The following is a 54751-nucleotide window of genomic DNA, read 5'->3' on the forward strand; positions in this document are numbered from 1 at the left end:
GGGTGGACCGCGCCGTTCGGGTCGGCCGCGACGTCCTCGGCGAAGGAGGGGTTGTACTTCATCGTACACGACCCCAGCGGGTACGGCCCGCTCTCGACGCTCCAGTTCATCTGGGAGAGCCGCGTGTAGTGCCGCGCGACCTCGGGCTCGGCGAGGCTCGGCAGGGAGAGGTCGTCCCGCGTCAGGTCGTCGGGGAGCGGCGAGCCCGCCTCTCCGACGTCGACGCTCGTGTCGTCCTTCTCCGAGAGCAGCGGTTCGTACCGGTCGTCGTCGCCGTAGCGTGCCTGATCGTGATTCATCGTGATCCCTCCATTAGACGGCCTCCGCGAACGCCTCGACGAGGTCGTCCGCCCGTCCGGCGTTCACCTCGGTTACACACACCTGAAGCCGGTGGTCGCCGACGACGTGGACCGCGAAGCCCTCGGCTTCGAGGTCCGAGGCGATGGCCGGCGCAGGCTGGTCGGTGCGGACCAGGAATTCCCGGAAGTGGTGTCTGTCGTGGACGGGGGCCTTGATGCCCTTGAGGTCGCCCAGCCGCTCTGCGAGCGACTCGGCCTCGCGGACGCACTCGCTCGCGAGGTCGACGAGGCCGTCGGCGCCCAGGAGCGCCAGGTGCATCGCCGTCCGCAGGGCCACCCACGCCTGGTTCGTGCAGATGTTCGAGGTGGCGCGCTCCTTGCGGATGTGCTGTTCGCGCGTCTGGAGCGTGAGCGTGTACGCCCGTCGCCCGCTTTCGTCCTCGCCGGCGCCGACGAGTCGGCCGGGCACCTGCCGCAGGAAGTCCTCCCGCGTGGCGAACAGGCCCAGGCCCATCCCGTAGGCGGTCGGGAGCCCGAGCGCGTCGGCCTCGCCGACGACGACGTCGGCGCCGACGCTCGCCGGCGGTTCGAGGAGTCCGAGCGCGACGACGTCGGTGCCCAGACAGAACAGCGCCCCGGCGTCGTCGGCGACCTCGCCCACGGCCGACAGCCGTTCCTCGATCGTTCCCCGAACCGTGGGGTTCTCGGCGTAGATCATCGCCGTCCCCTCGCCCGCCAGGTCGGCCAGGGCCTCGACGTCGACGTTGCCGTCGTCCATCGGATACGTCGCGACCGAGAGGTCGGTCCCGTCGACGTAGTTGTCGAGGACCGCGCGCTTGTTCTCGTGGAGGAGTTCCGGGACCAGCACCTCGGTGCCGGAGACGCGGCGGACGCGGTCCGAGAGCCGCGCCGCCTCGCCGAGCGCGGTCGCGGCGTCGTACATCGAGCAGTTGGCGACGGGCAGTCCCGTCAGCTCGACGATCATCGACTGGTACTCGAAGAGCGCCTGCAGGAAGCCCTGGGTGATCTCCGGCTGGTACTGCGTGTAGGACGTCAGGAACTCCGCGCGCTCGGAGAGTTCGTCGACGACCGACGGGACGTAGTGGGTGTGGTGGTCCCGCCCCAGGAACTCCGTCAGGTCGTCGTTCTTCGCGAGCGTCGCCGACAGCTCCGCTCGGAGCTCGCGCTCGCTCCGCGGGTCGATCCCGAGGTCGCCCTCGAACCGGACCTCGGGGGGGACGTCGAACAGTTCCTCTTCGCTCTCGACGCCGACCTCGTCCAGCATCGCCGCCGTCTCCGCGGGGGAGTGCGGCGTGTACGGACTACCGTCGGCGTCCTCGTGTCGTCGCTTGCTCATAGGTTCGTCTGGGGGCTCCGTTCGGATGCGCGTTGCGGTCGCGGTCGCATCGAGTGCGCGTTCCCGAACGCTCACTCGGTCTGTTCGCGGTACTCGTCGGCCGAGAGAAGATCGTCGAACGCGCCGTCGTCGCTCACGTCGACCTCCAGCATCCACCCGTCGCCGTAGGGGTCGTCGTTCACCAGCTCGGGCCGGTCGAACAGCTCTTCGTTCACCGCGGTGACGGTGCCCGAGATCGGCGCGTAGAGGTCCGAGACGGCCTTGATCGACTCGACGACGCCGAACTCCTCGCCCTGTGTGATCTCGTCGCCGACCTCGGGGAGCTCGACGAAGACGACGTCGCCCAGTTCGTCCTGGGCGAAGTCGGTGATGCCGACGGTCGCGGTGTCGCCGTCGGTGGTCGCATACTCGTGCGATTCCAGGTACTTCCGGTCTTCGGGTACTTCGAACATATTAGTCTTCGATGAATGGTGTGGATACGACTTCCGCGCGCTTCTCCTGGCCGCGGACGGCGACCGAGAGCTCGGTTCCCGGCTCGGCGAGGGCCGCCGGGACGTAGCCGAGCGCGATCGCCTCGCCCAGCGTCGGGCTCATCGTCCCGCTCGTCACGTGGCCGACGGGTTCGCCGTCCGCGAGTATCTCGTAGCCGTGGCGGGCGATCCCCCGCTCGCGGAGGATCAGCCCGGCGAACGCCTCCTCGACGCCGTCGGACGCCACCCGCGCGAGGGCGTCGCGGCCGACGAACTCCGTGTCGAGGTCGACGGTCCAGCCGACGCCCGCCTCGTAGGGGTTCCGGGGCTCGTCGTCGGGGTCGAAGTCCTGTCCCGAGAGGAGGAATCCCATCTCGGTTCGGAGGGTATCGCGCGCGCCGAGTCCGCACGGCTCGCATCCCTCGGCGTCGACGAACGCCTCCCAGATCGCTCCGACCTCGTCGGTCGGACACAGGATCTCGAAGCCGTCCTCCCCGGTGTAGCCCGTCCGCGACACCCACGAGCGGACGCCCGCGACGTCGGCGTAGGCGCCCTCGCCCCACGAGAACGGCTCGACGTCGGCGTCGGTCTGGGACCCGACCGCGTCGACCGCGTCCGGCCCCTGGACCGCGACCATCGCCCACTCGTCGGTCTCGTTTTCGACGTCGGCAGCGAGATCCCACTCGTCGCGGTGGTCGACCCAGCGGCGGTACGCTTCCTCGTCGTGACCGGCGTTCGGCACGAAGAGGTACCGTTCCCCCTCGTCGGGGAGGCGGTAGACGATCGTATCGTCGATGATGGTTCCCGACTCGTCGGTGATCATCGCGTACTGCGAGTCGCCGACCGAGAGCGCGGACACGTCGTTCGAGGTGAGCCGCTGCATCAACGCCGTCGCGTCGGGCCCCGTGACCGTGATCTCGCCCATATGCGACACGTCGAAGATGCCGACCGACTCCCGAACGGCCGCGTGCTCGGTGCGGATCGAATCGAACTCGACCGGCATCTCCCACCCGCCGAAGTCCGTGAACCGCGCGTCGGCGCCGTATGCGCCCGACAGCGGGGGCTTCCGAAGGGCCATACCGGACGGTCGGGTTGCGGCAAGAAATGTTTTGGTATGTCGGCGCCCGGAATCGGAGGAATAAATCACATAGCGCGATATGAAATCTGATTCAGGAGGCGACCGGTACGGCGCGGAAGGCTCTACGCGGCGCGACCGCTCTCGGGGAGAGAATCTGGAAAAACGAGAGGTACGCTACGCGTCGGACGAGGCGGTGCTCTCGGTCGGTCGGTCAGTCTGTTCGGCCCGTTCGCTCTGTTCAGCCTCGTACCGCGCGGCCTGCTCGTCGAGGAGGGCCTGGCGCTTTTCGGTCGCCGCCTCGGACATCAGGTCCTCGCTCCACTCGAAGCCCGCGTCGGTGTCGAGGTCGACGCTCGCGACGCCGTCGAGGTCGCTCACGCGGCCTTCGACCTCCTCGTAGAAGTACGGGACCATATGGCACATCGGGGAGGTAAGGCGCATCCGCACGCGGACGTCGCCGCCGTCGACCTCGACGGCCTTCACGAGCCCCAGTTCGACGATGTCGAGGTTCGAGCCGGTCGCCGCGCTGCAGGGATCGACGACGTCGCGCAAGCGCTCGCAGATCCGGTCTGCGGACACGCTCCCGTCCGCGTCGATCCGGTCGACGTTGTCCGTGGGAGCGGCGGGTCCGACGTCGTCGCCGGCCCCCTCCGCGTCGGCGCTCATCCCGCCACCTCGAAGTCCGTCGACTCCCACTCGTCTGTGAGTTCCTCGGTACTGTACTCGTCGCCCTCGATGTCCGACTGGATCTCGTCGATGTCGAAGCCGTGGGCCTCCGCCCAGTTCTCGCCGAGGATCTTCTTTTTGTCCTCCTGGGTGATCTCGAAGGTGCCGGCGAAGCCCTTCATCTCCGGGAAGTCGTACTCCCAGAACCGTTCGAGGAGGAGGCCGGGGTGGAAGTGCGGCGCGCCGGTCCCCCAGAGGATCTTGTTGAGCGCCTGCTTGCCGCCGCCGTACAGGAGGTCTTCGAGCGTCTCCGCGAACGACTCCGGCGAGGTGACGAGCTCGGCCAGCGTGAGTTCGAGGTTGACGTAGACGTTGGGGTGGCGGGCGATCTGCCAGCCGGTCTCCTCGGCGAAGGAGAGGCCGCCGTGGACGATCTCGAAGGTGAGGTCCGGGAACGACGCGGCCGCCTCCTCGACGTCGCCGACCTTGTAGGAGTCCATCGGGACCGCGCCGAACGGCAGCGCCTTGTGGACGGCGACGACGTCGAGGCCGAGGTCGGCGGCGTGCTCCCACAGCGGGAACGCGACCTCGGGGTCGTCCATCTTGAAGCCGTGGTGGGTGCCGTCCTGCTCCCAGTAGGAGGGGTAGACCTTCACGCCGTGGGGGTCGAACTCCTCGACCTGACGGGTCAGTTCGGCCTGCGGGTCGTCGAGTCCGACCGCGTCGATGCTCGCCAGCGCGGCGGTCCGATTCGGGTTGCGCTCGACGAACTGCTTGGCCTTCGCCTCTGCGGTGAGGCCGTCGTGGAACACCGTGATCGACTGCGGGTGGATGACCGCGAAGTCGGTGTGGCTCTCGCGGAAGACCGCGTTCTCGGTGTTCTCGATCGGCCAGTCGCCGAGGAACGACTCGTCGGTCCGCCGGTACCCGTCGGGCATCTTGCTCTCTAAGGCGAGGCCGATCTCGGCGACCTGCTGGGCGTACCGGGGCACCCGGAAGTTCGATTCTGTCTGGTTGTACGCGTGCGTGACGGCGTCCGCGACGAACACGTCGTCCAATCCGTCCATACGACCGTAATGATAGACGGTGATGATAGTTGTTTGGGGTACGTCGCAGTCGGGCGATTACGCGGGAGCGAGGGAGAGAAAGCGCGTCGGGGCCGGCGTCGACGAGGAGAGCGTCGGCGGAGACAGCAGGCGGTCGAGATCGAGAGCGTCCGCGGTCGGGGCGTCGGCGGTCGAGAGCGGCCGAAGCGGCGACGGAGCGATCAGCTCCCCGCCGCGGACTCGGCTTCGGTCCCGTCGGCGGAGAGCCGCGGCGTGACCGCATCGGCCCGCCAGACGTTCCCGCGGCGCCCGACCCGCGAGAGGTCGAGCCGCACCGACTCGCCGCTGGTCAGCGACGCGAGCGCCTCCCGAGTCGCGTCGTCGGCGTAGTCGACGAGGTGGTACGTCGCGTTGGTCCCGGTCGAGCGGACCGTGACCGCGTCGTGGCCATTCATTTCCGATACGATAGTGAACGAACTGGCACCTTCGATCAGTTCTGAACTCATTCTGTTCAACGAATTCTCTTTTTTCCGTATAAATCTACCCTACTAGGTGTAATAGGTGTATGGATAAGATATCTCAAATGCTCTGTCGTCGCGCCGGCGGCCGTTCGAGCGAGGCCGCGCATCGTCGGCGTTATGTCGGTCCCCGCGGTAGCGGGGCTATGGACCTGCTGGGACGGCTGTTCGGCGCCGAGGACGAGGAGCCGCGGATCGCGCTCTTCGTCGACGGGCCGAACGTCCTCCGCGACGAGTTCGACGTCGACCTCGACGACGTGCGGGAGGCCGCCGCGGAGATCGGCCAACTGACCGCCAAGCGGCTCTACCTCGACGAGCACGCGACGCCGGGGCTGATCCAGGCCGCCGAGGCGCGCGGCTTCGAGGTGATCGTCACGAGCGGCGACGTCGACGTCCGGCTGGCGGTCGACGTCACGCGCTTCGTCGTCGAGGACCGCGCCGACGTCGTCGCCGTCGCCTCCCGGGACACCGATTTCAAGCCCGCGCTGGAGGCCGCGAACGCCTACGGCTGCCGGACCCTCGCGATCGCCCCGGGGGAGTTCGGCCGCTCCGACGCCCTCCGCAACGCCGCGACCGAACGGGTGACCCTGGAGTCCGGCGACGACGGGCCGACCCTCGTCGGCTACGACGGGTAGCCCGGCCCTCCGGGTGGACGCCGACCGCGGCTCACAGGGTCTCGCGGACCGCCCCGGAGATCAGACTCGGGATCTCGCCGATGACCTCGGGGAAGGTGAGGCCGAGCTGCGCCGTCAGTTCCTGCTGGTCGTAGTACCCGCGGATGGATTCGATCCCCTCCGCGGAGAGCTCTACGACGCTGACGCCTTCGAGGGCGATCGTATTACCCGTCGGCGGGAGTCCCTCGCGCATCCCCTCGTGTGTCCCGTGCATCGTCCACTCCTCGATCCGGACGTCGTCGGACTCGACGTCCAGGAGGCGCCGCTGCTCGAACCGGAAGTCGGGGAACCGATCGGCGGTGAGCCGAACGAACTCGCCGATTTCCTCGCCCGAGATCGGCCCGTCGAAGAGTGGGTCGACGTAGGTCCCGCCGTCGGCGAACTGCGCCATCACGGTTTCGGGGTCGTGATCGTTCCAGCCCTCGATGTACCGATCGTGGAACGCGGTCTTGTCGTCGGGCATCGTGTGTCATATCATAACACTACACAATCATATTTCGGGACGAGGGCCCCTCAATCCGCGGTCAGAACCGAAGCGAGTGGCCTTTCTGCCCGCCGTTTCGAACCTCGTGTATGGAAGACCTCGGAACGCCGGTACTCGACAATCACCTCCACCTCGATCCGGAGCACGGCCGCGGGCTGGACGCCGTCCGCGACTTCCGCCGACTGGGCGGCACCCACCTGCTGGTCGTGAACAAGCCCTCCTGGCACCTCGGCGTCGAGCCCGAGGCGGGAGAGGACTTCCGCCCGGTCTTCGAGACGACGACCGAGGTCGTCGCCGCCGCGAGCGACCTCCTCCCCGGCCGGGCCTGGCCCGTGCTGGGCGTCCATCCCGGCCTGATCTCCCGGCTCGTCGACGAGCGCGGCTTCGACCCCGACGAAGCGGCGGACCTGATGTGCGCGGGCCTCGACCGCGCCGCCGAGTACGTCCGCCGCGGCGACGCGCTGGCGCTGAAGTCCGGGCGGCCGCACTACGACGTCTCCGAGGCCGTCTGGGCGGCCTCGAACGACGTGATGCGCCACGCCTTCTCGCTGGCGGGCGACCTCGGCTGCGCCGTCCAGCTCCACACCGAAGCGACCGACGACCTGACCGAGGTCGCCGAGTGGGCCGAAGAGCGAGACGTGCCGGCCCACAAGGTCGTCAAGCACTACGCGGGCGGGCGGCTCGCGGGGCCGACCCCGAGCGTGATGAGCGAGAAAGAGAGATTGGAAATCGCCGCCGCGGCGGGCGATTCGTTCCTGATGGAGACGGACTTCGTCGACGACCCCGACCGACCGGGTGCGGTCCTCGGGCCGAAGACCGTCCCGCGGCGCGTCCGCTGGCTCCTGGAGGAGGGCTACGACGACGCTGTCGCGAACGCACACGTCGAGACGCCTGCCCACGTCTACGGGATCGACACCGAGGCGACGCTGGAAGCGTAGCGGGGGTGTCGGCGGCGGACTCGCGACAGTCGACAAGAAAGGCATTTGAATCCCGGCGGGAATGGTGGAGTATGACCGAGGCCGAAGAGACCTACTACACCGAAGAACGCTGGCAGAACTGGCTCTCGCGCGTCGAGGAGGAAGACCTCGATCCCGAGAACGAAGACTCCGCGCGCCTGCTCTTGAACCTCCAGGACGACGCCGCCATCGCGGTGGCGAAGATCGTCTCCGCCTTCGAGGAAGGCCGCCTCGACGAGGAGGAAGCCATCGAGGAGCTCGAACGCGTCCGCACGATCGTCCTCTCCGAGCCCGATCTCGACATCGAGGACGACGCCGCGCGCGAGGACAAAGAGATGCTCGTCGACGGCGTCCAGACGAGCCTGGTCTGTGTCTTCTACGCCGCGGAGGAGTACATCGTCGCCGGCGCCGCCGAGGAGGTGCCGCTCACGGAGTACGTCGAGGCCGCCGCGGCCGCCGAAGCGGAAGACGATATGGACGCCGCCCTGGGCTATCTGGTGCAGGCGGGGACCCGCATCATCGAGGGCGACGAACTGGACATGGCCGTCGCCGAGGACCTGGAGTACGGGCTCGTCTCCGAGTGGGTCAACGGCCTCGACAGCCTCCAGAGCGCGATGAGCGACCCCGAAGTCGTCGAAGAAGAGGACTGACGGGACTGCCGGCGGCCGCGACACGCCGGCGCTCCCCGCTCTTCGGAGCGGGCGCGTCGCTCCACCGCGGCGCCGCAGGTAGGTCGATCCGGCCTCTCGACCGCCGACGGCGAGCTGTTTTCTCTCGATCCGGGATCCGGTCCGCCGCACGCCGGCCGGAGTTAGACGATCGTCGACAGCGCTATCGACAAATCAATAAGCGGGACGCGAGATAGCGGACGTATGACTGCCGTCGGCATCGACGCCATCGAGATCAGGACCGGGAAGCTCCGCCTGGACCTTCCCAACACGTTCGCGCCCGTGAAGGGCGAAGACCCCGGGAAGTACACGAAGGGGATCGGCATCCAGTACTCCTCGCTGCCGGACGTCTACGAGGACATCGTCACGATGGGCGCCAACGCGGCGAAGCGCCTGATGGACCGCAAGGGCCTCACGCCCGACGACATCGGGCGGATCGACGTCGCGACCGAGTCCGCCTTCGACAACTCCAAGCCCGTCTCCACGTATATCGCGGGCTGTCTCGAATCCGTCTACGACGGCGACTTCCACCACGCGAACAAGGGCGAGCGGAAGTTCGCCTGCCTCGCGGGGACCCAGAGCATCGACGACGCCTACAACTGGATCCGCGCCGGGCGCAACCGAGGTCGAGCGGCGCTCGTGATCGCGACCGACACGGCCCTCTACGAGCGCGGCGACCCCGGCGAGGCCACGCAGGGCGCGGGCGCGGTCGCGATGCTGATCGACGAGGATCCCGACATCGTCGCGCTCTCGACCGAGCAGGGCTACGGCAGCGCCGACGAGACCGACTTCCTCAAGCCGAATCAGCAGTTCCCCAGCGTCGACGGCCAGCGCTCGATCCAGGTGTACCTCGCGCGGATGCGCGAGGCGCTCGAAGACTACGAGTCGGTCGCGGGCGAGACCCACCCCGACGACTTCGTCTACTTCCCGTTCCACACGCCGTACCCGGGGATGGTCCGGAAGGCCGCCCTGCTGGGCTACCGCCACATCACCCGCGACACCGAGATCGAGGACGCGCTCGCCGACGACATCGGGATGCAGCCCCGCGAGGGCGACTACGCCGACCGCGAGGACTACGAGGACGCGATCCGGGCGTACATGGACGAACTGAAGGAGACCCGGCGGTACCAGGAGTGGTACGAACAGGCCATCGAGCCGACCGTCGACATCTCGGGGCAGGTCGGCAACTGGTACACCGGCTCGGTCCACGTCGCCCGGCTGTCGGCGCTCCGGGCGGCCGCCGAGCGCGACGCCGACCTCGCGGGCGAAAAGCTGTTGGTCGGATCCTACGGGTCGGGCGCGCAGGCGGAGATCCACAGCGAGACCGTCCAGGACGGCTGGCGCGAGGCGATCGACGCGGTCGACGTCGAATCGCAGCTGGACGCCCGCTACGACCTCGACTTCGAGGAGTACGAGCTCGTCCACGACGCCCACAACCACGAGAAGGACGTCGACATCGAGGAGTTCACCCAGCCCGACGGGGAGTTCGTCTTCACCGGCTGGGGCCGGATGAATGAGCGGCGCTACGAGTACGTCGAGTAGCGGCCCCGATCAGCAGCAGCCGTCCGCGTCCGGGTCCCACTCGCAGGCGTCGCCGCGCATCAGGTTCTCCTCGTCGACGTACGCCGAGAGGCACGCGTAGTTGCAGAAGTACGTGGGCGAGCCGCAGTCGTCGGTGCAGTCGCGGACGCAGACCGGGTCGTGAGCGAAGATCCGCGAGTCGCAGTAGGCGCAGGCTTCGTCCGCCGCGGGCGTCGTGATAGTCGTTGCCATAGGCGACGTTCGATCCCGAGCCGGGAAAACGTTTCTCGGGTGTTGGCGCCGCCCTACGGTAACCGCCGGAGGTCCTCCAGCATCTCGTCGAGGTCGCGGTTCGAGATCGCCAGCGAGAAGCCGTCGATCGTCGCCAGCGAGGGCGCGTGCTCCCAGAGGTCGTCCTCGGTGAGGCCGTGGAGCACCACCGCGTTCGGCGTCGGATTGACGACGCGCATCGCGACCAGCGGCGACTCGCCGCGCGTGACGCCGGTGAAGACGAGCGCGCGCGAGGTCGACTGGCCGTAGAGGCGGTAGAACTCTTCCGAGGAGAGGCGGGTGATCGCCTCGATGCTGTTGATGACCGTGTGGCCGCTGATCCGGTCCTGGTCGCCGCGGACGAGCTCTGTCGCGTCCATCGCGTCGTAGAGCGTCTCCAGGGGGATCGACGTCGGGTACTCCCGGAGGTCCTGGACGATGTCGCTCTCGAAGCCCGCGGAGATGACGCGGGCGTACTGGCGGATGCGGCCGCCGCCGCGTGACTCGTCGATGTCCAACAGCGCCTCGACCATCCGCCGGACGACGCCGATGCCGGGGCTCTCGCGCCGCCCGCTCTCGTAGTCGGAGATCACGGACGAGGAGACGTCCAACTGCTCGGCGAGGGCGGTCTGGGAGACGTCGAAGTCGGTCCGCCACTTCCTGAGCGTGGCGCCCGGATCGTCGCTCAGCGTGATCTCGCCCGCGATCCGGCGGGCGAGGTCCTCTCTGGGCACTGTGGTCACGACGCGGTGCCTCCCGCGCCGGAGAGCGCTCGACACATCCTTGCCTCACCTGAGCGAGGCGGCCGCAAAAGCGTATCGAAGGGAGGGTTCGACGAACGCCGGGTTGATAAACGGCGCACGCGAGGACGCCGTTCGCGACGCGGCCGAACGCGCGTTCGGGGAACGTTCAATACGGCTCGCGCGTCAGATGCGCGCGTGCCCTCGACGCTCGTCCACGTCTCGATCGCGCTGCTTTTGGCGGCGGCGCTGCTCGGCGAGTCGTTCGACGGCCGGAGCGCGCTCGTCGTCGCCGCGGCGACGGTCCTCCCCGATCTGGACGTCGCGCTCGAACCGCTGCTCTCGGGCGCGCACCGCTCTGTCGGCCACACGTTCCTGTTTCCGGCGCTCCTGCTCGCCGTCCTCGTCTGGGACGTGCGCTTCAGGTCCCAGTCGGCGCTCCGCGAGCGGTACGGCGCGCGCGGCGTCGAGGTGGCGTTCGTCGCGGTCGCGTGCGTCGTCGGCGCCGCGATCGTCCCCGACCTCGTCGTGGGCGGCATCAACGCCCTCTACCCGATCCACGACCAGTTCTACACGGTCGACGGCCGGCTGTTCTACTCGACCGATCGGGGGTGGGTCCAGACGTTCGTCGACCTCTCGCCGCCCGAGCCCGAGTCGGGGTCGGGATCGCAGCCGCGGACGACCCGGAACTTCGACTTCCGGACCGTGCTCGACGCGGAGCCGACCCTCGGCGTCGAGAACGGCGGCGACGGGGGCGGCGGAGAACCACAGCGGGTCGAGCGGCTCTTCCCTGTCGCGATGACGGGATTCCGGGCGTGGCTCATCCCGCTCGCGGCGTTCGTGACGGCCGTGCGGCTCCGGCGGGCGTGAGCGAAGAGAGATGGGAGCGCTCTTGGCGTCGCGCGGCCGAGCGTGACCGATGACTGGCGAGGCGGACGCGGGCGACGGCGATATCGACATCGACATCCGACCGTACGATCCGGCGCGCGACGACCGCGCGCTGTGGGCGCTCAAGACGGGGTTCGAGCGCGGGATCGGCGCGGAGACCGGCGGCGACGAGAAGGAGAGCGCCTACGAGGCGAAACTGACCGACGACTACCGCGAGCGCTGGCTCGCGTGGGTAGAGCGGTGCGTCGACGAGGATCCCGACTGCGTCGTCGTCGCCGACGCGTCAGCGGCCGATACGGAATCGGACGGGACGGGCGAGAGCGACCCGCTCGTCGGCTACGCGTTCGTCCTCCCGGAGTCGCTCTCGTTCATCTGGGACGCCGCCGTTCTCAACGAGATCTACCTCGCGCCCGCCTCGCGCGGGACGGGCGTCGCCGACGACCTCTTCGAGGCGGTGCTCGCCTGCGCCCGCGGGCAGGACCTGCCGCTCGACCGACTGGTCTTGGACGTCGATCGCGAAAACGAGCGGGCGCGGGCGTTCTACGAGCGCTACGGCTTCGAGCACTGGGGCGAGATGGTCGCGCGCGGGCTGTGAGCCGAGGTCGACCGTTCAATCACTCCCCGGACGCGAACGAGCCGAGCGCGCCGCCGACGCCCCCGAACACGAGCGGGTAGACGATCCCCGCCAGGAGGATCGCGGTCACGAGCGTCGGTCCGGCGTCGGTGTCGCCGACCGAGATCGCGAAGAGGAACGCCCCGACGACCGACAGCGGGAGATACGCGACGACCGCGGTCGCGCCGCCGACGGCGCCCGACAGGAGGTCGTCGCTCCGGCTCGCGACCGCGACGAGCGCGCCCGCGAGGACGAGTAGGACCGGCGGCACGAGGAAGAGCCAACTCGGGAAGGTGTCGCCGCGGCCGACGAGGTTCACCGCGCTGGAGCCGAACAGGCCGGGGATCTCGGTGGTGACGAAGTGGGCGTTGAAGAACACCCAGCCGACGAGCTTCCAGGTGCCGAAGTCGCCGGTGGCGATCTCCAGGATCCGGGCCGCAAAGGAGTTCGCGATCTGCTGGCCGGTCACGGCGTAGGTGAGCGCGTAGCCGATCAGGTACGACAGGAGCCCCCCGACTCCGCCGTACAGCACGGTTCGACCGTCCGGTGCGATGCCCTGCGACGGCGACGATTCGGAGCGTGACATCGCTTGGACGTGAGCGCGCTCCCGTAGGAATCTTCTGGTCGAAAGCGGGGCGCGGACCGCTCACTCGATACCGATCGAGGGCTTCTCGCGCCGCCCTGTGACCTCCTCGGCGTCGAGGCGGTAGAGTTGGTACGCCAGGTCCCGCGCGGGCTCGTCGTAGATCGTGAAGTAGGGGATGTCGACCGCGCGGATCGACTCCACGACGGTCCCGTCGATGGCCGCCTCGGGCACCTCGGTGAGCGGCCCGCGGACGACGACCGACGCCCAGCCGTCGTCCCCCTCGACGGCGACGACGAGCGCGGCGCCGTCGGACCGCGAGACGAACCGGCGCTTTTCGGACTCCTCGGCGTACCCGAACCGGAGGTACACCGCGCGCTCGTCGGCGTCGTAGCCGTACGACATCGGGATCGCGTACGGCTCGTCGGCGTCGGCCAGCGCCAACACCCCCACGCCGCCGGTGCCGAGCAGGTCGTCGATCGCCTCGCGGTCCATCGCGATCGCACTGTCGTCGTCGCTCATACCCGACAGTTCGCCCCGTTCGGTCATAAAACATCGCGTGAGTAACAGGACTGACGGCCCCCTCCGCAACCACTAAACGCGCCTCCGACCACGTTCCGGTAATGACCGACTGGACGGAGACGTACCGCCCGACGACGCTCTCGGAGGTCCGCGGCAACAACAAGGCCCGCGACGCCCTGCGGGAGTGGGCCGAGACGTGGGAGGACCACCGCGAGCCCGTCGTCTGTCACGGCGCCCCGGGCGTCGGCAAGACGTCGGCGGCGCACGCGCTCGCGAACGACATGGGCTGGGAGGTCGTCGAGCTGAACGCCTCCGACGAGCGGACCGCCGACGCCATCGAGCGCTACGCCGGGCGCGCCTCGCGGAACGCCACCCTCTCGGGCTCGGCCGGCGGCGACAGCGGCGGGCGACAGCTCGTCGTGATGGACGAGGCCGACAACATCCACTACCAGTACGACCGCGGCGGCGCGCAGGCGGTCACGCAACTGCTGAAGGACGCGAATCAGCCGATCGTCCTCATCGCCAACGAGTACTACGAGATGTCTCAGGGCCTGCGGAACGCCGCACGGGAAATCGAGTTCCGCGACGTCTCCGCGCGGTCGATCGTGCCCGTCCTGCGGGACATCCTCCGGAAGGAGGGGATCGGCTTCGACGAGGAGGCCCTAGAGCGGATCGCCGAGGCGAACAGCGGCGACCTCCGGGCGGCCGTGAAGGACCTCCAGGCGAGCGCCGAGGGGGCGGACCACGTGACCCTCGACGACGTCACGACCGGCTCGCGCAACCGCGCGGTGGGGCTCTTCGAGTTCCTCGACGCCGTGCTGAAAGAGGAGCCGGCGCGGGAGGCGCTCCAGACCGCCTACGACGTCGACGAGACGCCCGAGGACCTCCTGAAGTGGGTCGAGGACAAGGTCGGCCTCGTCTACGAGGGCGAGGAACTGGCGCGCGCCTACGAGTTCCTCGCGAACGCCGACGTCTGGACGAGCCGCGTCTACGCCACCGACTACGACTACTCCTGGTGGCGCTACGCCACCGACAACCTCGCCGGGGGCGTCGCGGCCGCGCGCGACCACACCCGCGGCGGCTGGACCCGCTACGGCGGCGCGCCCTACCGTTCGACGCGGGATTCGACCCGCGACGAGGTCGTCCGCGCGATCGCGGAGTCGGGCGGCTTCTCGATGTCGACCGCCCGCCTCGACGTCCTGCCGTTCCTCGCGGCGATGACCCACCACTGCAAGCCGCGGGACCTCACGGTCGCGATGGCCGCGTGGTACGACCTCGACGAGGCCGCCGTCTCCTATATCACCGGCAGCGGCGAGACGACGAACAAGGTGCAGTCGATCGTCGAGGACGCCGCCGACCTCCGTGCGGACGCGGTCGAGGAGCACGCCGGGGGCGCGTTCGCCGGCGGTCAGAGCGAACGGGAGCACGGCGACGGAGCCGACGAGACCGACGGCGACGGCGACGGCGACGACACCCAGCAGACTCTCGATGCGGACGTGATGGACCGCGAGAGCGACGACGGCGGCGACGAGTCCGAGAGCGAGGCCGACCCGGCGGCCGACGACGACGGCCAGGCCGGGCTCTCGGACTTTATGTAAGTCGGCGGACGCTCACGCGACGGAGCCGGACCGATCGAACCGGGTCGCCGTCGCGTCGACCACGACGCCGAAGAGCGCGCCCGGGACCGCCAGGAGCGCGCCGAGGACGGCGCCCAGGACGTTCCCGGTCAAGAGTAGTCCCGCGAGCGCGCCCCCGACTCCACCGGCGGCGTACCCGGTCGTGGCACACCACACGGCCCGCGCGGATCCGGTCTCGCGGAGCAGGACCGTCGCAAGGGCACCGAGGGCGATCGGGCCGCCCTCGAAGACGAGCGCGACGACCGTACCGACGAGGATCCCGCCGAGCGTGAAGCGGGCGAGCCCGAACGCCGCCGCGAGCGAGAGGTCGGGCGTGCCCGGGTTCGTGCCCGACCACAGCGAGGCGATCCCGACGACGACCGCGAGCGCGTGGACCGCCAGGAGCGTCGGGAGGAGTCGGCGACCGGTCAGTTTCGCGACGAGTAGACCCACGCCGGCGAGGAGGGGGAGGGCGAGCGCGACGGCCGCCGCGCCGAGGAGCGCGACGAAGCCGGCGCCGGGGACGTTGGTCATACGCTAGGCTACCGAACCGACCGGTAAGTGCTTTGTCGGGAACGGAACGACGGCGGGGGCGGGCTCGCCGCTCAGAGGATCTTCGAGAGGAACCGCTCGCCGCGTTCGGTCTGGGGGTTCTCGAAGAACGACTCGGGCGCGCCGATCTCGACGACCCGGCCCTCGTCCATCAGGACGACCCGGTCGCCGACCTCGCGGGCGAAGCCCATCTCGTGGGTGACGACCATCATCGTCATCCCGTCCTCGGCGAGTCCGCGCATCACGCCGAGCACCTCGCCGACGAGCTCGGGGTCGAGCGCGCTCGTGACCTCGTCGAAGAGCATCACCTTCGGGTCCATCGCCAGCGCGCGAGCGATCGCGACGCGCTGCTGTTGGCCGCCCGAGAGCTGATTCGGGTAAGAGTTCGCCTGCCCGAGCAGGCCGACGTCTTCGAGCAGTTCCTCGGCCCGACTCCGCGCCTGCTCCTTGCCGATGCCGCGGACCTTCCGGGGCGCGAGCGTGACGTTCTCCAGGGCGGTCTTGTGCGGGAAGAGATTGAACGACTGGAAGACCATCCCGATCCGTTGCCGAAGGCGATTGATGTCGCCGTCGGGGTCGGAGATGGACTGGCCGTCCAGGCGGATCTCGCCCGCCTGGATCTCTTCGAGACGGTTCGCACACCGAAGCAGCGTCGACTTCCCCGAGCCCGAGGGCCCGACGACGACGCAGACCTCGCCGTCTTCGATGTCCAAGGAGACCTGCTTGAGGACGTGGGTGTCGCCGAAGTACTTGTCGATGTGATCGAACTCCAGGAGGACGTCACTCATTCGTATCACCGCCCCAGTCGGCGCGGTCTTCGAGGTACTCCACGAGCCGGCCCATCGGGATCGTGATCGAGAGGTACGCGATCGCGACCAAGACGAGCGGCGTCCACGGGTCGAACGTCGCGCTGTTGACGTCGCGGAACTGTTGGATCAGTTCGGGTATCGCGATCACCGTGAGAAGCGAGGTGTCCTTCACGAGGATGATCTGGTCGTTGCCGACCGCCGCGAGCGCGTTCCGCCAGGCCTGCGGGATGACGACCTCGCGCATCGCCTGCACGTAGCCCATCCCGAGCGAGCGCGCGGCCTCCATCTGGCCGTCGGGGACCGCGCCGATCCCGCCCCGGACCGCCTCGCCGACGTACGCCGCGTGGTTGAGCGTCAACGAGATGATCGCCGTCGGGAGCCCCCAGTTCTGGATCGGGAACGTCCCCGGCCACAGCGTCGGGATCCCGAAGTAGACGACGAAGATCTGGAAGAGCAGCGGCGTCCCGCGGAAGAACTGGACGTAGGCCGCCGAGATGCCGTTCGTGATCCGGGTCTTCGAGACGCGCGCGAGCCCGACGAAGATACCCGAGGTGACAGAGAGGACGCTGCTCGTGACGACGATGCCGAGCACCAGCCCGTAGGCGCCGATGAACTGCGGGAGGATCGTCGGGATCAGCCCGTAGTCGACCTGCGACGACAGGATGTAGAGCACCAGGAGGACGACGCCGAGCGCGAAGAAGCTCGACAGCCCGACGCCGAGATACTTCAGCGTCTGATCGTCGAAGAAGCCGTCGGCGACAGCGTTGGCTTCCGGCGATGCGCTCGAGTATGAGTCTGCCATAGCTGGGTGGAGAAGGCGAGGGTAGTTGAGGTTATCCCGCGAAGTACTCGGAGTAGATCTCGTCGTAGGTGCCGTTCTCCTTGATCGCGGCGAGCGCCTCGTTGACGCGTTCGAGGAAGGCGTCGTCGTCCTCGCGGAACGCGATGCCGTAGTTCTCGATGGTGAGCGTCAGGTACGGCGGGGCCTCCTGGTCGCTCTCGGCGGCGGCGCCCTCGCCTTCGAGGAAGACCACGTCGTCGCGCTGATTGGCGAACTCGGCGTTCACCGTGTTGTCGTTGATGACGGCGTCGACCTGGCCGTTGATGAGCGCCTGGAACGCGCCGGAGATCTGGTCGTAGCGGTTCAGTTCGAGGTTGCCGTCGAACTCCTCTTGGAGCTCTTCTGCGGCACCGGCGCCGGTCGTCCCCTTCTGGACGCCGACCGGACGGCCCTCCAGATCGGCCTTCGAGGTGATCTCGCCGTCGTCGCGGACGATGACGGTCTGGTAGGCCGTGAAGTACGGATCCGAGAAGTCGACCTTCTCGTCGCGGGTCTCGTTGATCGTCATCGCCGACATGATGATCCGGAAGTTGTTGTTGTTCAGCGACGGGATGATCGAATCGAAGCTCGTGGGCTTGAACTCGTAGTCGACGCCCAACTGGTCCTCGAAGATCGCCGCCGCGATGTCGACGTCGAAGCCGGTCAGTTCGCCCGAGGTCGTCTCGTACTCGAAGGGGCGGTACGGGATGTCCGAGCCGATCACGACCGTCTCGGGGACCACGGATTCGGTGGTCTCCGCCTGGGTCGTCGACTCCGTGGAGCCGCCGCTTTCGGTCGTCGATTCGCCGTCTCCGGACTGACCGCTCGATCCGCCGCCGGTACAGCCGGCGACGAGACCGCCGGCCAGAACGCCCGCTCCGGTCTTCAGGTACGTCCGTCTCTCCATAACAACGTCGTGTTATAGAGAGGAATATAACAACGTGTCGTTTCGGTACACGTCCGTTCACCCATCGGACGCCTTTCCGACCGACCGTATGACACGACGCCACGAGCCGCGGCGCATTCGACAGATCGCCAACGGATCAGTCGCGACCGCGGCCGCGATGCGCCGGATGCGTCGACCGCTCGAAGGCGGCGCCGTCGTCAGTTCCCGAGTGCGCCCCGGGCGTCCGCGCCGTCCGCGCGCCGGAGCGCGACCCACGCGAGCGCGACGAGGGCCAGCGCGGCCAGCGTCCCGCCGAGGGAGACGTACTGGAGCGTCCCGCCGTACACGAGCCGCCCGACGACGAGCAGCGCGACGACGACGAACGCCGCCGAGCCCGCCAGCCGCCGGACGCGCGTGGCGGCCGCGTCCGCGGACCCCGCGGGGCGGGTCGCCGACCACACCGCCGCCGAGAGGAGCGCCGCGTAGGCGCCCAGGCCGAGCAGGTAGTAGACCGCCTGGACGGTCGGCCCGAACGTGACGAAGGCGTGCGGCGTCAGAACGACGAGCACCGGGAGGAGGACGCCCGCGGCGGCGAGGGCCGTCCGCGCGCGCGTCGGCGTCGCGTCCGAGTCGCCGTACGCCCACGCCGCGGCGAGCGCGACGCCGGTGAAGATGAGCGACGCGGTGCTGAAGTGCGCCAGCAGGACGACCCACTGGTAGGTCGTCACGGTGAGCGCGCCGAGGATGATCTGGGAGGGCAGGAGGAGCGTCGCCCCCGCGAGCGCGAGGCGGATCCGCCAGTCGGCGCCGCGCCGCCACGCCGAGACGGTCGTCCCGAGGACGACGAAGCCGGTGACCATCGCGACGAGGCGGTGGAACCACTCGACGAAGCTGCTCCAGTTCGCCGGGAAGAGGCCGAGAAAGCCGTCACAGAGCGGCCAGCGCCCGGCGCAGGTCAGCCCCGCGCCCGACGCCGCGGTGTACACGCCCAGCACCATCAGAATCCCCGTGAGCGCCGCCGAGACCCCGACGAGACGACGAAGACGCGCGTCCATACGTCCCGGGTCGGGCCCGGAGCTACTTGAATCGCTCTTTCGGTTCGGGCAGGTGAGAACGGCCCCTCCGCGGCGGCCGCGTTTCGACACGTTTCAAACCCCGGCGACGAAACGCGGGGGTATGACAGCCGAGACAGGACGGCTCGACCACCGGCGCGAGCGCCTCGCCGAGTTCCTCGACAGCGAGGGCCTCGACGCCGTCTGGTTCGGCCGGCCGAACTCCTTCGCGTGGCTCACCGGCGGGAGCAACGTCGTCAGCCGCACCGCCGACGTGGGGGTCGCCGCCGCCGGCTACACGCGGGACGACGGATTCGTCGCCGTCACCGACAACATCGAGGCCGAGCGCCTCGCGCGCGAGGAACTCCCCGACGCCTTCGACGTCTCGTCGGTGCCGTGGTACGAATCCTCCCTCGCCGAGGCCGTCGCGGACGCCACGGCGGGCGACGGCGCGGCCGACTTCGACGTCCCCGGGCTGGGAGGGATCGACGCGAGCAGGCTCCGGCGGCCGCTGTCGCCGACCGACTGCGAGCGGTACCGGTCGCTCGGCCGCGACGTCGCCGACGCGCTCGAACGGGTCGCGCGGGAGCTCCAGCCGGGCGACACCGAACACGAGGTCGCGTCGGGCCTGCGCGTCTCGCTCGCGACCCGCGGGGTCGAGGCGCCGGTCGTCCTCGTCGGCGGCGCCGAGCGCGCGCAGTCGTATCGCCATTTCACGCCCTCCCGGAGCGAACTCGGCGGGTACGCGGTGCTCTCGGTGACGGCCGAGCGCGGCGGCCTCCACGCCAGCGCGACCAGAACCGTCGCGTTCGCGGACGCGCCGGAGTGGCTGTCCGACCGCCACGAGGCCGCGATGCGCGTCGAGGCGACCGCGCTGGACGCCACGCGGCAGGCGGTCGACGCCGACGACGAGCGGACCGCGGGCGACGTCTTCGAGGCGATCAGCGACGCCTACGACGCCGTCGGCGAACCCGACGAGTGGCGGAAGCACCACCAGGGCGGCGCCGCCGGCTTCGCCGACCGCGAGTGGTTCGCCGCGCCCGACGGCGACGAGCGGGTCGAGGCGCCGCTCGGCTACGCGTACAACCCGACGGTTCGCGGGGCGAAGTCCGAGGACACCGCGCTGCTCACAGAGCGCGGGATCGAGGTCATCACCGAGACGGGCCAGTGGCCGACCGAGACCGTCGGGTCCTGTCTCGACGACGATTTCGAGGTCGAGCGGCACGCGGTCCGCAGGCTCGATTGAGTCGAAACGGGGGCCGCGACGACTCGCCTCCGAGTTACTCTTCGTCGTCTGTCGAATCACCGTTCGACAGATAGCTTTTTTTGTGCCGCTGTCCTCGCCGCCGCTATGGGACTCGACGACGACGCGCGGGAGTATCACCGCGAGGATCCTCCCGGCAAGATCGAGATTTCGACGACGAAGCCGACGAACACACAGCGAGACCTCTCGCTGGCGTACTCCCCGGGGGTCGCCGCGCCGTGTCGCGACATCGACGCGGACGCGAACCGGGCCTACGAGTACACCGCGAAGGGCAACCTCGTCGGCGTCGTCTCGAACGGCTCTGCGGTCCTGGGCCTCGGTGACATCGGCGCGCAGGCCTCAAAGCCCGTGATGGAAGGCAAAGGCGTCCTGTTCAAGCGCTTCGCCGACATCGACGTGTTCGACGTCGAACTCGACCTCGACGATCCCGGCGAGATCGTCGACACCGTGCGCGCGATGGAGCCGACCTTCGGCGGCATCAATCTGGAGGACATCAAGGCCCCCGAGTGCTTCGAGGTCGAATCGCGCCTACGCGAGGAGGTCGACATCCCGGTCTTCCACGACGACCAGCACGGCACGGCCATCATCTCGGGCGCGGCGCTCCTGAACGCCGCCGACGTCGTCGGCAAGGAGCTCGACGACCTGAACGTGGTCTTCTCCGGCGCGGGCGCGTCCGCGATCGCCACTGCGCGCTTCTACACCTCCCTCGGCGTTCGGAAGGAGAACATCGTGATGTGTGACTCCTCGGGCGTCATCGGGACCGATAGAGAAAATCTCAACGAGTTCAAGTCCGAGTTCGCCACAGACACCGACGACGACACTCTCGAAGATGCGATGGACGGCGCCGACGTCTTCGTCGGCCTCTCGGTCGGCGGCATCGTCTCCCAGGAGATGGTCGCCTCGATGGCGGAGAACCCGATCGTCTTCGCGATGGCGAACCCCGACCCCGAGATCAGCTACGAGGACGCCAAGGCCGCCCGCGACGACACCGTGATCATGGCGACCGGCCGCTCGGACTACCCGAACCAGGTCAACAACGTCCTCGGATTCCCGTTCATCTTCCGCGGCGCGCTCGACGTGCGCGCGACCGAGATCAACGAGGAGATGAAGCGCGCCGCCGCCGAGGCGCTGGCCGACCTCGCGCGCCAGGACGTCCCCGACGCCGTCGTGAAGGCCTACGGCGACCAGCCGCTCCAGTTCGGCCCCGACTACGTCATCCCCAAGCCGCTCGACCCCCGCGTCCTCTTCGAGGTCGCGCCCGCGGTCGCGGCGGCCGCGATGGAGTCGGGATCCGCCCGGACGGAGGTCGACCTCGAAGCCTACGAGGAGCGCCTCGAAGCCCGGCTCGGCAAGTCCCGCGAGATGATGCGCGTCGTCCTCAACAAGGCGAAGTCCGACCCCAAGCGGGTCGCGCTCGCGGAGGGCAGCGACGAGAAGATGATCCGCGCCGCCTACCAGATGCAAGAGCAGGGCATCGCCCACCCCGTGCTGGTCGGCGACGCCGACGAGATCGTCGCGACGGCCGCGGACCTCGGCCTGGACTTCCAGCCGGAGGTCGCAGACCCCTGGGACGGCGACTGGGACGACTACGCCGACCGCCTCTACGAGCTCCGCCAGCGCGAGGGCATCACCAAGCGCGAGGCCCACGAGCTGGTCCGCGGCGACAGCAACTACCTCGCCAGCGTGATGGTCGAACAGGGCGACGCCGACGCGATGCTGACGGGGCTGACCCACCACTACCCCTCGGCGCTGCGGCCGCCGCTCTCGATCATCGGCACCGCGCCGGACGCCGAGTACGCGGCCGGCGTGTACATGCTGACGTTCAAGAACCGCGTCATCTTCGCGGCCGACACGACCGTCAACCTCGATCCCGACGCCGACGTGCTCGCCGAGATCACGAAGCACACGGGCGAGCTCGCCCGGCGGTTCAACGTCGAGCCGCGCGCGGCGATGCTGTCGTACTCGAACTTCGGCAGCGTCGACAACGACGGAACGAGAAAGATCCGCGACGCCGTCGAGTCGCTCCACGGCGACGACGACGTCGACTTCCCGGTCGACGGCGAGATGCAGGCCGACACGGCGGTCGTCGAGGACATCCTCAACGGCACCTACGAGTTCTCCGAGCTCGACGAGCCCGCGAACGTGCTCGTCTTCCCGAACCTGGAGGCGGGCAACATCGGCTACAAGCTCCTCCAGCGGCTCGGCGGCGCAGAGGCTATCGGGCCGATGCTCGTCGGGATGGACAAGCCGGTCCACGTCCTCCAGCGGGGCGACGAGGTGAAGGACATCGTCAACCTCGCGGGCGTCGCCGTCGTCGACGCGCAGGAGTAAGAGCGACTCAGTCGCTGGCGCGTCCCTCGAACCGCGACGGCGGCGGGTACTGGGGCTCGGTGTCGCTCGCGCCCTCCCCGGGCGTCGACCGGCCGGCGTCACGGGCCTCGGCGGCCCGGTCGGCGCCGATCGGCTCCGGGATCACACAGCGGTCGGCCCGTCGGTTCACGTGGGCGTACTCGTCCGGGGCGTTCGCGAGCGGGTGAGCGGGGTTCTCACGGCCATCGATCCGCGCCGCCCGGAGCTCGGCGAAGCCGGCGATCCGAGCGCAGATGCCGCGCCAGTGGGTCTCGCTGCCCGGCGGGGCCCGGTTCCGTCCGCTGGGCCGCCACTCGGCGGCGCCGCCGGCCCCCGCGAGCACCTCGCCGTTCACCGCCGCGGCGAGGGCGTCGTGATCGACGAGGACGCCGACGCGGGCGTCCGCGGGCGCTCGGGCCGCCAACACGTCGAGTCCGAGGTGGAGTGCCCGGTACTCGGCGACGTTGTTGTCGGGCGCCGTGTCGGGAAGGGACAGGCGGGCGACGCGGGTGCCGTCCCGCGCTTCGATGACGACCCCGAGCCCCCCCGCGTCGCCGTCGCGGCGATACGAGCCGTCGGTGGCGACGTAGAAGTGTCGATGGTGGGTGCGCGGGGGGTGTGCGATGTGCGGCGTCGGCGAGTCATCGAACAGGTCACGGAGCGTCGACCGGCCGTGAGCGGCCATACGTTCACTATCTCGCGCTGATTCTTAAATATGACCCAGGGCGCCGGGCGATTCGATTGCCGGCGGCGCGGCCGATCCGCACCGGAATTGTTAGCCGGCCGGGCGACGAACCGGGTCGGTATGGCCCGCATTTCCGAACTGACCGCGCGCGATCTGATGACCGGAGACGTCGAGACCGTCTCGCCCGACGACGACGTGAGCGAGGTCCTCGGCCGGCTCGCCGAGGCGGAGTTCAACGGCTTCCCGGTCGTCGACGACGACGGCGCGCTCGTCGGCATCGTGACCCAGCACGACCTCGTCGGCCTCTTCGAGGTCCAGGACCGGACGCTGTGGATCCCCGTCGGCTTCCCGCCGTTTATGGAGACGCTCACCTACGCGATCGACGTCTCCTGGGACGACCTCGACCTGGGGATCGACCTCCTCCGGAACGCGGACAAGCCGATCCGGGAGGTGATGACGGCGGAAGTCGTCGCGGTCGGCCCCGAGACGCCGCTGGACGACGTCCTCGATCTGCTGGCGGACGACGACCGCGACATCAACCGCCTGCCCGTGGTCGAGGACGGTCGCGTCGTCGGCATCGTGGCCCGCCAGGACGTCATCCGCGCGATCCGCGACGAGCGGCGGGCCGCTGATGCGGACGCGTAACGCAGACGCGGGCGGGGAGCCGACGACCGAAACGGAGTGACCCCCCGCGAGACGAAACGTTGAGGGCAGAGCCGAGCGGACGTCCGCTGTGACCCGCTACCGGAACCTCCTGCTCTTCGTCCTGCTCGCCGCGGCGTGGGGGTCGGCGTTTATGGCCATCAAAGCCGGGCTCGCGTACATCCCGCCGGTCCTCTTCGCGGCGCTCCGCTACGACGTCGCCGGCGTCCTGATGCTCGGCTACGCGTTCTACGCCACCGACCAGCCGATCCCCGAGAGCCGCGGCCAGTGGGCGCTCGTCGCCGTCGGCGCGACGCTGCTCATCGCCGGCTACCACACCCTGCTCTTCATCGGCGAGACCGACCCCGCGGTCACCTCGGCGGCCGCGGCCGTCATCGTGAGCCTCAGCCCCGTCCTGACCACGGGCTTCGCCCGGCTGTTCCTCCCGGAGGAGCGGCTCACGGCCGTCGGCATCGCCGGACTGCTCTTGGGCCTCGTCGGCGTCGTGGTCCTCTCGAACCCCGACCCGGACAATCTGCTCGCCGGCGGCGCCGTCGCGAAGCTCCTCGTCTTCGGCGCGGCCGCGGCGTTCGCGCTCGGCTCCGTGCTCACCCGCCGGATCGAGGCGTCGCTCCCGATCGAGACGATGGAGGCGTGGTCGATGGTCGGCGGCGCGCTCATCATGCACGGCGTGAGCCTCGGCCTCGGGGAGTCCCTCGGCGACGCGGTCTGGAACGCCGAGTCGCTGGCGGCGCTCGCGTACCTCTCCGTGGTCGCGAGCGCGCTCGGCTTCCTGATCTACTTCGACCTGCTGGACCGGCTGGGCCCGATCGAGATCAATCTCGTCTCCTACGTCGCGCCGATCGCCGCGGCGCTGGCAGGCTGGGCCGTCCTCGACGAGGTGCCGACGGTCTACACCGCGGCGGGCTTTCTCGTCATCTTCGCGGGATTCCTGCTCCTGAAGCGGCGGGCGATCCGCGGCGAACTCCCGCGGGTCCGGAAGCTGGTGTCGCGGCCGTAGAGTAGAAACAGACGGAGACGACGGCGCGGGCGGCGGTTACAGCTCGATGTCGTCGGTGTGGAACGCCCCTTCGTCGACCTCGGGGTCGTACTCCTCGACCGCGGTGAGGACCATCTCCAGGGTCGCCTCGGGCGTCCAGCGGGCGGTGTTGATCGAGAGGTCGTAGAAGGACTGGTCGGTGACGTCGATGTCGTAGTAGGACTTGTAGCGGCCGGCCTCGCTGACCTCGCGGACGCGCATCTCGGCCTCCATCTCGTCGCGGTCGCGGGTCCGGTCGACGCGGACCTCCTCGGGCGCGTCGAGCCAGATCCGCAGGTCCGCGCGGTTGCCCGCGAGCCACCCCGCGAGGCGCGATTCGAGGACGAACGGCTTGTTCGCGGCGCCCCACTTCTCGGCGATCGTCCGCAGGCGGTGGTCGAGCGCGCGGTCGATCTCGTCGGTCTCGTCGGTCTTCGCGATGAGCTGCGACAGCGAGAGGTCGCGCTCGTCGGCGAGCTGGCGGAAGATGTCGCCGCCGGAGACGTACCCGCAGTCGAGGGCCTCCGAGAGCCCCTCACAGAGGGTCGTCGCCCCACAGCCCGGCGGTCCCGAAACCGTGATGAAGAGGTTGCTGTCGACCGACCGGGCCGTCGGGACGTCGTCGTCTGTCATAGATATCCGGGACTTATTGCGGGAGCACAAAAAGCCGCTGAAGCGCGCTCTCGCTCGTCCCGCGGGAGCAGTTGACGCGGCGACGGTTCCCGCGGGGCTCGCCGGCGTCCGTCCGTGGACGCGAGAGCGCGAGAGCCGTCGAAAGATGAGACGGATCAATAAATGTTCTAAGCGGATCTAATCGGCTCGTGAAACGTCGTCCGAGCGGGCTGCGGAGCGGTGAAGAGAGCTGAACAGACGCCAACGCTCGTACGGGTATATGTGGTCGGCAGCCCTTGGGGTGAGTGAGGTGTGTCCCCACTGATGTCAAACGCGCTCCCTCCATTCGACTCCGAACGTCTCGGCCGCGTCCGCGACGCGCTCAGTTCGTCGCCCGCGTCGATCGAACACCCCGTCGAGGCCCTCGCCACGCCGCTTCGCTTCGTCGCGTTCTGGACGGCCATCGCCCTCCCGTTCCTGTACTTCCCGCTCCTCGCCGGCGGGCTGACCGGCAGCGAGCCGACCGTGTTCGTCGCCCTCCTCCTCGCGAACGCGGTCGCGCTCGTCGCCGGTCACGACTACCACAGCGCCGACTCGGCGTGACCGTCGGGACGTACTCCCGCGCCGGGCACGATCGCGAACCGTCAAGGGTTACGGCGCGGCGGCCGTAGGTCGACTATGAGCGACGATGCCGACGAGCGCCCCGTGTCCGACAGCGAGGGCGCGGACGGCGAGTACGTCGAGACGCTCCGGGCGAACCGCGAGGAGAAAGACGAATTCTTCGGCACGCACCCGCAGTCGCCGGTGCCGCCGGAACACCGCGACGACTTCGACGGCCTCGACTACTTCGCGCCCGCGCCCGAGTACCGGATCGAGGCGACGGCGACCGTCCACGACGACCCCGAGCCGGTCCCGATGGAGACGACCGCGGGCGAGGAGGTCCGCTACGTCCGCGTCGTCACCTTCGCCTTCGACGTCGACGGCGAGACGCACGAACTCCACGGCTACAAGCAGCGCCCCGACGACCGCGAGGAGCCGATCTTCGTGCCGTTCCGCGACAAGACCACGGGCCAGGAGACCTACCGCGGCGGGCGCTACATCGAACTCCACCCCGAGGGCGACCTCGGCGACGGCGACGAGGTGGTCGTCGACTTCAATCTGGCCTATACGCCCTTCTGCGCGTTCAGCGAGACGTTCTCGTGTCCCCTCCCGCCCGAGGAGAACTGGCTGGAGACGGCGGTCCGCGCGGGCGAGCGCGACTGGTCGCCAGAGGCATAGTATAGCTTTCGTCCGCCGGACCGGCGGCGGCCCGAATCGGCCCCCGCGACCGGGCGGTGCGAAAGGCGTTTGGTCCGGACGGCCAAGGGGCTGGTATGGACCCGCGAATCCGCGAGCACGCGCAGATCATCGCCGAGCACTCGACCGGCATCGAGGCCGGGGACCGCGTCGTCATCAGCGCGCCCTCGGCGGCCGAGGACCTCGTCGTCGCGCTCCACGAGGAGTGCGCCGAGCGGGGCGCCCACCCCGTCCTCCTGAACAGCGACTCCCGGGCGACCCGGGCGTTCCTCCGGAACCACGACGGCGACTTCGAGACGCCCGAACACCTGCTGGCGATGTACGAGGAGATGGACGCCTACATCGCCGTCCGCGGCGACGAAAACGCCACCGAGACGGCCGACGTCGACCCCGATCGCAACGCCGCCTACCGCCGCGCGATGAAGCCCGTCCTCCAGGAGCGGCTCTCGAAGACCTGGAGCCTCACCCAGTATCCGACCTCGGGCAACGCCCAGCTCGCGGGGATGAGCACCGAGGCCTACGAGGACTTCGTGTGGGACGCCGTCGGCCTCGACTGGGACGAACAGCGCGAGCACCAAGAGCAGATGGTCGAGATCCTCGACGAGGCCGACGAGGTGCGGATCCGCTCGGGCGAGGAGACCGACGTCACGATGTCGCTGGCGGGCAACCACACGCTCAACGACTTCGGCGAGGCCAACCTCCCCGGCGGCGAGGTGTTCACCGCGCCCGTCAGGGACTCCGTCGAGGGCGAGGTCCACTTCGATATGCCGCTGTACCGCCAGGGCCGAGAGATCGAAGACGTCCGCGTGCGCTTCGAGGAGGGCCGGGTCGAATCCTACAGCGCCGGCCGGAACGAGGAGGTGCTCGACGGCGTCTTCGAGACCGACGAGGGCGCGCGCTACCTCGGCGAACTCGGGATCGGGATGAACCGCGAGATCGACCGCTTCACCTACAACATGCTCTTCGACGAGAAGATGGGCGATACCGTCCATATGGCGGTCGGCTCGGCGTACCCCGACACCGTCGGCGAGGAGAACGAGCGCAACGAGAGCGCCGAGCACGTCGATATGATCGTCGATATGAGCGAGGACTCGGTGATCGAGGTCGACGGCGAGGTCGTCCAGCGCAACGGCACCTTCGTCTTCGAAGAGGGCTTCGACGAGGCGTAACTCGGCTGCCTCGCCGAAAATCGTCTCATCGGTTCGGCGGCGATCGGCCCTCAGAAGCGTGCCGGCGTGGTCAGGCGTCGCGGCGGCGGCGCACCAAAAGTACTATACCACATATTGTTGAAAATCGTACAAGTGGTGTATGTGACCGCTCCGCAACACGTCCGGATCCAGTGCGAGTGCGGCGAGTGGCTGGAGCACTCGGCCGCGGCGCCGACGACCGACTGCGACTGCGGCGCGCGATACGTCGTGACCGTCACCGACATCACGCCGCCGGATCCTGCCGGAGTGGAGGCGACAGAACGCTCCGGGTCGTTCAGTTCGGCGAAGGACTGAGAGCCGACGTCTTTCTCGCGACCGCGATCACGACCGCTACTCCAGCGCCAGTCCGAGCGAGTGCGCCGGCGCCTCCAGCGGACTCGTCGGAAGCCCAGCCCGCACCTCGGGGTCGTTGTAGCCGCCGGGGGCGACGTCGTTCGGGCCGTCCGGGTAGAACAGCGCGGCCAGGAGTTGAATGTGGTCGCGGCCGACGCCGAGTTCGAACTGGCCGCCGCCGTACAACTGCACGCCGCGCGCGTCGGCCCACTCGATCGTCTCGAACAGCGACTGCACGGTCCCGAAGCGCGAGGGCTTGACGTTCAGCCAGCGCGGCTCGAACGGCAGGTCCTCGACCGATTCGACGCCGGTGATCGGGTAGTCCCACGATATCCGCCCCTCCTCGCCGTCGAAGAGCGGGCGCGTCTCCGACGTGAGCGCGGGATCCTCGATGACGGCGTCGGGGAACGCGTCGACGAGTCGCGCGTAGAGGTCCGGATCCGGCTCGGCGTCGACCTCCGTGCCCTCGTAGAGCCCCTTCAGATCGAGGATCCGGACCGCGTCCGTGGCGGCGACCGCCTCGATCAGGTCGGCGTCCCAGTCGGGCGTGGGGTCGAGCTTGAACTCGACATCGGGATACTCGTCGCGCATCGCGTCCAGGCGGTCGGTCGTCGGCGGGTCGCCGAGCCGCATCGAGGCGACAAAGCGGATCGGGTCGGGATCGCGGCCGACCGCCTCGCCGAGCGAGCGGTCGTTCTGTCGGAGCGCCAGATCCAGCCCCGCGGACTCCAGCGCCCAGCGGCGGTAGTGGTACCCCGGCTCCCGCTCGGGGTCCTTCGTCGGGAAGAGGTCGATTTCGTCGAGCCGCTCGGAAAAGGACGCGAACGTGTACTCGCCTTCGAGGTCGAAGGCGGGCGCGTCGGCGAGGGCGTCGTGGTCCTCGGTGTCGTAGGTGACGTCCTCGCCGCGGCCCGTGTGGGTCGTCCCCTCGGCGTCCGGGCCGGAGAGACGGAACGTCGTCGTGGTCCGGACGAAGCCGCTGGAGGTGTCGCGGTCGCGCCGCGTTCGGTCCGTGGACTCGATCGAGAGCGGGAGGTCGGAGACGGCGTCGAAGAGGTCGCTCATCGGAGGGGGTACGCGCGGCGCGGGGAAAAGGCTGGCAGTCGGGCGCGACTCGCGCGGGCGGGGTCAGTCCGGTCCCGACCCGGCAAGCCGCAGTTCCAGTTTCTTCACCCGGGTCGCCAGCGCGGTGAACGTCGCCAGGAACGTGAGGACGACCGCCCCGGCGGCCGCGAGCTGGAGCGCGGTCGACCCGCCGACGACGGCGGCGCCGGCGACCGGAAGCGACGTGTGGTGAGGATCGCCGACGATCGGGACGAAGTAGTCGACGACATCGTTGAAACCGTACCACGCGAGCGCGACGGCGACCGCCCGGACCGGGAAGTCCGCGATCCGATACAAGACGAACGCCTCGACGACCATCGCGAGGTGGCTCACGAAGAGGAAGACATAGAGCGGGAGCCAGGTCGTCCGCAGGAACGGCTCGGCGAAGGCCGCGAGGACGTACGGCGTCCACAGGCCCAGCTTCCAGCAGCCGAAGAACGCCAGCGCCGCGAGGTACTCGTTCGTCCGGCCGAGCTTCCAGCTGGCGAACGCCAGGGCGATAAAGAGCGTCGCCAGCGGGCTGTCGGGGACGAACGGCCACATCACGACGGGCTCGGCCGCGAACTGCCACGTGATCAGCGGATCCGACAGCGGCAGCGGGTGGAAGCCGTAGTACCAGAAGCCGAACAGGGTCCCGAGGAGGTTGATCGCGACGACGACCCAGGCGAACCGGAGTCCGACGTTTTCGAGCCACGTCGGCAGCGGAGCGAGCCACCGCGGGAGGGGTTCGGGGTCGGGGAGTCCCGCGCCGGAGACCAGCCTGGAGAGCGGCGACGACGCGTCGGACGGTGCCATTATCGACCGCTCGGCGCGGCGGGAAAAATGGGTGCCGATTCCGGCCAGACGCGGCGGGAGCCCGAGTGATTCGTTTAAGTGTGTCCGACCGCAATTCCTCTCTATGTCCGAGGAGACCGATCTGTCCGAACTCCGCCGCGGGACCGATCTCGTCAAGCGCGGGTTCGCACAGATGCAGAAGGGCGGCGTCATCATGGACGTCGTCGACGCCGAACAGGCGAAGATCGCGGAGGAGGCCGGCGCGGTCGCGGTGATGGCGCTGGAGGCCGTCCCCGCGGACATCCGCAAGCGCGGCGGCGTCGCGCGGATGGCCGACCCCGCCGACGTGGCCGAGATCGTCGAATCGGTCTCGATCCCGGTGATGGGCAAGTCCCGGATCGGCCACACGAAGGAGGCCCAGATCCTCGAAGCCGTCGGCGTCGACATGATCGACGAGAGCGAGGTGCTCACCCCCGCCGACGACCGCTACCACATCGACAAGCGCGACTTCACGGCGCCGTTCGTCTGCGGCGCGCGCAACCTCGGCGAGGCGCTCCGCCGGATCGACGAGGGCGCGGCGATGATCCGCACCAAGGGCGAGGCCGGCACCGGCGACGTGAATCAGGCCGTCCACCACCAGCGCAACATCAAGGGCGCGATCCGCGAGCTCCAGGGCAAGACTCACGAGGAGCGCGAGGCGTGGGCCCGCGAGCACGAGGCGCCCGCGGACCTCGTCCACGAGACCGCCGAGATGGGGCGGCTCCCGGTCGTGAACTTCGCCGCCGGCGGCATCGCGACGCCCGCCGACGCGGCGCTGATGATGCATCACGGCTGCGACGGCATCTTCGTCGGCTCGGGCATCTTCGGCGCGGAGAACCCGCCCGCGATGGGCCGCGCCATCGTCGAGGCCGTCAACAACTGGGACGACCCCGAGACGCTCGCGGAGATCGCCTCGAACCTCGGCAAGGGGATGAAGGGCGAGTCCAACGCCTCGCTCCCCGAAGAGGAGAAGCTCCAGGGCCGCGGCGTCTGAGCGGCCGTATCCGTTCTGTTCTTTGCTTCCCGTGCGTCCCGATCAGTACAGCGTCGCGCCCTCGCTCACGCGCGTCTGATACGCCCGCGATTCGACGCCGGCCGTCGAGAACGCGTCGACCATCGCCGAGGCGACGTCCCGCCGGGCCGACTCGCGACAGACGGCGATGACCGCCGGGCCGGCCCCCGAGACCGTCACGCCCGTCGCGCCCGCATCGAGGGCGGCCTCGCGGACCGCGTCGTAGCCGGTGATCAGTTCCGCACGGGCCGGCGTGACGACGCGTTCGTCCATCCCGCTGCCGACGAGGGCGGGGTCGTTCCGACACATCCCGACCGAGAGCGTCGCCGCCGAGCCGATCGTGTGGACGATGTCCTCCATCGACGCCGACTCGGGGACGACCCGGCGGGCGTCGCGGGTCGAGACCGCGATCTCCGGCAGGCACGCGACGAGCGGGATCGACGCGTCGACGGTCGTGACGGCGTCGCCGCGGGCGACGGTGAAGCCGCCGAGGAGGGCGGGCGCGACGTTGTCGGCGTGGGCCTCGCCGGAGACGACGGCTTCGCCCTCGGCGGCGACGGCGACCAACTCCTGCCGGGAGTAGCCGCGGTCGTAGAGGGCGTTCAGCGCGACCGCGGCCGCGGCCGAGCTCGCCGCCGAGGAGCCGAGGCCCGAGGAGGGGCGGACGCCCTTGTCGATCTCGATATGCGCCGGCGCGTCCAGGGCGTCGGCGACCGCGCCAACGACGTTCTTGTCCGGGTCCTCGGGGATGTATTGGCTGCCGACGCCGCGCATCTCGATGGTGGTCCGGTCGGCCTTCTCGACGCGGACGACGTCGGCGGGACGGTCCAGGGCCACGCCGAACACGTCGAATCCGCTTCCGAGATTCGCGCTCGTCGCGGGGGCCCTGACCGTCTGCATACGCGTTTCGTTGCCCAACGGCCGGTAAAAAGGTAGCGAACGGTAGCGAACGGAACGCGGGCGACGGCGACGGGATAGCCGGGAGCGCCGTCGAGACGGCCGCGGCCTCGCGGGACTCAGACCGGACGGAACGGAAAGCACTTTTCGTCGCTCCGAGTAGGCGGCGTATGATCGGCGTCGTCGGCGGCGGGATCGCGGGACTCGCGGCCGCCTATCGGTTGCAACAGCACGGCCACGAGGTCCAGGTGTATGAGGCGTCGGACCGGATCGGCGGACTGGCGGCGACCTACGAGACCGCCGGCGACGACGTCGAGCAGTTCTATCACCACCTCTCCAAGTCCGAAGAGACCATCGTCGAACTCGCCGAGGAGCTGGGCCTCGGCGACCGGATCGAGTGGCGCGTCGGCACCAACGGCTACTACGTCGACGGCGTCGTCCACCCGCTCGACACGCCCTGGGAGATCCTCGCGTACCCGCACATGAGCCTCTACGACAAGTACAGACTGGGAATGCTCACCCTCGGGGTCGACGTCCGCGGGCTCGTCCCCGACTTCGACGCCTACGACGAACTCGCCGAGTACGAGCACGTCACCGTCCGGGACTTCGTAGAAGAACACACCACAGAGAGCGTCTACGAGAACTTCGTGGATCCCCTTCTCGACGGGAAGTACGGAGATCGAAAAGACGACATCTCGGCGGCGTGGTTCCTCGGCCGCGTCCGCTTCCGGGGCGAGCGCGACCTCCTCCGCGGCGAGATCCTCGGCTACTTCGACGGCGGCTTCGGCGTCCTCCTCGACGCCCTGCTCGACGCCGTCGGCCGCGAGAACGTCACGACGAACGCGCCCGTCACCGACCTCACGGTCGCGGACGGCCGGGTGCAGTCGCTGACGGTCGACCGCGGCGGCACGGAGGCCGCGCCGGGCGCAGATGCCGAGGATACCCACGACGTCGACGCCGCGGTCGTCGCGACGATGCCGAACGTCCTCGAATCGCTGACGGGCTACGCCTGCGAGATCGACTTCCAGGGCGCGGTCTGCGGGCTCGCCACGTTGGACGAGTCCCTGCTCGACACCTACTGGCTGAACGTCGCCCACGACGCGCCCTTCGGCGCGCTCATCGAGCACACGAACTTCGTCGAGCGGGCGCGCTACGGCGGCGACCACCTCCTCTACGTCGCCGCGTACGTCCAGGATCGCGAGGAGGAGCTGTGGCGGATGGACGACGACGAGGTCCGGGAGATATGGCTCGACGAGATCGAGTCGATGTTCCCCGACTTCGACCGCGAATCGGTCTCGGAGTTCAGGATCGCCCGCAACCCCCGCGCGGCGCCGATCTACGAACGCGGCTACCTCGACCTCGTGGTCCCCTACCACCTCGACAGCGAGGTCGGCGAGGGCGTCTACTACGCCGGGATGGCCTCGGCGGCGCAGTACCCCGAGCGGTCGCTCAACGGCGGCATCCTCGCGGGCTACGAAGTGGCCGATCGGATCGACGAGCGGGTCGAGAGCGACGCGGGCCACGATGGCGACCGCGACACCGAAGCGAGCGGCTTCGAGTTCGGGAGACTACAATAAGAGCCCGCTCGTCTTCCTGCCGATCCGGGACGATTCGCCGACCCGACGTTCCGGGTGCCCCGTCCGAGACGAAACAGTGCGGTGTCCGGAGTCCGACGCGCCGGTCACGCCCCGGGGGCCTTCCCCACGTCGACGTCGTCCGGCTCGTCCTGCCCGCCGACCACGAGCCCGTCTTCCGTCTCGACGTAGACGTCGTCGGCGAAGCCGCCCTCCGCGTGGGGGTGCTCCGGATCGTCCAGCTTCTCCGGCGTCGACGGGGCGTCCGCGATCCCGCCCTCCGGGCGGAAGTCACCGAGCGGATCGGCGATGGTGATCGAGTAGCGCTCGAAGAACTCCTCGTACCGCTCGTAGTGGGCTTCGACCTCGTCGGTCGGGTACTCCATCATCTCGGTCCACCCGTGGTTGTAGAAGTCCATATTCGCCTGAACGTGCGTGATCTCGCGGGCCTTCGCCTCCGTGTAGCCCGCCTCCAGCGCCGCGACGTAGGTGTCCATCGTCGCGTCGAAGAAGTCGTCCAGATGCGCCTCGCGCTCGTCCCGCCGGTCCGCTTCGGCCTTCTCCAGGAAGACGCGGGTGTGCAGATCGACCAGTTTGTCGTTGACCGCGTTGCCGACGACCGGGAGCGTCAGCGCCTGCTTCGCCGCAAAATGTCGGACGTTCTGTTTCAGCTTCATCGATACGTTCCGGTTGTCGCCCAATGCAAATGAAGGCGACGGCCCTGTCGACGCCCCGCCTCGGTATCACGAGGTCGCTCCCGAGAGGTCGCTGAGAGCGCAGGAGCGGCGACCGCAGCCGTCCTCAGTCGTCGCTAGCGCCCCACGACTCGATGCGGCGCGGCCGGTCGGAGACGGCCTCGACGTCGATCGGGTCGTCCTTGACGTCGAGCGCTTCGAGCGCGGCGAACGCCGAGGGCGTCGTCGAGAAGTAGGTGATCTCCTCTTCGACGCAGATTTCGAGGGGGTCGCGGTCGCGGGAGACCACGAGGTCGATCTCGCCGGCGCGGAGCGCCGCGGCCAGGTCCTCCTCGTCGTCGAACTCGACGAGGTCGAAGTGCGTCGCGTAGCCCTCGCTGAGCGCTTTGCCGTCCTCGGAATCCGGCTCGGGGAACTCCTCGGCCGAGAGGTCGACCCACGCGGTGCCCGATTCGGGGATGGGCTTGCCGGTGGCGTCCTGGGCCTTGTCGTAGGCCTTCGCGAACGTCGAGGCCGTCCCCATCACCTCGCCCGTCGACTTCATCTCGGGGCCGAGGCGCGGGTCCGAGCCCGGCAGGCGGTCGAACGGCAGGACGACCTCCTTGACGCTGACGTCCTCGGGGATCTTCTCGTCGACGGCGAGGTCTTCGAGCGTCTCGCCGGCCATCACCTTCGCCGCGAGCTTCGCGATCGGGACGTCCGTCGCCTTCGAGACGAAGGGGACGGTGCGCGAGGAGCGGGGATTGGCTTCGAGCACGTAGACGTCGCCGTCCTTCACGGCCAGCTGGACGTTCAGCAGGCCGACGGTGTCGAGCGCGGTCGCGATGTCCTCTGTGACCTCGCGGACGCGCGCCATCGTCTCCTTGTCCAGGGAGCGCGGCGGGATCATACACGCCGAGTCGCCGGAGTGGACGCCCGCGCTCTCGACGTGCTCCATCACGCCGCCGATGATCGCGCGCTCGCCGTCGGAGACGGCGTCGACGTCGAGTTCGATCGCGTCCGCGAGGAACTCGTCGATGAGGATCGGCTTGTCGGGGGAGACCCGAACCGCCTCCTCGATGTACTCTTTGAGCTCCTCGTCGTCGTAGACGACGTCCATCGCGCGGCCGCCGAGCACGTAGGAGGGGCGGACGAGCACCGGGTAGCCGATGTCGTTCGCCAGTTCGAGCGCCTCCTCCTCGCTGGTCGCCGAGCCGCCCTCGGGCTGGAGGATGCCGAGGCCGTCCATCAGGCGGTTGAAGCGGTCGCGGTCCTCCGCGAGGTCCATCGCGTCGACGCTCGTGCCGAGGATCTCACAGTCGAGCCCGCGGCGGTCGATCTCGGACTGGAGCGGGTGGCCGATGTTGACCGAGGTCTGGCCGCCGAACTGGACCATCACGCCGTCGGCGTCGGTCGCTTCGATCACGTCGGCGACCTCTTCGGCGGTGATGGGCTCGAAGAACAGCCCGTCGGAGGTGTCGTAGTCGGTCGAGACCGTCTCGGGGTTGTTGTTCACGACGTGGGCGTCGATGCCCATCTCGCGCAGCGCCTGGACGGCGTGGACCGAGCAGTAGTCGAACTCGACGCCCTGGCCGATCCGGATCGGGCCGCCGCCGACGACGACGACGCTCTCGACGTCGCGGTCGACGCGGAGTTCGCCCGCGGCCGCGTCGCCCTCGTAGGGGCCCTTGTAGAACTCGGGCTTGCGCGAGGAGTAGTAGTACGGCGTCTGGGCGGCGAACTCGCCGGCGCAGGTATCGACCTGCTTGTACGTGCGGCCGGGGACGTCGGTCTCGACCTCGCTGACGGTCGCGCCCGTCGCCGAGGCGATCTCGGCGTTCGTCACGCCGGCGGTCGCCGCGGTGGTGAAGTCGCCCTCCTGGGCGGCGTCCATCGACTCGGAGACGCGCTTGTAGCGTTCGAGGTACCACTCCTTGATGCCGGTCAGCTCCTGGACCTCGTCGACGGTGTAGCCGCGGTCGAACGCCTCGAAGATGGCGAAGGTGCGGTCGGGCGTCGGGCGTTCGAGCAGGTCGGTTTCGAGCTCCTCGTCGGAGACGCTCTCGACGTCGGTGGCGGGCTCGTACTCCGTCGAGCGGATCGCCTTCAGCATCGACTCCTCGAAGGTCCGGCCGATCGCCATCGCCTCGCCGGTGGACTTCATCGCCGTCGAGAGCGTGAAGTCGACGTCGTCGAACTTGTCCTTGGGCCACCGCGGGATCTTCGTGACCACGTAGTCGATCGCGGGCTCGAAGGCGGCGGTCGTCTCGCCGGTGATCTCGTTTTCGATCTCGTGGAGCCGCTTGCCGAGCGCGACCTTCGCGGTCACGCGGGCGATCGGGTAGCCGGTCGCCTTCGACGCCAGCGCCGACGAGCGGGAGACGCGGGGGTTCACTTCCACGACCCGGTACTCGCCGCCGGGGGTGCCGTCGTCGCGCCAGGCGAACTGGATGTTACAGCCGCCCTGGATGCCGAGTTCCCGGATCACTTCCAGCGCGGCGTCGCGCATCTCCTGGTGGCCCTCGTCGGGGATGACCTGCGAGGGCGTGACGACGATCGACTCGCCCGTGTGGATGCCCATCGGGTCGATGTTCTCCATATTGCAGATGATGATACAGGAGTCGTCGGCGTCCCGCATCACCTCGTACTCCAGTTCGACCCAGCCCGAGATGGACTCGGTGATGAGCACCTCGTTGTTGCGCGAGAGCCGCAGGCCCTTGCGGACGCGCTCGTAGAGCTCCTGCTTCTCGTGGACGACGCCCGATCCCGACCCGCCGAGGGTGTAGGTCGTCCGGGCGATCACGGGGAGGCCGCCGACCTCCTCGACGGCGTCGTCGACGCGGTCCCGGAGGTCGGCTTCGGTGAGGCTCTGGACCTCCTCGCCCTCGTCGAGGTCGATGGTCGTCGAGGCGGGAACGGGCTGGCCGATGTTCTCCATCCGCTGGCGGAAGAGGTCCCGGTCCTCCGTGGCGTAGATGGTGTCCAGCGGTGTGCCCATAATCTCGACGTCGTGCTCCTCGAGGATGCCCTGCTCGGCGAGCTCGGCGGTGACGTTCAGGCCCGTCTGGCCGCCGAGGCCGGCGATCACGCCATCGGGGTTCTCCTCGCGGATGATCTCGGCGATCGCCTCCGGCGTGATTGGCTCGATGTAGACCCGGTCTGCCATCTCCGGGTCGGTCATGATCGTCGCGGGGTTCGAGTTGACGAGGACGACTCGGGCCCCCTCCTCCTGGAGCGCGCGGCAGGCCTGCGCGCCGGAGTAGTCGAACTCGGCCGCCTGTCCGATCTGTATGGGTCCGCTGCCGATGAGCAGGATCGTCCGGTCTTCGGACGCCGTCCCTGGCGAAGTGTCCTCGTCAGTCATCACTCGATTCGAGTCCGTACATCGTAATAAGCCCGGCGGATTACTACGAGATACGAAAGGCAATTTCGAAATTCGTAACTCCCGCGGCGACGGCCGAAGAGCGCGGTCGCGATACGTGAGACTCACGCGGGAGCGCCAAGAGCGATGCGGAAACGGACGGGTGGACCGCGAGAAGGACCGCGGACGCGGCGGGTGGCGCTGTCGACCGCGACGCCGCCGGGGGAGCGCTCACTCGGCGAGCCGATACCGGTACGGACTGCCCTCGACGACGTCGATGGCCTCGCCGCGCTCTGCCGCCTGGCCGAGCACGGTCGCGACGCGGTAGGGGGTATCGAAGGCGTCGACGCCGCGCTCGCGCAGGCGGTCCAGAATCTCGCGGGCGGTCAGCGGCTCGTCGGCGGCCGCGAGGACGTCGCGCACGTCCTCGAACCCGGACGGCCGGGTCGTGCTCATAGGGGTATGCAGGGTCCGACGGGGCTTAGATTTCAGTGTGACGCGCGTCTGACGCGGCCGGGAGCGGTCCGGCGGTCCGCACGTCCGACGCGTGTGAGACGGGTCGGACGCGGGCGCTGGACCGCGGCGGCGAGACTACCGCGCGTAGACGTCGTCGCCGTCGAGGTCCCGCTCGGCGCGGTACTCCTCGACGAACTCGCTCACGTCGAACTCCAGCATCTGCGCCTCGAACTGCGAGACGGCCGCGTCGTCGTCGGCGTGGCTGACGGCGTGGTCCATCAGCTCGATAACGAGCTCGACGACGACCTCGTGGAGCCGTCGAGAGTCGAAGTCAGTCACCCAGACGATCCCGGCGCCGACGTCGCCGTCGTCGGAGACGTCCGCGGAGACGACCTTCCCGGGGAACTCCTCCAGGACGATCCCGAGCAGGTGGGCCGTGCCGAACTCGGGCATCTCGTCGCTCGTCGTCTCGACGGCCTCCCTGAGCACCGACACGAGGAAGTCCGGGAGGAACCGCTCCGGCGGGTGGACGTCCATCACGACCGCGTGGCGCTCCCCGCAGGCGCACTCGAACTCGCGCATTCCCAGGTCGAGCGCGCGGACGCGCTTTGTCTCCCCGCACGGCAGTTCGAGCGTCTCACCCCCGCCCGGAGTCCCGTCGCTCATAGTTCGCGTTGCGGACGGCCGCGGTTAAGGGTCGCGTTCCGGGGCGCGGGGCGCGCGGTACGGAGTCGGGACACGGGTAGAATCAGTCGCTCGCCGTGGCGTAGAGGATCGGGCCGATGACGAGCAGGGCGATGCCCAGGAACAGGTAGTGGATCGGCACGATCGACTGCGGCGTCAGCGCGAAGAGCAGCCCGAACACGATGACGTTGATCGCGAGCAGTTTCTGGGATTTCAGGGGGAGTACGCCCACCGTCGCGAACGCGAAGACGAGCAGGAGCGCCTGCCCGACGTTGTAGTTGAGCAGGAAGCTGTCGACGAGCTGTAGGGGGAGCATCCTTACCCGGGAGTTCGGCGCGAATCGAGTATTAAAGTTCCGTTCTTCCCGGCACGGGCCGGGCCTCGTCGCGCGTCGCGAGCGTCCCGCGGCCGCTTGGTATCAGACCGGGAGGCGCCGCCCGGCGACGACGGCGCCGAGACAGCCCACGCAGACGACGCCGAGCCCCGCGGCGTAGGTCCCGGTGAGGTCGTACAGCGCGCCGACGAGGAACGGCCCGAGGAAGCCGCCGAGCTCCCCCACGGCGAAGACGAGCCCGACGGCCGTGCCCGTGAGTTCGGGCCCGACGCCGTCCAGTTCGGGCGGGACCATCCGGACGAGCGGGGAGAGCCCGCCCACGCCGAACCCGACGACGAGCGCGCCGACGACGGGCACGGCCAGCGGGACCGGCGCGAAGAGGAGCGCGCCAGTCCCGACCGAGCAGAGCGTCGCACAGCCGGCGATGACCGACCCGCGCGCGCCGAGGCGGTCCGAGAGCGTGGGGACGAAGAGCGTCCCGGCGGCCTGCGCGGCGACGAACCCGCTCACCAGCGAGGCCGAAAGCGCCGCGCCGACCCCGCGGGACTGGAGGACGGTCGCGAGCCAGTTCTGGAGCCCGTGGGTCACGAGCAGATAGACCACGCCCACGACGACGAGGAGCCGCATCGAGCGGTTCGAGAACACGCGCGCGAGGTCGCGGCGGAGCGCGGCGACCGAGGGGAGGTCCTCGCGGCCGTCTGCGTCCGCGGCGTGCCGGACCGCATCGAGCGGCGTCCGCCTGACGACGACCCACCAGCAGACGGCGTACGCGAGCACCGCGAGCCCGGTGTAGCGGAACAGCGGCCGCCACCCGCCGAGGGGGTCGCCCAGGACGGCCCGGCCGATACTGAACGCCGCGGCCGTGCCCGCCAGCGACCCCACGACGTAGATGGACGACGGCGTCCCCGATTCCGCGGGCGGGAAGAGCTCCGAGACGAGCTTCGGGAGTCCGAACGTCATCGCCGTCCCGCCGATCCCGACGAGGACGGTCAGCGCGAGCAGCACGGGAAAGGTCTCCGCGGCCGCGCGCCCGACCTGCGCCGCCCCGAACAGCACGAGCCCCGCGCCGATCGCGCGGTAGGGGCCGACGTAGTCGGTGACGACACCCGAGAAGAGCGCGACCGGGACGTAGGTGAGCGGGATCGCGCCCGTGAGCAGCCCGGCCTGCGTGCTCGTCAGGCCGAAGTCGGCGACGACGACGTCAAGCCACGCCGGCACGGAGAACCAGACGAAGGTCAGCGCGGCGTAGGCGATCGATCCGAGCCCCAAGAGCACGTAGCGGCGGCGTCTCGTCGACACGGTCGTCGATGGGGCGGGGGCGGCGTCAAAGGTCGGGTTGCGGCAACCGTTCGGCTCGTAGTGATTACGCTCGTCTCGTACCGACGAAGGCCACCCCAGTGACGGCGTTCGGCGGAACAGTGAGAGTAGTCCCTATCAGTTCGGCCCGGTGATGTCCATCGGGCGGATCCAGCCATACCAGATAGCGAAGATCATCCCGCCGTACCCGAGGACGAACACGATCGCGCCGAGGTCGTTGTAGCCGAGTTCGCCGAGGAAGCGGCGGACGAGCCCCGAGCCCGCGATCCCGACGACGAGCAGGGCGACGAGCAGCACCTTGTCCCGCGTGAGTTCGAAGAGCTGTCCGTCCGCCGGCTCGGCCTCGGCGTCCTCGTCGGTCATCGACTCGTCGTTGGGGCCGGAGGGGCCTGAGACTGTCGGATGCGGTCGCGTCCTACTCGGCCGCGGTCCGGATCTCGAACCGGGCCCCGCCGCCGTCGCTCTCTGCGATCGAGATCGACCAGTCGTGGGCGTCGACGACCTGCTTGACGATCGCCAGCCCGTAGCCCGTCCCCTCGGCGTCCGTGCTGTATCCGAACTCGAAGACGGAGTCGCGGTCTTCGGCGGGGATTCCGGGGCCGTCGTCGGCGACGTAGAACCCCGAGTCGTCGTCGAGGTCGCCGACGGTGATCGCCACGCCCGTCCCGGCGTGTTCTACGGCGTTGCGGAAGAGGTTCTCGAAGAGCTGTTTGAGCCGGCCCGGCTCGGCCTCGACCGATCGCTCGGTCTCGACGTGGAGCGTGGCCTGTGGGGTCTCGACGAAGTCCCACGACTCGCGCGCGAGCGCGTCGAGGTCGGCCCACTCGGTGTCGGTGACGGACTCGCCCTCGCGCGCCAGCAGGAGCACGTCGTCGATCAGCGAGCCCATCCGGTCGACCGCGCTGGCGATCGTATCGAGGTGCTCGCTCTCGAACTCCTCGCGGGCGAGTTCGAGCCGCCCGCCCGCGACGTTCAGGGGGTTCCGGAGGTCGTGGGCGAGGACGCTCGCGAACGCTTCGAGCCGCTCGTTCTGCCGTTCGAGTTCGCTCGTCACTCGCTCGTGTTCCAGCTCGTAGCTCGCCCACTTGCTCATCAGCCGGATCAGCGTCTTCTCCGCGTCGGTGAAAGGGACGCCGCGGGGCTCCGTGGACGCGAAACACAGCGTCCCGTAGAGCTCGCCCTCGACGATGACCTTCCCCCCGATGTAGCTCCCGAGCTCGAAGACCTCGTAGGCGGGGTCGTCCTCCCAGCCCTCCGCGAGCGCGTCCGAGACCGCGAGGAAGCTGTCTGTCTTGATCGTCTTCCGGCAGTACGCCTCCGAGAGCGGACACGACTCGCCGGGCTGGAGCAGCTCGTGGTCGCCGCGGGCCTGGACGATCCGCTGGGTCGGGCTCTCGGCTTCCGGGTCGATCCGCGAGAGGAAGCCGTACGGGAGGTCGAGCCGCTCGCAGCCGAGCGCCAGTATGCGGTCTGTCTTCTCCTCGAACGACAGCTCCGTGTCGGTCGTCACGTCGTAGAGATCCCGGATCAGCTCGACGGTCGTGTACTCGCCCGGGCCGCGCTCGTCGTCGATCCGCTCCCGGTAGGCGTCGACGCTCGTCTCGATCCGGGTCGCGAGCGCGTCGAACTGCTCGGGGGAGTCCGACCGGGGGACGTACTCGGAGACGCCCGCGGCGATCGCCTCGCTCGCGACCTCCTCGGAGCCGTCGGCGGTGAACAGGACGAAGGGGAGATCCGGGTGGTCGGCCCGGACCGCATCGAGGAACGACAGCCCCTCGAAGCCGGGGAGATCGTAGTCGCTGACGACGCAGTCGATCGCCTCGGCCGCGAGGAGTTCCAGGGCGCGGTCCGGGCCGCTCGACGTCACGTCGATCCGGTCGCTCTCGGCCGCCAGCCGTTCGGCGCCGGCCGGGTCGGCCGCCCCGGTGACGTACAGCGTCCGGATCTGGTTCGCCATAGGAGGTAGTGACCCCTCGGGTGCAAAAAGGTGTTCGCCGGCGGCAGGTCGCGGCCCCGGATCGCCGTGCGGATCGCCCGACGCCCCGCGGACGACCACGGGACCGCTTATACCCCGGTGGCCACAACGGGCGGGTATGGTTCCCTCCGCGTCGGGCAGCGAGACGCGCGCTCCCCGCGAGGCGGTCCGGTTCTACCTCCTCGATCACGAGACGCCGATCGGAAAGGCGATCGACGTCGCGCTGCTCGGGCTGAACCTCGTCTTCGTCGCGGTCTTCGTCGTCGAGACCTACCCGATCGGCGATCGGTTCCGCGGCGACCTGTGGGCGCTCGAAGTCGCCATCGCGCTCGTGTTCGCCGCCGAGTACGCGCTCCGGCTCTACGGGGCCCGGGACCGGACGGCGGAGGCCCTCAATCCGTACACGGTCGTCGACCTGCTCGCCATCCTCCCGACGCTCTCGATCCTCGTGCTCCCGGCGTCGCTCGGCGTGCTGAACGTCGGCTTCCTGCGCGTGGTCCGGGTCGTCCGGGTGCTCCGGTTCTACCGCTTCACCCGCGACGCCGAGTTCTTCTTCGGGACCGTCTCGGACAACACCCTGCGCGCGATGAAGCTGTTCCTGACGATCCTCGTGCTGCTCTTCGCGGCCGCCGGGCTGTTCTACAGCGCCGAGCACGCCGCCAACCCCGACGTGGCGACGTTCGGCGACGCGTTCTACTATACCGTCGTCACCCTCTCGACGGTCGGGTTCGGCGACATCGTCCCCCACACCGAGCTGGGGCGGTGGGTGACGGTGGCGGCGATCCTCGCGGCTATCGTCGTCATCCCGCGGCAGGCCGGGCGGGTCCTCCGGGAGTGGACCTCGCGGGAGAAGGTGAACGTCACCTGTCCGAACTGCGGGCTCGCACACCACGACCCGGACGCCTCCCACTGCAAGGCCTGCGGGCACGTGATCTACCAGGAGTTCGACTCGCGGGAGTGAGCGGGAGGGAGCGGACGGAGCGAGAGCCGAAAGCGGAATCCGGGGGTCAGAACAGGCGCTCGGAGGCGACCTCGGCGCCCTCGACGAGCGCTTCGAGCTTCTTCCAGGCGATGTCGGGGTGGACCATCGCGAGGCCGGCCTGGGTGTCGAAGCCGCAGTCGGGCGCGGCGACGATCCGGGTGGGGTCCTCGACGGCGTCGGCGACGCGTTCGAGGCGGTCGGCGACGACCTCGGGGTGTTCGACGACGTTCGTCTTCACGTCGACGACGCCCGGGATGAGCGTCCAGTCTTCGGGCAGAGGGTGCTCGCGGAAGACGCGGTACTCGTGCTGGTGGCGAGGGTTCGCCTCCTCGATCGAGAGGCCGCCGATATCGAGGTCATAGATGATCGGCAGGACCTCTTCGAGGGGCTTGTCGCGGTGGTGCGGGCCCTCGTAGCTCCCCCAACAGGTGTGGACGCGGATCTGCTCGTCGGGGATGGACTCCGTCGCCTCGTTGAGCGCCTCGACGTGCATCCGCACGACGGGCTTGAGCTTCTCGATCGGGCGGTCGCCGAAGCCGCGGTGGCCCGTCGTCAGGAGGTCGGGCGCGTCCAGTTGCAGGGTCGCGCCGGTCTCGGCGATCAGTTCGTACTCGCGCTTGAGCGCGTCGCCGACGACAGAGAGGAACTCCTCGTGGGAGTCGTAGTAGTCGTTGACGAGCGTCGCGGCCGCGACGCCGGGCGAGGCCGCGGTGATGAACGTCCCCTCGAAGTCGGCGTCCGATTCCGCCAAGAGTTCGTAGAAGGTGTCGATCTCCTCTTTCGCGGCCTCTTCACCGTCGTACTCGACGGGGCCGACGACCGAGGGCTGTTTAGTGAGGTCGATTCCCTCCGCGGAGAAGGCGTCCTCGGCGTAGCCGGGGAAGTCCGCGAGATCGTCCCACAGCGGCGCCTCGCGGGTGTCGCCGATGCCGGAGAGGCGGTTCGCGACGTACCAGTTGAAGGAGACGCGCGGCTGCTCGCCGTTGTTCACGATGTCGAGGCCGATGTCGGCCTGCTTTTCGATCGTCGTCTTCGTCGCCTCGACGACGGTCTCGTGCCAGACGTCCTCGTCGACCGCCTCGCCGTCCTGCCGGCGCTTCAGCAGTTCGAGCAGGTCCGGCGCTCGCGGGAGGCTTCCGATGTGTGTCGTCAGAATGCGGTCGTCGGTCATTCGTGGATGGAACTGACCACGCCGCGGTTAATATGACTTATGGTAGTATATTCGTGGAAATTATGCTTTTCAGTTATTTGTCGGTGGCGGTGCCTCGGCGGCGACCTCCGGGTAGTCCGCACAGACCGCCTCCGCGGCGTGCTCGCCGCTGACGAGGCACATCGGCATCCCGATGCCCGGCGCGGTGTAGGCGCCGGTGTAGTAGAGGCCGTCGAGGTCGGCCCGGTGGGCGGGGCGGAGCGGCCCGGTCTGCCGGAGCGTGTGGGCGAGCCCCATCGCCGTCCCGCGCGGGTCGTCGAACCGCGCCGCGAAGTCGTCGACGCAGGCGGACTCCTCGACGACGATCCGATCGCGGAGGTCGACGCCCGTGGTGGTCGCGAGGTCGGCGAGGACCTTTTCCGCATAGCGCTCGCGGATCTCCGGCCCGTCGTCCAGGCCGGGGGCGATCGGGACGAGCACGACGACCGCGTGGTGGCCCGCGGGGGCGACGCCGTCGTCGGTCTTCGAGGTGACAGAGAGGTAGTACGCCGGGTCCTCGGGCCAGCGGGGCTCCTCGAAGATGGCGTCGAAGTGGTCGTCCCAGTCGGTCGGGAAGACCAGCGTGTGGTGGGCGAGCGGGTCGACGTCTCCCTCGACGCCCAGATAGAGGAGGAACGCCGAGGGCGCGTACGTCCGCGACGTCCAGTAGTCGGCGTCGTAGCTCCGGGCCGTCGGCGGCAGGAGGTCCCGCTCCACGTGCGCGGGGTTGGCGTTGCTGACGACGAGTTCGGACTCGACGGGGCTGGCGTCGGTTCCGAGCACGAAGTCGCCCGCCGCGCCCGTGATCTCCGCGACGTCGACGCCGGTCTCGATCTCGACGCCCTGCTCGCGCGCCAGTTCCGCGAGCGCGTCGACGACGCCGGCGATGCCGCCCTCGGGGTAGAAGACGTTCAGGTTCAGGTCGACGTGGCTCATAATGCTGTACAGCGCCGGGGTGTTGTGCGGCGAGCCGCCCAGGAAGACGAGGGTGTACTGAAGCAGCTGCTTGAGCTTCGGGTGCTCGACGAACCGGGAGACGTAGTCGTCCATCGTCCCGAACAGCCGGAGGCGGGGCGCCAGGGGCAGAAGCGCCGGGTCGACGAAGTCCCGCAGGCGATCGCGCCGCTCGTAGACGACCCGGTTCATCGCCAGTTCGTAGTTCCGCTCGGCGCGGTCGAGGTACTCCCGAAGCGCCTCGCCCGCGCCCGACTCGTAGGACTCGAACACCTCGTGGGCGTTCTCGCGGTCGGGGCGGATAGCGACGCTGTCGCCGTCCTTCCAGAACACCCGGTACTGGGGATCGAGCCGTTCGAGGGCGTAGTAGTCGCTCGGCTCGCGGTCGAAGTGCCCGAAGAAGCGCTCGAAGGCGTCGGGCATCAGGTACCACGACGGGCCGGTGTCGAACCGGAACCCCTCGCGTTCGAGGACGCCGGCGTGGCCGCCGAGCCGGTCGTGGCGTTCGAGCACGCGGACGTCGGCGCCGGCCGCGCCGAGGTACGCGGCCGCCGCGAGCCCGCCGAATCCGCCGCCGACGACCGTCACGGTCGCGTCGTCCGGGAGGCGGTGTGACATACGGGACGGCAGGGACGCGACGCCCTTGCGCTCCGACCGCCGTTCTCAGTTCGTTGGACTGCCCGCCGCCGTTTATGTGTGCCACGTCCTAACATCCCGACCGATGAGCGCGATCGGCCTCCGTTCGGTGCGGCGGCGGTTCCTGCACAGCGACGCGCACCCGTCCCTCGCCCTCTCCCGGCTGTCGCTCCTCGCGTTGCTCGTCGCCTTCGCGGGCGCGAGCGCGGCCGGGATCGAGGTCCCGTTCGCGGCGCAGATGGTGGTGTACCTCGTGGGGATGGTCGCGCTGAACCTCCCGCACGGCGGCTACGAGCACTTCGAGAACCTCCGGCGGCGACGCCCCTCGTTCCGCTGGCGGTACGTCGCCGCCTACCTGGCCCTCATCGCGGGCTTCGTCGCCCTCCTGCTCGCGGCCCCGGTCGCGGGCGTCGCGCTCGCGATCGGCGTCGCGATGGCGAAGGGCGGCCTCGGCGGGCTGTCGGTCCTGGACGCCACTACCGGGACCGACCACCTGCAGACGCGGCCGCAGCGCCTGCTCGCCGCGGGCGTCCGCGGCGGGGCCGTGATGCTCGTCCCGCTGGTGTTCCACCCGGGGACCTTCCACACCTTCAGCGCGCTGATGGTCGGCCTCGTCGAGCCCGGCGGGCTCGCGCCCTACGCCGAGCACTTCGGGGCGACCCGGGCGCTCGCCGCGGGCGGCTACGGCCTCGCGCTCGCGGCCCACGTCGGCCTCGGGTACGTCCGCGGCGGCGGGCGGTCGTGGCTCGTCGACGCCGGCGAGAGCCTGCTCCTGGCGTCGTACTTCGCGGTCGTGCCCGTCCTCGTCGCCGTCGGGCTCTACTTCCCGTTCTGGTACTCGGCCAGGCAGGTCGCCCGGACGGTCACGGTCGGCGACGACGACGTCGGCGACCCCGAGTGGGACCTCATCGGCGACTCGCGGGTGGCGCTCCGGGCCTGGGGCGTGCTCGTCGCGGGCGCGTTCGCAACGTTCGCGGTGCTGGCGGCGGTCTACTGGCTCGTCCCGAACCCCCTGGGGAACAGCGGCCTCCTCCCGGGCGCGGTGGCGTTCTGGAGCGTCTTCATCAGCGTCGTCGCCCTGCCGCACGTCGTGATCGGCTCGCTCCTCGACACCGAGCGCGGGATCTGGTACGTGCCCTGAGGAGCGCGACGGCGACGTCGCCGCCGCGCCGGCCGACGCGTTCACTACCGTCCGGACCCTACCTCGTCCGTGCCCGACCCCCCGACCGTCGAGACCGCGCCGTGGGCGAAGACGGACGAGTGGACCGAGACGGCCTTCGAGAACCGATTCGTCACCGTGATGTCGACGAACGTGGTCTACGAGGACCCCGCGTTCCTCGACCGCGTCGGGGCGCTGCTCCCCGACGGCGTCGACCAGTCCCCGCGGGCGGTCTTCACGACCGGTCTCTCCTTCGACCCGCCGCCGCCCGGCGACAGGACGCCCGAGCGACTGCTCTCGATCGCGGCGAAGTACGCGAGCCGGGAGTTCGAGACGAGCCTCGCCGAGGACGGCCTGCGGGACGTCCGCCTGACCGACTCCCAGGATCTCCGGCTCCGCGGCCGCCGGACGGCGAAGGCGTTCCAGTACGACGCCGCGTACCCGCTCGACCCCGACGCCGTCGGGGCCCCGGGCGCAGAGCCGACGCTCGCGGTGCGCGTGTGGGCCGCGATCTGTCCGACCGCCGACGCCTTCGCGATGGCCGGCGGGATCTACCCGCTGGAGGACCTCGCGGACGCCGTCTCCCGGGTCGGCGGGGAGACGGAGGCGACGATCGAGGCCCGACCCGGCGGCGACCGCCGCGAGGTGCTCGATCGGATCCGCGAGGCCGCGGCGTAGGCGTCCGGCTCCGCGACGGCTCATACTGTCGGACACAACTGTTTCAAGATATTCGCCGCCCCGGGCGGCGAAATTCTTCACAGACTTGTGTCCGACAGTATCAGTCCCGCCGCTCGAACCGATACGTGAGCACCTCGTCGCTGTCGTCCCACTCGAAGTCGCCGGGGTGGACTCGCTCCATTCGGCGCTTGTACGCCTCCAGGGACTCCGAGCCCTCCCGTCGAGCGTCGGCGTCGGTGAAGTCGCCGAGCGTCCGCCGCTCGACGCTCGTCACCTCGAACGTCGCGCCGCCGAGCTCGAAGGTGTCGCCCTCGCCGGCGTAGCGGTTGCTCGCGCCGCGCGTCAACTGCGTCACGTCGCCGTCGAGCACGGACTGCTGGACGCGGTCGTTCGGCAGGAGGTCGTCGGGGTCGATTTCGGCCATAGCGGGCCGTAGGGGCGGCCGGCCAAAAGACCCGTCGGCTGTCGTGTGGTTTCAAGTGGTGAACCGAACAACGGCCGGTATCCGCGCAGATGAGCACCGACACGCCGGAGGGGACGGGAGGGAGACTGCCGAGGCTCGCGCGGGCGGCGCAGTACCGACCGCCGCTGCTGCTCGTCGCCGGGTGGGGGGCGCTGACGGGCGTCGCCCTGAGCCAGGCGGTCGTCGACCCCGAGCCGCCGGCGGTCCAGGTCTTCGAGATCGGCGTGCCGCTGTTGCTCCTCCTGCCGATCGGCTACGCGGTCCGGTACGTCGGCGGGTCCGAGCGCGCGACCGAGCGGCAGTCGCGGATCCTGCTCGTGGCCTCCCTCTTCGCGGTGATCGGAGCCGGCGTCGTGTTCCTCACCTACCTGTCCGCGCTGGCCGACGGGGTCCGGTTCCACGAGCTGCTGTTTCCGATCCTGACCGGCGCCGCGACCGGGGCGAGCGTCGGCAGCCTCGCCGGGGTCAACTACGACCAGGTCCGGGAGACCCGAGCCGAACTCGAAGCGGAGCTCCGGCGGGGCCGTCGCCTCAATCAGCGCCTGACCGTCGTCAACCGCGTGCTGCGGCACAACGTCCGCAACACGCTGGCGCTCGTCTTCGGATTGCTCGATCAGGTCCTCGACGGGGCCGATGACACCGAGGACACGGCTCGGCTCCGACGCGCGCGGAGCGCGCTGGAGACGCTCCACTCGAACACCGAGAACGCGCTCCACGTCGAGCACCTCTGGGACAGAGAGACCGAGACGGTGCTGACCGACCTCGAACCGATGCTCGCGACGGCCTGCGAGCGCGTCCGCGAGGAGGCTCCCGCGGCGACAATCGACGTCTCGGCGCCGTCGAGCGTCCGGGTCCGGGCGCATCCGCTGCTCCCGGTGGCGCTCGAAGAGATACTCGAAAACGCGGTCGAACACAACGACGCTGAGGCCCTGACCGTCGAGGTCGTCGTCACGCGCGACAACGAGTGGGCCACGATCACGGTCGCAGACGACGGGAACGGGATTCCGGAGTCGGAGATCGAGTCGCTCGGCCTCGACGAGGAGACGCCGCTGCAACACACGAGCGGCGTCGGCCTCTGGGTCATCAAGTGGGTCGCGGAGGCCTCCGACGGCGACTGGGCGATCCGCTCGACCGACGACGGGACGACGGTCGAACTGCGGATTCCGCGGGAGTGAAGGCTCTCATCCGAAATCCCGGTCTGTTCACCACGTTTACTGACTGTCTGAGACGCCTATGGATCGTGCTCGTTCCGGTGGCCGTCCAGCATCCGGATGCCGCGCTCGACGACGGCCTCGGACACGAAGAGACTCGCCTCTCGCTGGAGCGCCCGCATACGCGATGCCGCATCGTCCCGGTCCAGTAACCCACGGCTGTACCCGAGTGCGACGACACCGATCGAGCCGTGTACGTCGATGCCGTCTGCCGACGCCGAGTCCCGGGCGGCGAGATCGTCCGTCAGGAGAACGATCTCACGGTCCCCGGCGACGGCGATTGCGGCGCGTTCACCCGGATCCAGTTCGTCGGATTCGACGCTGCTCCACTCGGCGTCGACGAGGTCGTACGAGAGATCCGAGATCCCGTCCGGAAGACCGCCTCGTTCGATCTCGTCGTAGACCGTCTCCGGGATCAGGAGCGTCTCAAACGCCGACAGAAGAGCTAGCGAATCGATTTCGGCGAGGTGAATGAGCGGTCCCGCGTCCGAGACGGCAGCGAGCGTCACGCATTCAACGCCCAGTCTACGTCTTTCTCGACGAGGTCGCGCTCCCGCTCTGCCCGTTCGACTTTCGCCCGGCCGACGCGTTCGACGGCCTCCTCGCGGTCGAGCTCGCGGTCGAGGTACTGCGCGAGTACGAGGTCCTCCCACAGGTCTTCGAGTCCGCGTTCGAGCGCTCGTTCGAACACCTCGGACTCCTGAAGGTCGCGAGCCTCCGCTATCTCACGGACCCGGTCGGAAATCTCGGCGACCATACCGACCGATTGCTTGGCGACGGTCTTAAATCCGTGTCTGCCCGCTCACTGGGGTCTGACCGAGGCTGTTTCGAGCTACGACAGGAGTTCCTCGGCTGCATCGATCGTCAAAAATGCCGGCCTCGGCACTCATAGGGCTCGTCGTCGTCGAGCGCCACCCCGACTCGGAGCGGTGCCGTCGTCATCGGCCGTCCGAAGCGAGGGCGGCGACTCAAAAGAGCGTTGCGAGCGTGGCGGAGCGTCAGACCACGCGAGCGAACGCGAGGGTGCCGCTCGTGCGCTCGATGAGCGCGCGGACGGTCTGGCCTTCCTGCGCGCCGGAGACGAAGATCGTGTATTTGCCCTTCTCGGCGACGCCGTCGCCCTTCCGGCCCGTGCCGGTGATCTCCAGTTCGTAGGTCGTGCCTTCCTCGACGGCAGGGCCCGACGACGACTGGGTCTTGGCGGCGCGCTTGGCGACCGGACGGAACGCCCCGCAGGCCTCACAGCGCAGCATATCGACGCCGTCCTCGGTCACGAGGCGGGTGTCGGGGAGGCCGCACTCGGTACAGGTGACGTACTCGTCGACGTACTCGTCGATGGCGGCCTGGAAGTCCGCGACGGTGAACGAGCCGTTGTAGCGCGCGCGGTCGCCGTTGAACTGGCCGTTGGTCCCGAGTTCGCGCTGGACGTTCCGGTGGACGTGCTCGGCGTCGCGGCCGAGGGCGTCGGCGATCTCGCCGAGGTTCGTCAGCCGGGTGAACGCCCCGTCGGTCTCGCCCGCGGGATCGGGGACGTCGAGGCGGGACTCCTCTTCGTTTCGCTCCGGGAGCGCGTCGATCGCTCTGTCGAGAGAATCAGCGTAGTTCATACCACACAGAACCGCCGGGGATGTATAGCCGTTCCGTGTGTCGCGTTCGCGAGCGACAATCGACGCTACTCGTCGCCCGGCGAGATGACGACGAGATTCGACTCGTCGACGAGGTTCGCCAGCCGGTCGGTCGCGCGCGGTTCGAACTGGCGCTGGCAGCGCTGCGTCCAGGAGTCAGTCCCGGAATCGAGGTCGGCCGACCGCGGCTCCGGTGCCGCTCCGGAGGCGGCCCCCGGTGAGGTCGTCGTCGACGGTTCGGGCGTCGTCGACGGCGCGTCGGCCGTCGAGGCGGCGGACGGACGCGTCTCGGTGTCGTCTTCGGTCGGTCGATCGGTGCGGTTCGGGCGTGCGTGTTCGACGTTCGTGCTCACAGGCGGTGGGATCGGATCGGGCGGTCGTACGGCGGTACACGTCTCGGAGAAGGATTACTCGTGTACGCGTACGACGGGCATACGACGACCGACGCCCCAGTATATAATAAATGTTTATGATCTACTCGCCGGCGCGCTCGCGGGCTGCGGCGACGACAAGCGGCAGCGTGACGGTGGCGTCGGCGACGACGGTGACGTTCCGGGCGGACTTCTCCAGTTTGCCCCACGATCGGGCCTCGTCGAGCGTCGCGCCCGAGAGGCCGCCGGTCCGGTGGGAGTCCATCGTTAGCTGGACCGCGTAGTCGTAGGCGTCCGGGATGGTCAGCATCGTCTGGAGGACGTAGTTCTTCGGGACGCCGCCGCCGACGAGCATCGCGCCCGCGCGTTCGGCCTCGAACGCGAGGTCCGAGAGGTGGGTCATATCTTCGAGGGCGTTCAGGCCGAACTCGGAGGTCTGCGAGTAGATCCACGCCTGGATCCCCAGCACCGAGTCCTGGATCGCCGGGCAGTAGATCGGCACGTCGTGCTCGTAGGCGGCCGCGGCGATGCCGGCGTCCTCCTCGACGTCGCGCTCGCGGTTCTGCTCGGCGTTCGCCCGGCCGAGTTCGGCGGTGAACTCCTGGATCGAGACGCGGCGCTCGACGGCCGGAAAGACGTTGTCGCGGAGGTGCGACTCGAACAGCGCGAAGTGCTCCTGGGGGAGGTAGACGTTGTAGATCCGGTCGACGCCCTCGTCGCGGAGGTGCTCGTCGTGGTCCCGCGCCGTCTCGCCGGTCGGCTCCGCGTCGGGGTTCGCGGGGTGGGGGTCGTGCGGCTCCGCGCGGCCGTGGTGGTGCTTGCCGCCGATCGCCTCGATGGCGTCGTGGGTGAGGTTCGCGCCGGTCGTCACCAGGACGTCGATGTGGCCGTCGCGGATCAGGTCGACGACGATCTGCCGCATCCCGGCCGGGACCATCGCGCCCGCGAGCCCGAAGAAGTTCGTCACGTCCTCGTCGGCGAGCATCTCGGCGTAGACGTCGACCGCCTCGTCGACGGTGGCCGCGCCGATGCCCGCCTTGCCGTACTCGTCGGCGAGCTCGCCGACCGACATCCCGCCGCGGACCCGCGCGTGACCGATCGGCGCCTCGTGGAACTCCTCGCGGTGGGACTCCGGCGCGTCGTCGGCGCCGTGCGGTTCGGCGTCGTGCGACTCGGCGTCGCCCGGACCCTCGCCGTCCGGACCGTGGTTCTCGTCGCTCATACCGCTGCTGGACGGGCCGAGCGGTTATGTCCCGCGATTCGTCGGCGGCGGGGGCGAAGAGAAGAGAGCCGCGAGCCCCGCTCAGTCGGCCGTCACGCTCATATCGGAGCGCGCGTCCGACAGCGCCGTCATCCCGCGGATCGCGACGGCGACGAAGCCGACCTTCGAGACGATGTCGAGGTAGGTGAACACGAGCACCTGCGTCTCCGGCAGCAGCAGGCCGACGCCGGTCGGCGCCAGCAGCCACACGACCGGATACAGCGTCCAGACGATGACGGTGAGGTTCCGCAGCGTCGTGAACGACGACTCCTCGCGCGGCGTCGAGAACGTCGCCCGCTCGGGCAGTGTCTGCACCAGCAGCTGGACGAGCACGAGGTACGCGATCGTCCCCACGCCGAAGAAGACGTACTGGAGGAGCCCGGCCACCGCCGTCGCGGCGATCCCGGCGAGCACGACCACGACGTCGACGGCGACAAGCCGCCGGAGGACCCGCCGTCCGGGCCGCGAGAGCAGCCCGAGGTAGAGGACCATGAGCGGCGTCGTGAGCAGCCAGTCAACGTAGCGGACGATCTCGACGCTCTGGGAGCCGACCGCGATCGTCCCGTAGCCGAGCGCCATCAGCAGGTACGCCACGGCCGCGATGCCCGTCACGCCGAAGAGGACGGCGTTGAGTTCGCGGTGCTCGTCGGTCGTCACGAGGCGATAGCCCGTCGGGAGCGACCCCGCGGTCATCCCCGCGACGCCGATCCACAGCCACAGGCCGGTGGTGAACTCCATGCTCACTCACCCCCTCCGGTCTCCCACTCGCCGGGCCAGTCCGCGTCGCCCCGGCGCGTCGAATCCGGGGTGCCGCCGTCGGTGCGGTGCGAGTCCGGCGGCGTCCCGCCGTCGGCGCCGACGCGTCGGTCCGACCCGGGCGCCGCCGAGCCGGGAGTCCCGGTGCTGAGCCCTGTGCCGGCGTCGTCGGGGACGGTGAAGTCCTCCAGCGCCGTCCGGAGTTCGCGTGCCTGTGCCGTCAGCCGCTCTGCCTCCTCGCTCACTGTCGTCATCGTGCTCGTCTGTTGTTGGGCCGCGGCGGCCGCGTCGGTCGCCTCCTCGGCGGTCTGGTCGCCGATCGCGGCCACGTCGTCGACCCGGTCGACGACCGCCGTCGCCGACGAGGCCTGCTGGGCCGTCGCGTCGCGGATCTCCTGGATCGAGTTGTCCGTCTCCTCGACGGCCGCGGCGACGTTGTCGAGCGCGTCGATCGCGTCCTCGACGGTGTCGACGCCGCTTTCGATCCGTTCCTGGGTCGAGAGCATCGCCTCCGTCGTCTCGTCGGCGCGCGCCTGGATCCCCTCGATGCGCTCTTCGATCTCGGCCGCGGACTCGGCGGTCTCTTCGGCCAGCTGCTTGACCTCGTCGGCGACGACCGCGAAGCCGTCGCCGGCCTCGCCCGTCCGCGCGGCCTCGATCGAGGCGTTCAGCGCCAGGAGGTTCGTCTCCTCGGCGATGTCGCTTATCACCTCGACGACCTCGCCGACGGCGTCGAGTTCGTCGGCCAG

General features: G+C 69.4%; 61 protein-coding genes (2 of these 61 cut by a window edge). 21 read left to right on the forward strand and 40 right to left on the reverse strand.

From position 1 onward, the window contains the following. The 7 genes from gcvPB to OS889_RS15025 all read right to left on the reverse strand — a co-directional run. A protein-coding gene (gene gcvPB, locus OS889_RS14995) for an aminomethyl-transferring glycine dehydrogenase subunit GcvPB (RefSeq protein WP_372391129.1) crosses the window boundary here: on the reverse strand, window positions 1–299 show its 5' portion. 1126 nt of this gene lie to the left of the window's left edge; 299 of the gene's 1425 nt are visible here — the first part of the coding sequence; it begins with the start codon at window positions 297–299; the stop codon falls past the left edge of the window. Between the two features lie 13 nt (window positions 300–312). Beyond that, window positions 313–1656 carry an aminomethyl-transferring glycine dehydrogenase subunit GcvPA gene (gene gcvPA / locus OS889_RS15000; protein ID WP_372391131.1) on the reverse strand — a complete coding sequence of 448 codons (1344 nt, stop codon included), beginning with the start codon at window positions 1654–1656 and terminating at the stop codon, window positions 313–315. 71 nt (window positions 1657–1727) lie between these two features. Further along, the gene (gene gcvH / locus OS889_RS15005) at window positions 1728–2108 is read right to left on the reverse strand and encodes a glycine cleavage system protein GcvH (protein ID WP_372391133.1); all 381 of its coding nucleotides are present in this window, start codon (window positions 2106–2108) and stop codon (window positions 1728–1730) included. A gap of 1 nt (window position 2109) precedes the next feature. Then, window positions 2110–3204: a glycine cleavage system aminomethyltransferase GcvT gene (gene gcvT / locus OS889_RS15010; protein ID WP_372391136.1), complete on the reverse strand. Its 1095-nt coding sequence runs from the start codon at window positions 3202–3204 to the stop codon at window positions 2110–2112. A gap of 174 nt (window positions 3205–3378) precedes the next feature. Continuing rightward, window positions 3379–3870 (reverse strand): metal-sulfur cluster assembly factor, encoded by a 492-nt coding sequence (locus tag OS889_RS15015; protein WP_372391138.1) that lies wholly within the window; start codon window positions 3868–3870, stop codon window positions 3379–3381. Beyond that, window positions 3867–4937 carry an amidohydrolase family protein gene (locus OS889_RS15020; RefSeq protein WP_372391141.1) on the reverse strand — a complete coding sequence of 357 codons (1071 nt, stop codon included), beginning with the start codon at window positions 4935–4937 and terminating at the stop codon, window positions 3867–3869. Before OS889_RS15020 ends, OS889_RS15015 begins: the two co-directional genes overlap by 4 nt. A 200-nt stretch (window positions 4938–5137) precedes the next feature. Then, window positions 5138–5422: a DUF7999 family protein gene (locus OS889_RS15025; RefSeq protein WP_372391144.1), complete on the reverse strand. Its 285-nt coding sequence runs from the start codon at window positions 5420–5422 to the stop codon at window positions 5138–5140. A gap of 158 nt (window positions 5423–5580) precedes the next feature. Here OS889_RS15025 and OS889_RS15030 point away from each other — a divergent pair, with 158 nt between their 5' ends. Continuing rightward, a complete protein-coding gene (locus OS889_RS15030; RefSeq protein WP_372391147.1) occupies window positions 5581–6069 on the forward strand; it encodes an NYN domain-containing protein in 489 nt (162 codons plus the stop codon). A gap of 31 nt (window positions 6070–6100) precedes the next feature. On the opposite strand, the gene OS889_RS15035 is transcribed toward OS889_RS15030, so the two are convergent. Then, window positions 6101–6571, reverse strand: a complete 471-nt coding sequence (locus OS889_RS15035) for an ester cyclase (protein ID WP_372391149.1) — start codon at window positions 6569–6571, stop codon at window positions 6101–6103. A gap of 110 nt (window positions 6572–6681) precedes the next feature. On the opposite strand from OS889_RS15035, the gene OS889_RS15040 reads away from it, so the two are divergent. The 3 genes from OS889_RS15040 (at window position 6682) to hmgB (ending at window position 9758) form a co-directional block, all read left to right on the forward strand. Then, window positions 6682–7530, forward strand: a complete 849-nt coding sequence (locus tag OS889_RS15040; RefSeq protein WP_372391151.1) for a TatD family hydrolase — start codon at window positions 6682–6684, stop codon at window positions 7528–7530. Between the two features lie 71 nt (window positions 7531–7601). After that, a complete protein-coding gene (locus OS889_RS15045) occupies window positions 7602–8198 on the forward strand; it encodes a DUF2150 family protein (RefSeq protein WP_372391153.1) in 597 nt (198 codons plus the stop codon). A 222-nt stretch (window positions 8199–8420) separates the two neighbouring features. Then, on the forward strand, window positions 8421–9758 hold the full coding sequence (gene hmgB, locus OS889_RS15050; protein WP_372391155.1) for a hydroxymethylglutaryl-CoA synthase: 1338 nt from the start codon (window positions 8421–8423) through the stop codon (window positions 9756–9758). A 9-nt stretch (window positions 9759–9767) separates the two neighbouring features. Here the strand turns inward: hmgB and OS889_RS15055 are convergent, their stop codons facing one another. Together OS889_RS15055 and OS889_RS15060 are read right to left on the reverse strand one after the other, a co-directional pair. Further along, window positions 9768–9989, reverse strand: a complete 222-nt coding sequence (locus OS889_RS15055) for a hypothetical protein (protein ID WP_372391158.1) — start codon at window positions 9987–9989, stop codon at window positions 9768–9770. A gap of 53 nt (window positions 9990–10042) precedes the next feature. Beyond that, complete coding sequence (locus tag OS889_RS15060) at window positions 10043–10750, reverse strand: helix-turn-helix domain-containing protein (RefSeq protein WP_372391160.1); 708 nt, start codon at window positions 10748–10750, stop codon at window positions 10043–10045. Window positions 10751–10945: 195 nt separating this feature from the next. On the opposite strand from OS889_RS15060, the gene OS889_RS15065 reads away from it, so the two are divergent. Further along, a complete protein-coding gene (locus OS889_RS15065) occupies window positions 10946–11617 on the forward strand; it encodes a metal-dependent hydrolase (RefSeq protein ID WP_372391162.1) in 672 nt (223 codons plus the stop codon). 49 nt (window positions 11618–11666) lie between these two features. After that, window positions 11667–12230 (forward strand): GNAT family N-acetyltransferase, encoded by a 564-nt coding sequence (locus tag OS889_RS15070; RefSeq protein ID WP_372391164.1) that lies wholly within the window; start codon window positions 11667–11669, stop codon window positions 12228–12230. A 19-nt stretch (window positions 12231–12249) separates the two neighbouring features. Here the strand turns inward: OS889_RS15070 and OS889_RS15075 are convergent, their stop codons facing one another. Then, window positions 12250–12834, reverse strand: a complete 585-nt coding sequence (locus OS889_RS15075; RefSeq protein WP_372391166.1) for a DUF7978 family protein — start codon at window positions 12832–12834, stop codon at window positions 12250–12252. 60 nt (window positions 12835–12894) lie between these two features. Then, window positions 12895–13353 carry a pyridoxamine 5'-phosphate oxidase family protein gene (locus OS889_RS15080; RefSeq protein ID WP_372391169.1) on the reverse strand — a complete coding sequence of 153 codons (459 nt, stop codon included), beginning with the start codon at window positions 13351–13353 and terminating at the stop codon, window positions 12895–12897. A 101-nt stretch (window positions 13354–13454) separates the two neighbouring features. On the opposite strand from OS889_RS15080, the gene OS889_RS15085 reads away from it, so the two are divergent. Further along, window positions 13455–14951 carry a replication factor C large subunit gene (locus OS889_RS15085; RefSeq protein ID WP_372391173.1) on the forward strand — a complete coding sequence of 499 codons (1497 nt, stop codon included), beginning with the start codon at window positions 13455–13457 and terminating at the stop codon, window positions 14949–14951. A 12-nt stretch (window positions 14952–14963) separates the two neighbouring features. Here the strand turns inward: OS889_RS15085 and OS889_RS15090 are convergent, their stop codons facing one another. From OS889_RS15090 to OS889_RS15110, 5 genes are all read right to left on the reverse strand, one after another. Further along, complete coding sequence (locus OS889_RS15090) at window positions 14964–15503, reverse strand: hypothetical protein (protein WP_372391175.1); 540 nt, start codon at window positions 15501–15503, stop codon at window positions 14964–14966. Between the two features lie 71 nt (window positions 15504–15574). Further along, window positions 15575–16309: an amino acid ABC transporter ATP-binding protein gene (locus OS889_RS15095; protein ID WP_372391177.1), complete on the reverse strand. Its 735-nt coding sequence runs from the start codon at window positions 16307–16309 to the stop codon at window positions 15575–15577. Then, on the reverse strand, window positions 16302–17132 hold the full coding sequence (locus OS889_RS15100; RefSeq protein ID WP_372391179.1) for an amino acid ABC transporter permease: 831 nt from the start codon (window positions 17130–17132) through the stop codon (window positions 16302–16304). The genes OS889_RS15095 and OS889_RS15100 overlap by 8 nt, the downstream gene beginning before the upstream one ends. Before the next feature lie 31 nt (window positions 17133–17163). Beyond that, the gene (locus tag OS889_RS15105; RefSeq protein WP_372391182.1) at window positions 17164–18057 is read right to left on the reverse strand and encodes a basic amino acid ABC transporter substrate-binding protein; all 894 of its coding nucleotides are present in this window, start codon (window positions 18055–18057) and stop codon (window positions 17164–17166) included. A gap of 197 nt (window positions 18058–18254) precedes the next feature. Continuing rightward, the gene (locus OS889_RS15110; RefSeq protein ID WP_372391184.1) at window positions 18255–19091 is read right to left on the reverse strand and encodes a COX15/CtaA family protein; all 837 of its coding nucleotides are present in this window, start codon (window positions 19089–19091) and stop codon (window positions 18255–18257) included. Window positions 19092–19212: 121 nt separating this feature from the next. Here OS889_RS15110 and OS889_RS15115 point away from each other — a divergent pair, with 121 nt between their 5' ends. Both OS889_RS15115 and OS889_RS15120 read left to right on the forward strand, forming a co-directional pair. Next, a complete protein-coding gene (locus OS889_RS15115) occupies window positions 19213–20334 on the forward strand; it encodes a M24 family metallopeptidase (RefSeq protein ID WP_372391186.1) in 1122 nt (373 codons plus the stop codon). A gap of 105 nt (window positions 20335–20439) precedes the next feature. Next, entirely contained in the window at window positions 20440–22683 is a 2244-nt protein-coding gene (locus OS889_RS15120) for an NADP-dependent malic enzyme (RefSeq protein WP_372391188.1), read from the forward strand. Between the two features lie 7 nt (window positions 22684–22690). Here OS889_RS15120 and OS889_RS15125 read toward each other — a convergent pair whose 3' ends face one another. Further along, complete coding sequence (locus OS889_RS15125) at window positions 22691–23386, reverse strand: ribonuclease HI (RefSeq protein ID WP_372391190.1); 696 nt, start codon at window positions 23384–23386, stop codon at window positions 22691–22693. 120 nt (window positions 23387–23506) lie between these two features. On the opposite strand from OS889_RS15125, the gene OS889_RS15130 reads away from it, so the two are divergent. Continuing rightward, on the forward strand, window positions 23507–24031 hold the full coding sequence (locus OS889_RS15130) for a CBS domain-containing protein (protein ID WP_372391192.1): 525 nt from the start codon (window positions 23507–23509) through the stop codon (window positions 24029–24031). Between the two features lie 88 nt (window positions 24032–24119). Further along, window positions 24120–25049, forward strand: coding sequence for a DMT family transporter (locus OS889_RS15135; RefSeq protein WP_372391194.1), 930 nt, complete (start codon window positions 24120–24122; stop codon window positions 25047–25049). A 36-nt stretch (window positions 25050–25085) separates the two neighbouring features. On the opposite strand, the gene cmk is transcribed toward OS889_RS15135, so the two are convergent. Then, a complete protein-coding gene (cmk, locus tag OS889_RS15140; RefSeq protein WP_372391196.1) occupies window positions 25086–25700 on the reverse strand; it encodes a (d)CMP kinase in 615 nt (204 codons plus the stop codon). A 303-nt stretch (window positions 25701–26003) separates the two neighbouring features. Between cmk and OS889_RS15145 the strand changes: the two genes are divergently transcribed. From OS889_RS15145 to OS889_RS15160, 4 genes are all read left to right on the forward strand, one after another. Further along, window positions 26004–26282 (forward strand): DUF8028 family protein, encoded by a 279-nt coding sequence (locus OS889_RS15145; protein WP_372391198.1) that lies wholly within the window; start codon window positions 26004–26006, stop codon window positions 26280–26282. 75 nt (window positions 26283–26357) lie between these two features. Continuing rightward, window positions 26358–26957 carry a DUF1684 domain-containing protein gene (locus tag OS889_RS15150; RefSeq protein ID WP_372391200.1) on the forward strand — a complete coding sequence of 200 codons (600 nt, stop codon included), beginning with the start codon at window positions 26358–26360 and terminating at the stop codon, window positions 26955–26957. Between the two features lie 95 nt (window positions 26958–27052). Then, window positions 27053–28144 (forward strand): aminopeptidase, encoded by a 1092-nt coding sequence (locus tag OS889_RS15155; protein WP_372391202.1) that lies wholly within the window; start codon window positions 27053–27055, stop codon window positions 28142–28144. A gap of 141 nt (window positions 28145–28285) precedes the next feature. Continuing rightward, window positions 28286–28477, forward strand: coding sequence for a hypothetical protein (locus OS889_RS15160; RefSeq protein WP_372391204.1), 192 nt, complete (start codon window positions 28286–28288; stop codon window positions 28475–28477). 36 nt (window positions 28478–28513) lie between these two features. On the opposite strand, the gene OS889_RS15165 is transcribed toward OS889_RS15160, so the two are convergent. Both OS889_RS15165 and OS889_RS15170 read right to left on the reverse strand, forming a co-directional pair. Next, complete coding sequence (locus OS889_RS15165) at window positions 28514–29581, reverse strand: hypothetical protein (RefSeq protein WP_372391206.1); 1068 nt, start codon at window positions 29579–29581, stop codon at window positions 28514–28516. 63 nt (window positions 29582–29644) lie between these two features. Then, entirely contained in the window at window positions 29645–30415 is a 771-nt protein-coding gene (locus OS889_RS15170) for a DUF1405 domain-containing protein (protein ID WP_372391208.1), read from the reverse strand. A 103-nt stretch (window positions 30416–30518) separates the two neighbouring features. Between OS889_RS15170 and pdxS the strand changes: the two genes are divergently transcribed. Then, the gene (gene pdxS, locus OS889_RS15175; RefSeq protein WP_372391210.1) at window positions 30519–31427 is read left to right on the forward strand and encodes a pyridoxal 5'-phosphate synthase lyase subunit PdxS; all 909 of its coding nucleotides are present in this window, start codon (window positions 30519–30521) and stop codon (window positions 31425–31427) included. Between the two features lie 42 nt (window positions 31428–31469). On the opposite strand, the gene OS889_RS15180 is transcribed toward pdxS, so the two are convergent. Then, a complete protein-coding gene (locus tag OS889_RS15180) occupies window positions 31470–32345 on the reverse strand; it encodes a homoserine kinase (RefSeq protein WP_372391212.1) in 876 nt (291 codons plus the stop codon). A gap of 167 nt (window positions 32346–32512) precedes the next feature. On the opposite strand from OS889_RS15180, the gene OS889_RS15185 reads away from it, so the two are divergent. Next, window positions 32513–33919: an NAD(P)/FAD-dependent oxidoreductase gene (locus tag OS889_RS15185; RefSeq protein WP_372391214.1), complete on the forward strand. Its 1407-nt coding sequence runs from the start codon at window positions 32513–32515 to the stop codon at window positions 33917–33919. Between the two features lie 104 nt (window positions 33920–34023). Here the strand turns inward: OS889_RS15185 and OS889_RS15190 are convergent, their stop codons facing one another. From OS889_RS15190 to OS889_RS15225, 8 genes are all read right to left on the reverse strand, one after another. Continuing rightward, entirely contained in the window at window positions 34024–34593 is a 570-nt protein-coding gene (locus OS889_RS15190; protein ID WP_372391216.1) for a DUF6149 family protein, read from the reverse strand. 124 nt (window positions 34594–34717) lie between these two features. Beyond that, window positions 34718–37954 carry a carbamoyl-phosphate synthase large subunit gene (carB, locus tag OS889_RS15195; RefSeq protein WP_372391218.1) on the reverse strand — a complete coding sequence of 1079 codons (3237 nt, stop codon included), beginning with the start codon at window positions 37952–37954 and terminating at the stop codon, window positions 34718–34720. Between the two features lie 228 nt (window positions 37955–38182). Then, window positions 38183–38407, reverse strand: coding sequence for a hypothetical protein (locus tag OS889_RS15200; RefSeq protein WP_372391220.1), 225 nt, complete (start codon window positions 38405–38407; stop codon window positions 38183–38185). A 135-nt stretch (window positions 38408–38542) separates the two neighbouring features. Beyond that, on the reverse strand, window positions 38543–39073 hold the full coding sequence (locus OS889_RS15205; protein ID WP_372391222.1) for a DUF5815 family protein: 531 nt from the start codon (window positions 39071–39073) through the stop codon (window positions 38543–38545). A gap of 82 nt (window positions 39074–39155) precedes the next feature. After that, window positions 39156–39407 carry a DUF8006 family protein gene (locus tag OS889_RS15210; RefSeq protein WP_372391224.1) on the reverse strand — a complete coding sequence of 84 codons (252 nt, stop codon included), beginning with the start codon at window positions 39405–39407 and terminating at the stop codon, window positions 39156–39158. A gap of 102 nt (window positions 39408–39509) precedes the next feature. Beyond that, window positions 39510–40724 (reverse strand): MFS transporter, encoded by a 1215-nt coding sequence (locus OS889_RS15215; RefSeq protein WP_372391226.1) that lies wholly within the window; start codon window positions 40722–40724, stop codon window positions 39510–39512. Between the two features lie 135 nt (window positions 40725–40859). Then, window positions 40860–41105 (reverse strand): DUF7996 family protein, encoded by a 246-nt coding sequence (locus tag OS889_RS15220; protein ID WP_372391228.1) that lies wholly within the window; start codon window positions 41103–41105, stop codon window positions 40860–40862. 52 nt (window positions 41106–41157) lie between these two features. Further along, a complete protein-coding gene (locus OS889_RS15225) occupies window positions 41158–42699 on the reverse strand; it encodes a sensor histidine kinase (protein ID WP_372391230.1) in 1542 nt (513 codons plus the stop codon). 136 nt (window positions 42700–42835) lie between these two features. Between OS889_RS15225 and OS889_RS15230 the strand changes: the two genes are divergently transcribed. After that, window positions 42836–43678, forward strand: coding sequence for an ion transporter (locus OS889_RS15230; protein WP_372391232.1), 843 nt, complete (start codon window positions 42836–42838; stop codon window positions 43676–43678). 46 nt (window positions 43679–43724) lie between these two features. Here the strand turns inward: OS889_RS15230 and OS889_RS15235 are convergent, their stop codons facing one another. Beyond that, entirely contained in the window at window positions 43725–44870 is a 1146-nt protein-coding gene (locus OS889_RS15235; RefSeq protein WP_372391234.1) for a methionine synthase, read from the reverse strand. A gap of 69 nt (window positions 44871–44939) precedes the next feature. After that, the gene (gene crtID, locus OS889_RS15240; RefSeq protein WP_372391236.1) at window positions 44940–46460 is read right to left on the reverse strand and encodes a bifunctional phytoene desaturase/3,4-desaturase; all 1521 of its coding nucleotides are present in this window, start codon (window positions 46458–46460) and stop codon (window positions 44940–44942) included. A gap of 103 nt (window positions 46461–46563) precedes the next feature. Between crtID and OS889_RS15245 the strand changes: the two genes are divergently transcribed. Both OS889_RS15245 and OS889_RS15250 read left to right on the forward strand, forming a co-directional pair. Then, complete coding sequence (locus tag OS889_RS15245; RefSeq protein ID WP_372391238.1) at window positions 46564–47619, forward strand: Brp/Blh family beta-carotene 15,15'-dioxygenase; 1056 nt, start codon at window positions 46564–46566, stop codon at window positions 47617–47619. Window positions 47620–47688: 69 nt separating this feature from the next. Then, complete coding sequence (locus OS889_RS15250) at window positions 47689–48315, forward strand: DUF6517 family protein (protein WP_372391240.1); 627 nt, start codon at window positions 47689–47691, stop codon at window positions 48313–48315. A gap of 100 nt (window positions 48316–48415) precedes the next feature. Here the strand turns inward: OS889_RS15250 and OS889_RS15255 are convergent, their stop codons facing one another. After that, a complete protein-coding gene (locus OS889_RS15255) occupies window positions 48416–48739 on the reverse strand; it encodes an ASCH domain-containing protein (RefSeq protein ID WP_372391242.1) in 324 nt (107 codons plus the stop codon). A gap of 89 nt (window positions 48740–48828) precedes the next feature. On the opposite strand from OS889_RS15255, the gene OS889_RS15260 reads away from it, so the two are divergent. Then, window positions 48829–49953, forward strand: a complete 1125-nt coding sequence (locus tag OS889_RS15260) for a sensor histidine kinase (protein WP_372391244.1) — start codon at window positions 48829–48831, stop codon at window positions 49951–49953. A gap of 56 nt (window positions 49954–50009) precedes the next feature. Here the strand turns inward: OS889_RS15260 and OS889_RS15265 are convergent, their stop codons facing one another. The 7 genes from OS889_RS15265 to OS889_RS15295 all read right to left on the reverse strand — a co-directional run. Beyond that, on the reverse strand, window positions 50010–50498 hold the full coding sequence (locus OS889_RS15265; RefSeq protein WP_372391246.1) for a PIN domain-containing protein: 489 nt from the start codon (window positions 50496–50498) through the stop codon (window positions 50010–50012). After that, on the reverse strand, window positions 50495–50746 hold the full coding sequence (locus OS889_RS15270) for a hypothetical protein (RefSeq protein WP_372391248.1): 252 nt from the start codon (window positions 50744–50746) through the stop codon (window positions 50495–50497). Before OS889_RS15270 ends, OS889_RS15265 begins: the two co-directional genes overlap by 4 nt. A 241-nt stretch (window positions 50747–50987) precedes the next feature. Next, window positions 50988–51596: a translation initiation factor IF-2 subunit beta gene (locus tag OS889_RS15275; protein WP_372391250.1), complete on the reverse strand. Its 609-nt coding sequence runs from the start codon at window positions 51594–51596 to the stop codon at window positions 50988–50990. Between the two features lie 65 nt (window positions 51597–51661). Beyond that, the gene (locus OS889_RS15280) at window positions 51662–51967 is read right to left on the reverse strand and encodes a hypothetical protein (protein WP_372391252.1); all 306 of its coding nucleotides are present in this window, start codon (window positions 51965–51967) and stop codon (window positions 51662–51664) included. 121 nt (window positions 51968–52088) lie between these two features. Beyond that, complete coding sequence (locus OS889_RS15285) at window positions 52089–53207, reverse strand: deoxyhypusine synthase (protein WP_372391254.1); 1119 nt, start codon at window positions 53205–53207, stop codon at window positions 52089–52091. A gap of 81 nt (window positions 53208–53288) precedes the next feature. Continuing rightward, entirely contained in the window at window positions 53289–53984 is a 696-nt protein-coding gene (locus OS889_RS15290) for a bacteriorhodopsin (RefSeq protein ID WP_372391256.1), read from the reverse strand. A 2-nt stretch (window positions 53985–53986) separates the two neighbouring features. Beyond that, window positions 53987–54751: the 3' end of a methyl-accepting chemotaxis protein gene (locus OS889_RS15295; protein ID WP_372391258.1), read on the reverse strand. It continues 1593 nt past the right edge of the window; only the last 765 of its 2358 coding nucleotides appear in the window; its start codon lies off the right edge, out of view — the gene reads right to left on this strand; its stop codon occupies window positions 53987–53989.

Origin of the sequence: Halobellus sp. MBLA0158 (assembly GCF_041477585.1) — an archaeon.
Classification (GTDB): Archaea; Halobacteriota; Halobacteria; order Halobacteriales; family Haloferacaceae; genus Haloquadratum; species Haloquadratum rubicundus.

Coding starts and splice junctions, on each gene's coding strand:
- gcvPA (WP_372391131.1), bottom strand. CDS start 1,656: ATGAGCAAGCGACGACACGAGGACGCCGACGGTAGTCCGTACACGCCG.
- gcvH (WP_372391133.1), bottom strand. CDS start 2,108: ATGTTCGAAGTACCCGAAGACCGGAAGTACCTGGAATCGCACGAGTAT.
- gcvT (WP_372391136.1), bottom strand. CDS start 3,204: ATGGCCCTTCGGAAGCCCCCGCTGTCGGGCGCATACGGCGCCGACGCG.
- OS889_RS15015 (WP_372391138.1), bottom strand. CDS start 3,870: ATGAGCGCCGACGCGGAGGGGGCCGGCGACGACGTCGGACCCGCCGCT.
- OS889_RS15020 (WP_372391141.1), bottom strand. CDS start 4,937: ATGGACGGATTGGACGACGTGTTCGTCGCGGACGCCGTCACGCACGCG.
- OS889_RS15025 (WP_372391144.1), bottom strand. CDS start 5,422: ATGAGTTCAGAACTGATCGAAGGTGCCAGTTCGTTCACTATCGTATCG.
- OS889_RS15030 (WP_372391147.1), top strand. CDS start 5,581: ATGGACCTGCTGGGACGGCTGTTCGGCGCCGAGGACGAGGAGCCGCGG.
- OS889_RS15035 (WP_372391149.1), bottom strand. CDS start 6,571: ATGCCCGACGACAAGACCGCGTTCCACGATCGGTACATCGAGGGCTGG.
- OS889_RS15040 (WP_372391151.1), top strand. CDS start 6,682: ATGGAAGACCTCGGAACGCCGGTACTCGACAATCACCTCCACCTCGAT.
- OS889_RS15045 (WP_372391153.1), top strand. CDS start 7,602: ATGACCGAGGCCGAAGAGACCTACTACACCGAAGAACGCTGGCAGAAC.
- hmgB (WP_372391155.1), top strand. CDS start 8,421: ATGACTGCCGTCGGCATCGACGCCATCGAGATCAGGACCGGGAAGCTC.
- OS889_RS15055 (WP_372391158.1), bottom strand. CDS start 9,989: ATGGCAACGACTATCACGACGCCCGCGGCGGACGAAGCCTGCGCCTAC.
- OS889_RS15070 (WP_372391164.1), top strand. CDS start 11,667: ATGACTGGCGAGGCGGACGCGGGCGACGGCGATATCGACATCGACATC.
- OS889_RS15075 (WP_372391166.1), bottom strand. CDS start 12,834: ATGTCACGCTCCGAATCGTCGCCGTCGCAGGGCATCGCACCGGACGGT.
- OS889_RS15080 (WP_372391169.1), bottom strand. CDS start 13,353: ATGAGCGACGACGACAGTGCGATCGCGATGGACCGCGAGGCGATCGAC.
- OS889_RS15085 (WP_372391173.1), top strand. CDS start 13,455: ATGACCGACTGGACGGAGACGTACCGCCCGACGACGCTCTCGGAGGTC.
- OS889_RS15090 (WP_372391175.1), bottom strand. CDS start 15,503: ATGACCAACGTCCCCGGCGCCGGCTTCGTCGCGCTCCTCGGCGCGGCG.
- OS889_RS15095 (WP_372391177.1), bottom strand. CDS start 16,309: ATGAGTGACGTCCTCCTGGAGTTCGATCACATCGACAAGTACTTCGGC.
- OS889_RS15100 (WP_372391179.1), bottom strand. CDS start 17,132: ATGGCAGACTCATACTCGAGCGCATCGCCGGAAGCCAACGCTGTCGCC.
- OS889_RS15105 (WP_372391182.1), bottom strand. CDS start 18,057: ATGGAGAGACGGACGTACCTGAAGACCGGAGCGGGCGTTCTGGCCGGC.
- OS889_RS15110 (WP_372391184.1), bottom strand. CDS start 19,091: ATGGACGCGCGTCTTCGTCGTCTCGTCGGGGTCTCGGCGGCGCTCACG.
- OS889_RS15115 (WP_372391186.1), top strand. CDS start 19,213: ATGACAGCCGAGACAGGACGGCTCGACCACCGGCGCGAGCGCCTCGCC.
- OS889_RS15120 (WP_372391188.1), top strand. CDS start 20,440: ATGGGACTCGACGACGACGCGCGGGAGTATCACCGCGAGGATCCTCCC.
- OS889_RS15125 (WP_372391190.1), bottom strand. CDS start 23,386: ATGGCCGCTCACGGCCGGTCGACGCTCCGTGACCTGTTCGATGACTCG.
- OS889_RS15130 (WP_372391192.1), top strand. CDS start 23,507: ATGGCCCGCATTTCCGAACTGACCGCGCGCGATCTGATGACCGGAGAC.
- cmk (WP_372391196.1), bottom strand. CDS start 25,700: ATGACAGACGACGACGTCCCGACGGCCCGGTCGGTCGACAGCAACCTC.
- OS889_RS15145 (WP_372391198.1), top strand. CDS start 26,004: ATGTCAAACGCGCTCCCTCCATTCGACTCCGAACGTCTCGGCCGCGTC.
- OS889_RS15150 (WP_372391200.1), top strand. CDS start 26,358: ATGAGCGACGATGCCGACGAGCGCCCCGTGTCCGACAGCGAGGGCGCG.
- OS889_RS15155 (WP_372391202.1), top strand. CDS start 27,053: ATGGACCCGCGAATCCGCGAGCACGCGCAGATCATCGCCGAGCACTCG.
- OS889_RS15165 (WP_372391206.1), bottom strand. CDS start 29,581: ATGAGCGACCTCTTCGACGCCGTCTCCGACCTCCCGCTCTCGATCGAG.
- OS889_RS15170 (WP_372391208.1), bottom strand. CDS start 30,415: ATGGCACCGTCCGACGCGTCGTCGCCGCTCTCCAGGCTGGTCTCCGGC.
- pdxS (WP_372391210.1), top strand. CDS start 30,519: ATGTCCGAGGAGACCGATCTGTCCGAACTCCGCCGCGGGACCGATCTC.
- OS889_RS15180 (WP_372391212.1), bottom strand. CDS start 32,345: ATGCAGACGGTCAGGGCCCCCGCGACGAGCGCGAATCTCGGAAGCGGA.
- OS889_RS15185 (WP_372391214.1), top strand. CDS start 32,513: ATGATCGGCGTCGTCGGCGGCGGGATCGCGGGACTCGCGGCCGCCTAT.
- OS889_RS15190 (WP_372391216.1), bottom strand. CDS start 34,593: ATGAAGCTGAAACAGAACGTCCGACATTTTGCGGCGAAGCAGGCGCTG.
- carB (WP_372391218.1), bottom strand. CDS start 37,954: ATGACTGACGAGGACACTTCGCCAGGGACGGCGTCCGAAGACCGGACG.
- OS889_RS15200 (WP_372391220.1), bottom strand. CDS start 38,407: ATGAGCACGACCCGGCCGTCCGGGTTCGAGGACGTGCGCGACGTCCTC.
- OS889_RS15205 (WP_372391222.1), bottom strand. CDS start 39,073: ATGAGCGACGGGACTCCGGGCGGGGGTGAGACGCTCGAACTGCCGTGC.
- OS889_RS15210 (WP_372391224.1), bottom strand. CDS start 39,407: ATGCTCCCCCTACAGCTCGTCGACAGCTTCCTGCTCAACTACAACGTC.
- OS889_RS15220 (WP_372391228.1), bottom strand. CDS start 41,105: ATGACCGACGAGGACGCCGAGGCCGAGCCGGCGGACGGACAGCTCTTC.
- OS889_RS15225 (WP_372391230.1), bottom strand. CDS start 42,699: ATGGCGAACCAGATCCGGACGCTGTACGTCACCGGGGCGGCCGACCCG.
- OS889_RS15230 (WP_372391232.1), top strand. CDS start 42,836: ATGGTTCCCTCCGCGTCGGGCAGCGAGACGCGCGCTCCCCGCGAGGCG.
- OS889_RS15235 (WP_372391234.1), bottom strand. CDS start 44,870: ATGACCGACGACCGCATTCTGACGACACACATCGGAAGCCTCCCGCGA.
- crtID (WP_372391236.1), bottom strand. CDS start 46,460: ATGTCACACCGCCTCCCGGACGACGCGACCGTGACGGTCGTCGGCGGC.
- OS889_RS15245 (WP_372391238.1), top strand. CDS start 46,564: ATGAGCGCGATCGGCCTCCGTTCGGTGCGGCGGCGGTTCCTGCACAGC.
- OS889_RS15255 (WP_372391242.1), bottom strand. CDS start 48,739: ATGGCCGAAATCGACCCCGACGACCTCCTGCCGAACGACCGCGTCCAG.
- OS889_RS15260 (WP_372391244.1), top strand. CDS start 48,829: ATGAGCACCGACACGCCGGAGGGGACGGGAGGGAGACTGCCGAGGCTC.
- OS889_RS15270 (WP_372391248.1), bottom strand. CDS start 50,746: ATGGTCGCCGAGATTTCCGACCGGGTCCGTGAGATAGCGGAGGCTCGC.
- OS889_RS15275 (WP_372391250.1), bottom strand. CDS start 51,596: ATGAACTACGCTGATTCTCTCGACAGAGCGATCGACGCGCTCCCGGAG.
- OS889_RS15285 (WP_372391254.1), bottom strand. CDS start 53,207: ATGAGCGACGAGAACCACGGTCCGGACGGCGAGGGTCCGGGCGACGCC.
- OS889_RS15290 (WP_372391256.1), bottom strand. CDS start 53,984: ATGGAGTTCACCACCGGCCTGTGGCTGTGGATCGGCGTCGCGGGGATG.